This is a genomic window from Clostridium sp. 1001271st1 H5 (assembly GCF_005845215.1).
Classification (GTDB): Bacteria; Bacillota; Clostridia; order Lachnospirales; family Lachnospiraceae; genus Enterocloster.
On record NZ_SPHO01000008.1, the window covers coordinates 173,015 to 230,685 of the forward strand.

54 protein-coding genes (2 of these 54 running past the window's edge) are annotated in these 57,671 nt (G+C 50.4%); 45 read left to right on the forward strand and 9 right to left on the reverse strand.

What is annotated here, in order from left to right:
• The 8 genes from FGS84_RS14085 to FGS84_RS14120 all read left to right on the forward strand — a co-directional run.
• A protein-coding gene (locus tag FGS84_RS14085; RefSeq protein ID WP_138309177.1) for a serpin family protein crosses the window boundary here: on the forward strand, positions 1-620 show its 3' portion. The gene continues 721 nt to the left of window position 1, outside the view; only the last 620 of its 1,341 coding nucleotides appear in the window; its start codon lies beyond the left edge, outside the window; it ends in the stop codon at positions 618-620.
• Between the two features lie 92 nt (positions 621-712).
• Positions 713-1,045, forward strand: coding sequence for a cupin domain-containing protein (locus FGS84_RS14090; protein ID WP_138309178.1), 333 nt, complete (start codon positions 713-715; stop codon positions 1,043-1,045).
• A 51-nt stretch (positions 1,046-1,096) separates the two neighbouring features.
• A complete protein-coding gene (locus FGS84_RS14095; protein ID WP_138309179.1) occupies positions 1,097-1,429 on the forward strand; it encodes a cupin domain-containing protein in 333 nt (110 codons plus the stop codon).
• A 157-nt stretch (positions 1,430-1,586) separates the two neighbouring features.
• The gene (locus FGS84_RS14100; RefSeq protein ID WP_138309180.1) at positions 1,587-2,693 is read left to right on the forward strand and encodes a VCBS repeat-containing protein; all 1,107 of its coding nucleotides are present in this window, start codon (positions 1,587-1,589) and stop codon (positions 2,691-2,693) included.
• Positions 2,690-3,349 carry a response regulator transcription factor gene (locus FGS84_RS14105; protein WP_138309181.1) on the forward strand — a complete coding sequence of 220 codons (660 nt, stop codon included), beginning with the start codon at positions 2,690-2,692 and terminating at the stop codon, positions 3,347-3,349. Before FGS84_RS14100 ends, FGS84_RS14105 begins: the two co-directional genes overlap by 4 nt.
• On the forward strand, positions 3,346-4,758 hold the full coding sequence (locus FGS84_RS14110; protein ID WP_138309182.1) for a HAMP domain-containing sensor histidine kinase: 1,413 nt from the start codon (positions 3,346-3,348) through the stop codon (positions 4,756-4,758). Before FGS84_RS14105 ends, FGS84_RS14110 begins: the two co-directional genes overlap by 4 nt.
• Positions 4,755-5,582, forward strand: a complete 828-nt coding sequence (locus FGS84_RS14115; RefSeq protein ID WP_138309183.1) for a hypothetical protein — start codon at positions 4,755-4,757, stop codon at positions 5,580-5,582. The genes FGS84_RS14110 and FGS84_RS14115 overlap by 4 nt, the downstream gene beginning before the upstream one ends.
• Before the next feature lie 96 nt (positions 5,583-5,678).
• Positions 5,679-7,256 carry an N-acetylmuramoyl-L-alanine amidase gene (locus FGS84_RS14120; RefSeq protein WP_138309184.1) on the forward strand — a complete coding sequence of 526 codons (1,578 nt, stop codon included), beginning with the start codon at positions 5,679-5,681 and terminating at the stop codon, positions 7,254-7,256.
• A gap of 21 nt (positions 7,257-7,277) precedes the next feature.
• On the opposite strand, the gene FGS84_RS14125 is transcribed toward FGS84_RS14120, so the two are convergent.
• Entirely contained in the window at positions 7,278-7,838 is a 561-nt protein-coding gene (locus FGS84_RS14125; RefSeq protein ID WP_138309185.1) for a sugar O-acetyltransferase, read from the reverse strand.
• Between the two features lie 167 nt (positions 7,839-8,005).
• On the opposite strand from FGS84_RS14125, the gene FGS84_RS14130 reads away from it, so the two are divergent.
• From FGS84_RS14130 to FGS84_RS14215, 18 genes are all read left to right on the forward strand, one after another.
• The gene (locus FGS84_RS14130; protein WP_138309186.1) at positions 8,006-9,004 is read left to right on the forward strand and encodes a LacI family DNA-binding transcriptional regulator; all 999 of its coding nucleotides are present in this window, start codon (positions 8,006-8,008) and stop codon (positions 9,002-9,004) included.
• Between the two features lie 89 nt (positions 9,005-9,093).
• Positions 9,094-10,095 (forward strand): sugar ABC transporter substrate-binding protein, encoded by a 1,002-nt coding sequence (locus FGS84_RS14135; RefSeq protein ID WP_138309187.1) that lies wholly within the window; start codon positions 9,094-9,096, stop codon positions 10,093-10,095.
• Positions 10,096-10,134: 39 nt separating this feature from the next.
• A complete protein-coding gene (locus FGS84_RS14140; protein ID WP_138309188.1) occupies positions 10,135-11,649 on the forward strand; it encodes a sugar ABC transporter ATP-binding protein in 1,515 nt (504 codons plus the stop codon).
• 13 nt (positions 11,650-11,662) lie between these two features.
• A complete protein-coding gene (locus FGS84_RS14145) occupies positions 11,663-12,619 on the forward strand; it encodes an ABC transporter permease (RefSeq protein WP_138309189.1) in 957 nt (318 codons plus the stop codon).
• 64 nt (positions 12,620-12,683) lie between these two features.
• Entirely contained in the window at positions 12,684-14,066 is a 1,383-nt protein-coding gene (locus tag FGS84_RS14150; RefSeq protein WP_138309190.1) for a hypothetical protein, read from the forward strand.
• A gap of 53 nt (positions 14,067-14,119) precedes the next feature.
• Positions 14,120-15,013, forward strand: coding sequence for a hypothetical protein (locus FGS84_RS14155; RefSeq protein ID WP_138309191.1), 894 nt, complete (start codon positions 14,120-14,122; stop codon positions 15,011-15,013).
• Entirely contained in the window at positions 15,010-16,047 is a 1,038-nt protein-coding gene (locus FGS84_RS14160) for a PfkB family carbohydrate kinase (protein ID WP_138309192.1), read from the forward strand. The genes FGS84_RS14155 and FGS84_RS14160 overlap by 4 nt, the downstream gene beginning before the upstream one ends.
• 132 nt (positions 16,048-16,179) lie before the next feature.
• Entirely contained in the window at positions 16,180-16,590 is a 411-nt protein-coding gene (locus FGS84_RS14165) for a hypothetical protein (protein ID WP_138309193.1), read from the forward strand.
• A 10-nt stretch (positions 16,591-16,600) separates the two neighbouring features.
• On the forward strand, positions 16,601-16,930 hold the full coding sequence (locus FGS84_RS14170) for a phosphoglycerate mutase (RefSeq protein ID WP_227147048.1): 330 nt from the start codon (positions 16,601-16,603) through the stop codon (positions 16,928-16,930).
• Positions 16,914-17,759: a protein-glutamate O-methyltransferase CheR gene (locus tag FGS84_RS14175; protein ID WP_138309194.1), complete on the forward strand. Its 846-nt coding sequence runs from the start codon at positions 16,914-16,916 to the stop codon at positions 17,757-17,759. Before FGS84_RS14170 ends, FGS84_RS14175 begins: the two co-directional genes overlap by 17 nt.
• Positions 17,752-18,117, forward strand: coding sequence for a response regulator (locus FGS84_RS14180; protein ID WP_138309195.1), 366 nt, complete (start codon positions 17,752-17,754; stop codon positions 18,115-18,117). Before FGS84_RS14175 ends, FGS84_RS14180 begins: the two co-directional genes overlap by 8 nt.
• A 20-nt stretch (positions 18,118-18,137) precedes the next feature.
• Complete coding sequence (locus tag FGS84_RS14185; RefSeq protein WP_138309196.1) at positions 18,138-19,814, forward strand: methyl-accepting chemotaxis protein; 1,677 nt, start codon at positions 18,138-18,140, stop codon at positions 19,812-19,814.
• An 18-nt stretch (positions 19,815-19,832) separates the two neighbouring features.
• Positions 19,833-20,444 (forward strand): chemotaxis protein CheC, encoded by a 612-nt coding sequence (locus tag FGS84_RS14190; protein ID WP_138309197.1) that lies wholly within the window; start codon positions 19,833-19,835, stop codon positions 20,442-20,444.
• A gap of 4 nt (positions 20,445-20,448) precedes the next feature.
• Positions 20,449-20,925, forward strand: a complete 477-nt coding sequence (locus tag FGS84_RS14195; protein ID WP_138309198.1) for a chemotaxis protein CheD — start codon at positions 20,449-20,451, stop codon at positions 20,923-20,925.
• A gap of 23 nt (positions 20,926-20,948) precedes the next feature.
• On the forward strand, positions 20,949-21,881 hold the full coding sequence (locus FGS84_RS14200) for a diguanylate cyclase (RefSeq protein WP_330641021.1): 933 nt from the start codon (positions 20,949-20,951) through the stop codon (positions 21,879-21,881).
• A 15-nt stretch (positions 21,882-21,896) separates the two neighbouring features.
• Positions 21,897-23,924 carry a chemotaxis protein CheA gene (locus FGS84_RS14205; protein WP_138309199.1) on the forward strand — a complete coding sequence of 676 codons (2,028 nt, stop codon included), beginning with the start codon at positions 21,897-21,899 and terminating at the stop codon, positions 23,922-23,924.
• The gene (locus FGS84_RS14210) at positions 23,914-24,354 is read left to right on the forward strand and encodes a chemotaxis protein CheW (protein WP_138309200.1); all 441 of its coding nucleotides are present in this window, start codon (positions 23,914-23,916) and stop codon (positions 24,352-24,354) included. Before FGS84_RS14205 ends, FGS84_RS14210 begins: the two co-directional genes overlap by 11 nt.
• Positions 24,355-24,386: 32 nt before the next feature.
• Entirely contained in the window at positions 24,387-25,265 is an 879-nt protein-coding gene (locus FGS84_RS14215) for a VIT1/CCC1 transporter family protein (protein WP_207671124.1), read from the forward strand.
• Positions 25,266-25,318: 53 nt separating this feature from the next.
• On the opposite strand, the gene FGS84_RS14220 is transcribed toward FGS84_RS14215, so the two are convergent.
• Both FGS84_RS14220 and FGS84_RS14225 read right to left on the reverse strand, forming a co-directional pair.
• Positions 25,319-25,657 (reverse strand): hypothetical protein, encoded by a 339-nt coding sequence (locus FGS84_RS14220; RefSeq protein ID WP_138309202.1) that lies wholly within the window; start codon positions 25,655-25,657, stop codon positions 25,319-25,321.
• Between the two features lie 20 nt (positions 25,658-25,677).
• The gene (locus tag FGS84_RS14225; RefSeq protein ID WP_138309203.1) at positions 25,678-26,451 is read right to left on the reverse strand and encodes an SDR family oxidoreductase; all 774 of its coding nucleotides are present in this window, start codon (positions 26,449-26,451) and stop codon (positions 25,678-25,680) included.
• A 273-nt stretch (positions 26,452-26,724) separates the two neighbouring features.
• On the opposite strand from FGS84_RS14225, the gene FGS84_RS14230 reads away from it, so the two are divergent.
• Together FGS84_RS14230 and FGS84_RS14235 are read left to right on the forward strand one after the other, a co-directional pair.
• Positions 26,725-27,435 (forward strand): response regulator transcription factor, encoded by a 711-nt coding sequence (locus FGS84_RS14230; RefSeq protein WP_138309204.1) that lies wholly within the window; start codon positions 26,725-26,727, stop codon positions 27,433-27,435.
• On the forward strand, positions 27,407-29,902 hold the full coding sequence (locus FGS84_RS14235; protein WP_138309205.1) for a HAMP domain-containing sensor histidine kinase: 2,496 nt from the start codon (positions 27,407-27,409) through the stop codon (positions 29,900-29,902). Before FGS84_RS14230 ends, FGS84_RS14235 begins: the two co-directional genes overlap by 29 nt.
• A gap of 124 nt (positions 29,903-30,026) precedes the next feature.
• On the opposite strand, the gene FGS84_RS14240 is transcribed toward FGS84_RS14235, so the two are convergent.
• Positions 30,027-31,622, reverse strand: coding sequence for an SPFH domain-containing protein (locus FGS84_RS14240; RefSeq protein WP_138309206.1), 1,596 nt, complete (start codon positions 31,620-31,622; stop codon positions 30,027-30,029).
• A gap of 658 nt (positions 31,623-32,280) precedes the next feature.
• Between FGS84_RS14240 and nuoE the strand changes: the two genes are divergently transcribed.
• From nuoE to FGS84_RS14260, 5 genes are all read left to right on the forward strand, one after another.
• Positions 32,281-32,796 (forward strand): NADH-quinone oxidoreductase subunit NuoE, encoded by a 516-nt coding sequence (gene nuoE, locus FGS84_RS14245; RefSeq protein ID WP_138309207.1) that lies wholly within the window; start codon positions 32,281-32,283, stop codon positions 32,794-32,796.
• Positions 32,796-35,897, forward strand: coding sequence for an NADH-ubiquinone oxidoreductase-F iron-sulfur binding region domain-containing protein (locus FGS84_RS14250; RefSeq protein WP_138309208.1), 3,102 nt, complete (start codon positions 32,796-32,798; stop codon positions 35,895-35,897). The genes nuoE and FGS84_RS14250 overlap by 1 nt, the downstream gene beginning before the upstream one ends.
• A gap of 10 nt (positions 35,898-35,907) precedes the next feature.
• Positions 35,908-37,701 (forward strand): NADH-dependent [FeFe] hydrogenase, group A6, encoded by a 1,794-nt coding sequence (locus tag FGS84_RS14255; protein WP_138309209.1) that lies wholly within the window; start codon positions 35,908-35,910, stop codon positions 37,699-37,701.
• Between the two features lie 606 nt (positions 37,702-38,307).
• Positions 38,308-38,445 carry a hypothetical protein gene (locus FGS84_RS30890; RefSeq protein WP_171042626.1) on the forward strand — a complete coding sequence of 46 codons (138 nt, stop codon included), beginning with the start codon at positions 38,308-38,310 and terminating at the stop codon, positions 38,443-38,445.
• Between the two features lie 15 nt (positions 38,446-38,460).
• Complete coding sequence (locus FGS84_RS14260; protein ID WP_138309210.1) at positions 38,461-38,832, forward strand: hypothetical protein; 372 nt, start codon at positions 38,461-38,463, stop codon at positions 38,830-38,832.
• 259 nt (positions 38,833-39,091) lie between these two features.
• Here FGS84_RS14260 and argH read toward each other — a convergent pair whose 3' ends face one another.
• The gene (gene argH, locus FGS84_RS14265) at positions 39,092-40,837 is read right to left on the reverse strand and encodes an argininosuccinate lyase (protein WP_138309211.1); all 1,746 of its coding nucleotides are present in this window, start codon (positions 40,835-40,837) and stop codon (positions 39,092-39,094) included.
• Positions 40,838-41,180: 343 nt separating this feature from the next.
• Here argH and FGS84_RS14270 point away from each other — a divergent pair, with 343 nt between their 5' ends.
• From FGS84_RS14270 to FGS84_RS14325, 12 genes are all read left to right on the forward strand, one after another.
• A complete protein-coding gene (locus FGS84_RS14270) occupies positions 41,181-41,705 on the forward strand; it encodes a TRAP transporter small permease subunit (protein WP_138309212.1) in 525 nt (174 codons plus the stop codon).
• Positions 41,702-43,012: a TRAP transporter large permease gene (locus FGS84_RS14275; RefSeq protein WP_138309213.1), complete on the forward strand. Its 1,311-nt coding sequence runs from the start codon at positions 41,702-41,704 to the stop codon at positions 43,010-43,012. Before FGS84_RS14270 ends, FGS84_RS14275 begins: the two co-directional genes overlap by 4 nt.
• Positions 43,013-43,048: 36 nt before the next feature.
• Positions 43,049-44,095, forward strand: coding sequence for a TRAP transporter substrate-binding protein DctP (gene dctP, locus FGS84_RS14280; protein WP_138309214.1), 1,047 nt, complete (start codon positions 43,049-43,051; stop codon positions 44,093-44,095).
• A 26-nt stretch (positions 44,096-44,121) separates the two neighbouring features.
• On the forward strand, positions 44,122-44,517 hold the full coding sequence (locus FGS84_RS14285) for a GrdX family protein (RefSeq protein ID WP_138309215.1): 396 nt from the start codon (positions 44,122-44,124) through the stop codon (positions 44,515-44,517).
• Between the two features lie 21 nt (positions 44,518-44,538).
• The gene (locus tag FGS84_RS14290; RefSeq protein WP_138309216.1) at positions 44,539-45,825 is read left to right on the forward strand and encodes a glycine/sarcosine/betaine reductase component B subunit; all 1,287 of its coding nucleotides are present in this window, start codon (positions 44,539-44,541) and stop codon (positions 45,823-45,825) included.
• A 12-nt stretch (positions 45,826-45,837) separates the two neighbouring features.
• Entirely contained in the window at positions 45,838-47,139 is a 1,302-nt protein-coding gene (gene grdB, locus FGS84_RS14295) for a glycine reductase complex selenoprotein B (protein WP_138309217.1), read from the forward strand.
• Positions 47,136-47,378, forward strand: a complete 243-nt coding sequence (locus FGS84_RS14300; RefSeq protein ID WP_243129979.1) for a hypothetical protein — start codon at positions 47,136-47,138, stop codon at positions 47,376-47,378. Before grdB ends, FGS84_RS14300 begins: the two co-directional genes overlap by 4 nt.
• Before the next feature lie 164 nt (positions 47,379-47,542).
• Positions 47,543-48,931, forward strand: coding sequence for a glycoside hydrolase family 1 protein (locus tag FGS84_RS14305; RefSeq protein ID WP_138309218.1), 1,389 nt, complete (start codon positions 47,543-47,545; stop codon positions 48,929-48,931).
• 29 nt (positions 48,932-48,960) lie between these two features.
• Positions 48,961-50,244 carry a PTS transporter subunit EIIC gene (locus tag FGS84_RS14310; RefSeq protein ID WP_243129980.1) on the forward strand — a complete coding sequence of 428 codons (1,284 nt, stop codon included), beginning with the start codon at positions 48,961-48,963 and terminating at the stop codon, positions 50,242-50,244.
• A gap of 90 nt (positions 50,245-50,334) precedes the next feature.
• Positions 50,335-50,637, forward strand: coding sequence for a PTS sugar transporter subunit IIB (locus FGS84_RS14315; protein ID WP_138309220.1), 303 nt, complete (start codon positions 50,335-50,337; stop codon positions 50,635-50,637).
• Complete coding sequence (locus tag FGS84_RS14320) at positions 50,637-50,945, forward strand: PTS lactose/cellobiose transporter subunit IIA (RefSeq protein ID WP_138309221.1); 309 nt, start codon at positions 50,637-50,639, stop codon at positions 50,943-50,945. The genes FGS84_RS14315 and FGS84_RS14320 overlap by 1 nt, the downstream gene beginning before the upstream one ends.
• Positions 50,946-51,058: 113 nt before the next feature.
• Positions 51,059-51,832, forward strand: a complete 774-nt coding sequence (locus FGS84_RS14325) for a histidine phosphatase family protein (protein ID WP_243129981.1) — start codon at positions 51,059-51,061, stop codon at positions 51,830-51,832.
• 101 nt (positions 51,833-51,933) lie between these two features.
• Here FGS84_RS14325 and FGS84_RS14330 read toward each other — a convergent pair whose 3' ends face one another.
• From FGS84_RS14330 to FGS84_RS14345, 4 genes are all read right to left on the reverse strand, one after another.
• The gene (locus FGS84_RS14330; protein WP_138309222.1) at positions 51,934-53,796 is read right to left on the reverse strand and encodes a PTS sugar transporter subunit IIA; all 1,863 of its coding nucleotides are present in this window, start codon (positions 53,794-53,796) and stop codon (positions 51,934-51,936) included.
• A gap of 136 nt (positions 53,797-53,932) precedes the next feature.
• Positions 53,933-55,678, reverse strand: a complete 1,746-nt coding sequence (locus FGS84_RS14335) for an NADH-dependent [FeFe] hydrogenase, group A6 (RefSeq protein ID WP_138309223.1) — start codon at positions 55,676-55,678, stop codon at positions 53,933-53,935.
• 18 nt (positions 55,679-55,696) lie between these two features.
• The gene (gene nuoF, locus FGS84_RS14340) at positions 55,697-57,487 is read right to left on the reverse strand and encodes an NADH-quinone oxidoreductase subunit NuoF (RefSeq protein WP_138309224.1); all 1,791 of its coding nucleotides are present in this window, start codon (positions 57,485-57,487) and stop codon (positions 55,697-55,699) included.
• 14 nt (positions 57,488-57,501) lie between these two features.
• Positions 57,502-57,671: the 3' end of a (2Fe-2S) ferredoxin domain-containing protein gene (locus FGS84_RS14345; protein WP_002568573.1), read on the reverse strand. It continues 208 nt past the right edge of the window; 170 of the gene's 378 nt are visible here — the last part of the coding sequence; its start codon lies beyond the right edge, outside the window; its stop codon occupies positions 57,502-57,504.

The window sequence follows — 57,671 nt, forward strand, 5'->3', positions numbered from 1 at the left end:
CCCAGTGGACAGGCGGGTTCAGGGCTGAGGACAATATAACGGATGTGTTCCGTCTTGCCGGCGGACAGGATATGTCCTGCCGGTATATGACAGGACGGTGGAACGGCACATATTACCGGGGACAGGGTTTTCTTCGCGCCTCCCTCTCCCTTACGGATAACGCCTCCATGATATTTGTCCTGCCGGACCAGGGAGTGACAATCCAGGAGCTGCTGTCTGAGGAAACGTCTGCTAGGGAAATGTTTGGCCGTATAGATGAGCTTGAATCCTATGGCGGTATTGAGTGGAAGCTGCCTGTATTCCAGACATCCACCACAGCGGACCTGGGACCTGTACTGGCCGGTCTGGGGCTGACCGATGCATTTGATGCAGGCCGGGCGGATTTTACAGGTCTTACAGGTGACCCATTTTTCCTTTCCGGTGTGCTCCAATCCACCAGGTTCAGCGTCAATGAAAAAGGCGTGGGTCCGTTTTCAGAGAACGGAGAAGCCGGATTCGCCGGATTGTATTCAGGAGAGACAGCGGTACAGATGAACCTGGACAGGCCTTTTTTATATGCGGTGACAGTGTACCAGGGAGCGCCGCTGTATATTGGAGTGTGTAATCAGCCTGGGGGATGAAAGGATTAAAAAATAAAAATGTTGGCACAACAACTGCAAGATTCATAAAAAAGGTTTATACTGACGCTATCACCGGAAGAAAGGAGTCTTATATGGAATTTTTAAGACATTTACCCACGGAAAGCCCGGAAAACCTGGCAGAGCTGATTCAGTGCCGTCCGGGCCAGGTGGTCAGCATGAGCCTGTACCAGAGCGGGGATGTGCAGATGACCCTGCTGGCATTTGACGGCGGGGAAGGCGTCAGCGAGGAACATTATCCAGGAGACACCATGTATCTGCTGGCAGAGGGGAAGATGACCCTGAAGATAGGTTCTGCAAAACACCGGATGGAACAGGGACAGGTCTTTATGGTTCCCGCAGGGGCGCTCCATTCCCTGAGAGGGGAGATTCCCTTCAAGCTCCTGCAAATCACGGCAAAGCAGTAACGTATCAGGAGGCTGATTACGAAGTATATCATAAAACCTGGAGGAACCAAGATGGAAAAACGGATTAAGAATCTGGAACATGCAGTACCCTTTGAAGTGGCGCGGAAGGTGGAATATGACCCCGGAAAGGTAGTAAGCCTGACCCTGGCACAGGAGTCCGGCGTGGGTATCACCCTGTTTGCCTTTGACGCGGGAGAAGGAATCAGCACCCATGCAGCGCCAGGAGATGCAATGGCCTTTGTACTGGAAGGGGAAGCACTGATTACCATAGACGGAAAGCCCCATCATGTGATGGGAGGACAGGCTGTTGTGATGCCGGCAGGAGTCCCTCATGCGGTTAAGGCGGTAACACGTTTTAAGATGATGCTGACCGTGGTTAAATAGTGAGGATGATAAGAACAGCGGTAAGAGAGGACATGGTACCGAAAGATATTGCCGGACCGAAAATATTTTATCAGGCAGGCCTTGAATATATTTGAATTCCCCCCTTTATTTGGTATAATCGGAATAGTACATTAAGAAAAGCTGGTGCATGCCATTGATGAATCAAATGTATCCTGCCCTGTCTTTCCGGGCTTTCCTGTTCCTGACCATCACAGTTTCCTTATGCCTGGGTTTTCCCGGGGCGTCCTTGGGCGCCCGGGATTCCCAGGCTGTTTCCCGTTCATACAGCGAGTACAGGCAGCGGCTGGACCGGGTTGGCCGGACAGGGGATATTGCATCAGAAGGGTTTGAGGTGGCGGACGGCCAGGTATTCCCTATGACCATGAGAGGCGAGGGGGAGGTGTCCTTCATACCCGCCTTTGACCGGGAGTCCAACCGGCTGGCGCTTTTCTTTGCCAGGGCGGACGGGAGCGTGGCGTATAAGACAGACCAGCTGGAGACCAACAACCAGATAAGGGGGCAGCTCAGACAGCCTGACAGCCGGGTGGCAGCCGTGTCCTTTCAGGATATGGACGGGGACGGATGGGCGGATATTGTGCTTATAACCGCCTGCGTCAATGAGAGCGCCGGTGCACAGGCAAAGCCCTACAAGGTGGGGGATGTGCTGTTTCAGAAAGACGGCGGTTTTTACAGGGATTACAGACTCTCTGAAAAGATGAACCGTTTCGGCATGAACAAGAGCATCCATTTCATTACATCCTTTATCCGGGACGGATATTCCACGGAGTTTCTTTATACAGCCACGACCAATGAGGAGCTTCTGTCCCATGGGATGACGGTTATTGCGGAGCAGAGCCGTTCCATCCGGTTTGAAAAGTTTGGCCGTCTCTCTGTTGTCCCGGGCACCTACCGGATGGCGGAGTACACGGTATTCATGCTGTACCTGGTAAATGAACAGGGCTATATCGTGTGGAGCTTCCAGCCCATGGGAGAATATGAACATCTCTATGCCTTAAAGGGCATTACCTGTCAGGACATAGACGGGGACGGACTGAAGGACATTGTCATACTGGCTGATTACAGCTACGAGGGAAGCAGCGGTGAGCCGGTGGTGGAGGGAAACTATTCCATTTACTATCAGCGGACCGGCGGATTTTTTGAAGATACGGACATTAAGCAGACACTTAAGCTGGAGGAAGGCGGTACCCTGGAGGATTTGACAGCCAGGGCCCGCGCATATTGGGGGTGGAGGTCAAAACCATGATAAAGGTACTGATTGTAGATGATGAAAAACCGATTTGTGATTTGATTGATTTAAACTTGTCGGCCAGCGGTTACCAGTGCACGGCTGTCCAGGACGGGGTGGAGGCCCTCCGGCTCATAGAGACTCAGTTCTTTGACCTGATTCTGCTGGACATCATGCTGCCGGGGGTGGATGGGTACGATATCATGGGCTACATCCGTCCCATGGATATACCGGTGATTTTTATCACTGCCAGGCATGAGGTGAAGGACCGGGTAAAGGGACTGCGTTTGGGCGCGGACGACTATCTGGTAAAGCCCTTTGACGTGGTGGAGCTGGTGGCCAGGGTGGAGGCGGTGCTCCGCAGGTACAATAAGACGGAACGTCTGCTTACGGCCGGCGATGTGACCGTGGACGTGGAGGCACGCAGGGTCACCAGGGCAGGCCGGAACGTGGAACTGACCAACAAGGAGTTCGGTCTTCTGGTGCTTTTTATACAGAATAAAAATGTAGCCCTTTTCAGGGAAACCCTGTATGAAAAGGTCTGGGAAGGGGAGTATTCCGGGGACAGCCGCACCCTGGACCTGCATGTACAGCGCCTGAGAAGGAAGCTGGGATGGGAAAATAATCTGGTGGCAGTATACAAGGTGGGATACCGCCTAGAGGTAGCTCAATGAAATTTTCGTTCAAACTCCTGCTGTGGACCATGATTGTCATGGCCCTGGGATTTGGGTTCAGCGGATTTTATTTTGTCAATTACGTGTTTCAGACCTCCATGGACCGGGAAGTAAGCCAGGCCCTGGATGAGAGCAGCATACTGCGCTTTGCGTTTGAGACAGCTGCCCTCAATGTGCCTGCCAAATACGATGTGCTCCAGGATACCACGGTGAGCCAGATAGCCTCCAACCTGGAGTCAGGAGGCAAAAGCTCCAGCCGGCTGCTGCGGCTTTGCGATGAGCAGAAGCAGGTGCTCTATGCCAGCCCCGGGTTTGACGGGGGGGATGGGCTGCTGGACCAGACTGGCCAGCAAACCAGGACATACAGGGTCATAGAACAGGAGGGAGCATATTACATACAGACAGGCACGGCTGTCAATGCCCTGGACCGTGTGCTGTATCTGGAGACGATGAAGGACGTGTCCGAGGTGTTTCGGGACAGGTCCCTGGGTTTTTCTGTTTACCGAAGGGTGACGGTTGCCATGCTGCTGTGCGGTACGGCTGTCATGTATCTCATTGCCTCCTTTCTGACCAGGCCAATCCGCCTTCTGACCAGGGCTACCAAACGTATGGCATCCGGGGATTACCACCACAGGGCAAGAAAAGTCAGCAGCGATGAGCTGGGACAGCTCACAACGGATTTTAACCGGATGGCCAATGCCCTGGAGGACAATATCAACCAGCTGGAGGATGAGATTCAGGCCAGAGAGGATTTTGTGGCGGCATTTGCCCATGAACTTAAGACGCCGCTGACTTCCATTATCGGTTATGCGGATGCCCTGCGCTCCCGCAGGCTGGATGAAGAAAAACAGTTCATGTCGGCCAATTATATTTACACGGAAGGCAAACGCCTGGAAGCCATGTCCTTCCGCCTGCTGGACATCATGGTTACCAGGAGGGGAGAAGTGGAATTTACCATGGTATCCGCTGAATCCCTGTTCCTGTACCTGTATGACATGTATGTGATTAACAAGAGCATGAAGATATACTTCAACTATGACGACGGCATAATGAAGGCAGAAGCCAATCTGATTAAATCCGTTCTTATGAACCTTCTGGACAATGCATGCAAGGCTTCCGATGAGGACGGCCTTATTGAGGTCTACGGCCATCTGCTGAAGGACGGGTACTGTTTTGAAGTAAAGGACCACGGAGTGGGCATACCGGAAGCGGAACAGCACAAGATTACCAAAGCATTTTACATGGTTGACAAGTCCAGGTCCAGAAGCCGCAACGGGGCAGGACTGGGGCTGGCGTTGTGCGCGGAGATACTGGAGCTTCATGGGAGCCGTCTGAATGTCAGGAGCGCGCTGGGGAAGGGAACCACCATGAGTTTTACCCTGCCCCTCTGGAAGGAGGACCAATCATGAGAAGAATGGCAGCCAACCTGTTATTCCTGTTGTTTGCAGGCTTGATTATGGCCCTGTCCATCTGCGGTCCTGAGATGCTGACCAGATACAAGGACCGGACCATGCTTGGGCAGATACATGCCATGACAGCAGATACGGAAGGGGAGGGATACCGCTATACATTAAGCGCAGCTGAAAAGCTCCATATATTGTCGGAGGGCCTGGGCAGCCAGACCATTCCTGAAACAGGACAGGCTGTAAGGCCCGGAAAAAGCGGTGAGGCGGAGTATGAGGATTTGGAGGGAGCCTATGCATTTGTGATGAATCACAGAGGGCCTTCCGGCCAGGAAATCACGGATTCACAGATTTATGCGACCTGCAACCAGGGGCTGGAGGAACTGAAGGCATTGGGAATTCTGCCTGAATCCGTAAGGCCTGTGGCCGAAGAGGAGTATGACGCTGTCCTGTATTCAGCCATCGACGTGCTGGAGCCCAGGAATAATGTGGCGGTCTGGAAACTGAGCCTTCTGAACAGCCAGAAGAATACAGACAAGGAAAACCGCCTTATGGATGCCTATATTGATGGGGATAACGGTAAGATATATGAATTTTATGCCAGAACGCACAGGCTGTGGGAGGACATGGACCCTGAGCAGATAGTGGATGCATGGAGCTCTTATATGGGCCTGGAAAAACCGGTGCCCTACCAGGACCAGAACCCATTGATGGAGGCAACCCCCTGTTTCAAAAAGTACGTATTCAGCGAAGGGAAGGAGGAAGAAACCATTGTGACGGTTGGCTTTTATGAGGGAATCAATGAATTGTTTCTGAAAATTTCCAGATGATGCAACTTTGATGCAAAAATGATGATAATTTGATGCCGCTCTTGTGTAAGCTTATTGCAGTACACAAGAGCTTTTTACGTGAAAAGGACAGGCATCATGGACAGAAGAGGGATAAGACCGCTGGATTACGGCGGGCAGATGGAGGCTGAAGAACGGGCTGTGTCTGGAAGACGGAGCGTGTCCGTGAGGCAGACGGAGCGCAGAAAACAGGCCAGGAGAAGGGCCAGGAGAAGGGCGTTTTTCCTGGCGGCAGCAGAGTTGGCGGCAGGTGTATGCATGACCATGGCAGTGATGGCCATGGTCATACCGGAAAATCGGGAGTCCGGGAATGGACAGTTTCTGCCAGGCGTCCATACTGAGAAAACTGCCTTTTACCGCATATTGGACGAGACAGCCAGGCTGCAGACGTCAATCAAAGGAGAGGGGGAAGCACTGTGTTCTATTTTGTATCGTGGGAATACAGAATATGCAGGTCCGCCTGTCATTGCCGTGGATGCAGGACACGGCGGAGAGGATGAAGGGGCCAGCCAGGAAGGCGTAATGGAAAAGGATATCAACCTGGCAATTGCAAAACGGCTGAAGACAAAGCTGGAGGATATGGGATATACGGTGATGATGGTGAGGGAGGATGATACGTATCATTCAAAAGAACAGCGGGTGGAGGCGGCCCATAAAGTCCGGGCCGGCGCTTATGTAAGCATTCATCAGAATACCTGGGAGGACACGGATATCAGGGGAATTGAAACCTGGTATTCAGAGGCGGGCGGTGCCGGGGACGAAACCCAAGGCAGTGCCAGTTCCGGAGATGGAGCCCGGGCCAGTGCCGGAGACAGCAGGCGTTTAGCCGCACTAATCCATAAGGAAGCAGTGGGCAGTACAGGGGCCGAGGCGCGGGAACTGAGAGGGGATGCGGAATTTACAGTTACCAGCCAGACATCCATTCCCTCCTGCCTCATTGAGACGGGTTTCCTGTCCAATGCCCGGGAGAGGCAGTGCCTGACAGACCCGGAGTACCAGGAAAAACTGGCCGGGGGAATTGCCAAAGGCATTGATTTGTATTTTAAACCCAGGATTATGTACCTCACCTTTGACGACGGCCCTTCCGCTGAAAATACCAGTGCGGTGCTGGATGTGCTGAAAGCCAGGAACATAAAGGCAACCTTTTTTGTGGTGGGACAAAATGTCAGGAAACATCCGGATGTGGCAAGGAGAATCGTGGCAGAAGGACATACCATTGGAATCCACTGCAACCGCCATGATTACAAGGCGCTTTATGAGAGCAGGGACAGCTATCTGGCGGATTTTGAGGAAGCTTACAGGGCTGTCCTGGAAGTGACCGGAGTAAGGCCGGTCCTTTACCGGTTCCCGGGAGGCAGCATCAACGGCTATAACCAGAAGGTATACAAAGAAATCATAGCAGAGATGGATGCACGGGGATTTATCTATTTTGACTGGAACGCCAGTCTGGATGACGCCCTTAAAAAATCACAGCCCCAGGAACTGGTTGACAATGCCAAAAAGACCATTCTGGGGAGGCGGCAGGTGGTATTGCTGGCCCACGATATGGTCCACAGCACATCCCTTTGCCTGGACGGTCTGATTGACCAGCTCCCGGAATACCGGATGGAACCGTTGACCCCGGATGTGGTGCCGGTGCAGTTTAAGGAACAGTAGGACATCATGGTCCCTTGTCTTTTATTCAAGGGACCGGATGACTCTGGCGGGATTTCCTACTGCCAGGGAATTGGATGGTATATCCTTTGTCACAATGCTGCCAGAACCTATGATTACATTATCTCCGATGGAAACACCGGGATTGATGATGGCGCCGCATCCAATCCACACATCATTGCCGATGCTTACGGGTTTGGCATATTCCAAAGACCTGGAACGCAGCTTCCGGTCCTGGGGATGGTTCACGGTAATGATGCTGACATTAGGGCCAATCAGGCAATGATGTCCAATGGTAACCGTATTGCAGTCCAGTATGGTCAGATTATAATTGGAATAAAAATGGCTGCCAATGCGGATGTTATAGCCAAAGTCACAGTGAAATGGCTGTTCTATGCAGGCATCCTTTGGCGGATGGTCCAGGATTTGTTTCAGGAGTTTCCTGCGTTTTTTGCGTTTGTCCGGAGACAGATGATTATATTGATGAAGGAGCATCTGGACATTCAGATGCTCTTCCAATAATAAAGGGTCCTGGTTATAATAGAGCTGTCCGTCTAAACGTTTCGATTTTTCTGCATTTATCATGGCTTGTTCCCCCTTCTGTAATATATAATTATTGATTTTAACATGATTGGACCAATATAACAAGGAAAAAATTTGTGTAAAATGTACAATATTATCCGTTGACAAGTAAAAAGATTGTGATATAATTGAATTATCGAAACGTTTTTATGCAACTAGGAGGAAAATGAATGGAAAAAAGAGCTACAATCAAAGATGTAGCCAGACTAGCAGGTGTTTCCATATCAACAGCATCCCTGGCCATTAATGGGAAAGAGGGGGTTACAGACAAGACCAGGAAGATGGTATTGGATGCAGTGGAGGAGCTGTCATACCAGCCCAACAATGCTGCGCGAAATCTGAGAACATCCGGGACAAAGGTGATTGGCCTGCTTATACCGGATGTTAGGAACTGCTTTTACAGTGAGATTACAGAATACATCCGGAGAGAAGTGGAAGGTTACGGCTTTTTCCTGATATTGGGAATTACCGGAAACAGCAGCAACAATGAGAAAAAGTATATTTCTGAATTTATTTCAAGAAAGGTTGACGGAGTTATATGGGTTCCGCAGCTGACCTATGTCAATGATGTTGAACATATGAAGAAGCTGGACGAATATGGAATACCGTATCTGTTCCTGGCAGCCTACTATGAACAAAGCAGTGCGCCCTTTGTTATGTGCAATCTGAAAAAGGGGTCCTATCTGATGACGCAGTACCTGATTGAGCGGGATATCCATAATATCATGATGCTGGTTGGCGACAGACGGGTTGACGAGACATATATCAGCGGTTATAAGATGGCATTGGAAGAGGCCGGTCTGGTGTATACCGAGTCCAATGTTTATGAAAGTACATATCATTTTGATGATGTGCAGAAGCTGGCCATGGAGATATTAAAGGAAAGACCGGAAGCAATCATGACGAACAGTGATTTTACGGCCTGCGCAGTCCTGCAGGCGGCCAGAATCAAAGGATTATCAATTCCAAGGGATTTGTCCGTATGCGGTTATGATGATGTCATATACGCTACAATCAACCAGATTCCATTGACAACCGTGCGTCAGCCTATTGAGCGTATGTGCAAGCTGGCAGTCAATAATCTGATGAATCTTTTGCAGTATGGCATTGTTCCGGACTCAGTCATTCTGGAGCCATCACTGATTATCAGAGATACTGTCAAACGATAAAGAGTTAAGGTGTTTATAAAACACCTTAATGTTTACCTGAAAATCGAAACGTTTCGAATCATTTTCCTGCCGAAGAAGGAGGTATATTCATGAAAAAAACAATGGTAGCAACGTTATTGGTTCTTTCACTTATGGGGACACTGGCTGGGTGCTCTGCTTCCGGAACAGATGCAGGCGGAAAGACAGACCAGAAAAGTACGGATACAGCCGCTGCATCCGGCGGGGATGAGAAGGCGGACTCCGGCATGGAATTTGTATACGTGACGCAGGACAGTGCCAATCCATATTTTATTCAGGTTTATGACGGATTCCAGTCAAAATGCGCAGAGCTGGGAATCAAGACACAGATATTGGATTCCAAGTATGATGTGGCCACACAGGTTTCCTATGTAGAGGATGCGGTGCAGCGTGACGTGGACGGGATTATGATATCGCCTTTGGATGAGAATGCCCTGAAGACAGTGGTGGACCAGGCCAAGGAAAAGGGAATCGTGGTATCCGCAGAGGCGCAGCCTGTCAGCAATGCGCAGATTGACGGTTCCCTGGATGAATATAATATTGGATATGCAATTGGCAATGCAGCGGCTGAGTGGATTAAAGCGGAACAGGACGGAAAAGGAAAAGCGCTGATACTTGCCCAGGATGACGTGGAGGCAGTTATACGTCGTGGAGACGGCATAAATGACGGTATTCTGGAAAATGCCCCGGAGGCAGAGGTGGTGGCCAGGCAGAACGCCAGTAATACGGACCTGGGAATGAAGGTAACGGAGTCTGTCCTTCTGGCAAAGCCGGAGGTAAATGTAATTTGTGCCTGCGATGACTTTACGGCAATCGGCGCATATGAGGCAGTTTCAGCCATGCAGAACATACCGGAACATTTTTATATTGGCGGCTGCGATGCCACGGATGAGGGAAAAGAAAAAATGAAGTCTGAGAACAGCGTTTACAGGTCATCCTGCAACCTGTTTCCGTATGAGGCGGGAGAGGACCTGGCTGAGGCGATGTATAAATATTTAACGGAAAAACAGGAGGATGCAGTGGTCCAGAGAAGGTACGAGCCTGTCTGGCAAAAAGATGTGGTTGGAAATTAGCCCTGATGAAGTGCGTGGAATGATGGAGGAAGTGGATGAATGAACAATCGGTTAGGGGATAAGCCTCAAATTGATGATACGGATATAATTCTGGAAGTCCATAAGATTTCCAAGCGGTTCGGGGGAATCAAGGCTCTTAATAATATTGAATTTTCTGTCAGGAGGGGAGAGGTGCATGCGCTGGTGGGAGAAAACGGGGCAGGTAAGAGTACTTTTATCAAGATTCTTACCGGCGCCCATGCTCCCAGCGAAGGTATTATCCTGTTTGACGGAAAAGAATACAGCGCCCTGACTCCTGCCCTGGCACTGGACGCGGGTATAACGGCTATCTATCAGGAATTCAATCTGATACCGTTCCTGTCTGTAAGTGAGAATATTTATTTTGGCTGCGAGCTCATGAAACAGGGGCTTCTGGATTATGAACAGATGAATAAAAATACAAAGAAGATGTTTGAAGAGATTGGTATGGCCATTAATCCTAAAATCCGTGTACAGAGACTGGGAATTGCACAGCAGCAGCTGGTGGAAATCGTGAAGGCTATCTCGAAAAATGCTAAATTGATTATCATGGACGAGCCGTCGGCACCGCTGACAGAACAGGAGACAGAGACACTCCATACAATTGTAAGGCAGTTAAAGGAAAAAGGAATTACCATCATCTATATTTCCCACAGAATGGAGGAAATCTTTGAAATATGCGACCGGGTATCTGTTTTTCGGGATGGGGAATATATATCCACACATCCGGTTTCTGAGACCAGCCGCGAGTCGCTGATTGCCGATATGGTAGGCAGGGAGATGGGAGAGACATTTCCTGATTTGGGCGACATCGGCGGTGAGAGGATTCTGGAGGTGAGCCATGTCAGCAGCAGAAGGCTGAAGGACGTGTCGCTGGTTTTGAGAAAGGGGGAGATACTTGGAATCGGAGGCTTAGTAGGCGCCGGAAGGACGGAACTGCTCAGGGCAATTTATGGGGCGGATGAAATTTCGGAAGGCGAAATCCTGCTGAAGGGAAAGCGGATTCATATTACCTCGCCTGCAGTGGCCCTGAAAAACAGCATTGCACTTTTGCCGGAGGACAGAAAACAGCAGGGAGTAATCATGGGAATGAGCATAGAGCACAACATATCCTTTGCCATTCTGGACCGGTTATCCCACTTTGCTGTAATTAAGAAGAAGCAGGAAAAGGATGTCTGCAATAAACTGGTTGCCGGCCTTTCCATAAAAATCAGCTCGCTTATGCAGCCTGTAAAGAATCTGTCAGGCGGAAATCAGCAGAAGGTTGTGCTTGCCAAATGCCTTGCAACGGAATGCGATGTATTATTCATTGATGAACCCACAAGAGGGATTGATGTAGGGGCCAAGCAGGAAATTTATAAAATCATGCGCCAGCTGGCTGACAACGGTACCAGCATCATAATGGTATCATCGGAGATGTCAGAACTGATTGGAATGTCAGACCGGATTATCGTGATGAGGGAGGGGCAGGTTGTAAAGGAATTGATGCCGGAAGAATATTCCCAGGAATTAATTCTGAATTATGCAGCTTTATAGAAGGGGTATTCATATGAAGAATAAAATGAATATTAATACGTTTATTGCGGAATATGCCATTATCATTATTTTTATTGTACTTTTTGTGGCTATGAGCATATTTGCGCCTAATTTTTTAACGGGCAGCAACATTGCCAATGTATTAAGGCAGGTATCCATCAATGGAATCTGCGCCATTGGCATGACCTTTGTCATCCTCACCGGAGGCATAGACCTGTCAGTGGGAGCAATCATAGGGGTAAGCGGCGTACTGACAGCAATGATGATGATAAACAATGTTAATCCAATCATTGCGTCCCTGATATCCCTGGCTTTATGTACCTTTATAGGGTTTGCAACCGGTCTTGTTATCAGCCACATAGGAATACCGCCCATGGTCGCAACCATGGGAACCATGACGTCCCTGCGCGGTGTGGCGTACCTGATTACCGGGGGGACTCCGGTATTCGGATTTGATTCGCGGTACGCTGTTATTGGACAGGGTTATGTGGGAGCAGTTCCCATACCGGTAATCATACTTGTTCTGTCGTTTGCGGCAGGTATATTCTTCCTGTCAAAGACAAGACACAGCAGATACATATATGGCGTGGGGGGAAATGAGGAGGTGGCCAGGCTGTCGGGAATCAGCGTCCACAGAATCAAGGCGTTTGTGTACGCGGTAAGCGGATTCTGCAGCGCGCTGGCCGGGTTGGTTATGCTGGGAAGGCTTAACAGCGGGCAGCCCAGGGCAGGCGAGAGCTATGAGATGGATGTTATCACAGCGGTCGTACTGGGCGGCGTCAGCCTTACAGGCGGTGTGGGAAAAATCAGCCATGTGGTGTTTGGCGTCCTGATAATAGGTGTCCTTACCAACGGTATGACAATGATGGCAGTGGACGATTACTGGCAGAGGGTGGTAAAAGGACTTGTGCTGCTTTTGGCAGTAGGATTTGACCGCTTTATACAGAAACGGCAGCAGAAATCCGAGTAGATATTATCATTGAAGTTTTAAAAATCAGAAGACATTAATTTGAAAAGTCAGGAGGGACTGAATTATGATGATAAGGCCAAAAATGGGATTCATCGTGTTTGGGGTACATAAGGACGGATTGAAGGACCCCTTAGGCGTACCGTTCATTAACCAGAAAATCATAGATGAATCCAAGGCTGCCATTGAGGCCAAAGGAGTGGAACTGGTAGAAAATGAAATCGTGGTGGCTTATAAGCAGGAAGCCAGGGAGGCCCTTGCAAAATTAAAACATGACGACAGCGTGGACGGAGTGATACTGTTTTCAGGAACCTGGGTATGGGCTTCGGAAATCGTGGCAGCGGTAAGGGATTTTGAACGCGCAGGCAAGGGCGTCATTATCTGGACTGTACCGGGCTCCCAGGGATGGAGGCTGGTGGGAACCCTGGCATTGGGGGCGTCCTTTAAGGAAATCGGTATGAAGTACCGCTCTGTGTATGGAAATGACAATGATACAGTGGAAAAGGTGGCATGCTTTTCAAGGGCCTGCGCACTGCGGAATAAGCTGAATATGACTACTATCGGCTCTTTCGGCGGCAGGGGAATGGGACTGACCTGCGGATGCGCAGACCCATCCCAGTTTATGAGGGAATTCGGCGTGGATATTGATTCCAGGGATTCCATGGATATACTTAAGGCTGCCCGGGAAGTGACCCCGGAAGAAATACAGGATGTAAAGGAGAATCTCATTAAGCCGTATTTTCAGGAGCTTCCCCCGGATGACGATTGCACGGAACGTTCCATCCGGCTGTATCTGGCGGTTAAGAAGGTGATTGAAAAAGAAAAGTTTGATATGTATGTCATTCAGTCCTTCCCGGGTCTGGCAGAGGAATATGCTGCCAGCTGCTTTACACAGAGTATGATGCTCCAGCAGGGAATTCCCACAGCGACCCTGTGTGATTATAATAATGTGCTTACCGTGTTCCTGCTGAGCAATCTGACGCCGGACCCGGTCTATTACGGCGATTTCCAATGCATTGATAAGGACAGGAAAGTGGTCAAGGTAATCGGGGACGGTGCCTGTGCGCCATCTCTGGCCGGGCCGGAAAAGGCGAAGTTTGCACACCACGGTTTGCCGACAGAGGGTTCGGCCGGAGGCCTGTCCGTAGAGGCGGTGCTAAAACCGGGAAAGGTAGTAATGGGACGCATAGGACGGGATAACGGAGTGTTTGAGATGATTCTTCACCGGGGCCAGGTTTATACGCCGGCGCCTGACGATTTGAAGGCCCAGCGGACAGAGTCGGGCATGTGGTTCTGGCCCCATGCATTTATCAAAATGGATGTGGACTATGATTATGGCGTTCAGGTATGGGACAGCGAATATATAACCCTGGCCTATGGGGACGAAGAAATCTACGGAACACTGAAAGAATTCTGTTACTTAACGGATATAAAACTGATTGAGATGTAAAAAGGCCCGGTCCGTGCCGGAAGGCATGGACCGGAAAGTCAGGAGTCTAAGCCATGGTAAGAAAAGAAGATTTATATAAATGGTGCAGTGTACCTGCAAAAGATTTGGAAAACCATCCTGATTTGGTCATAAGGTTCAGAATGGTGAAGGATTCCTGTGAAATGGGGCGTATGATGGCAAAAGAGCTTGCCGACGAAATCGTCCTGGCGGGCAGGGAAGGACGGGAGTTCCGTGCAATTATCCCCTGCGGGCCAAAATGCTGGTATGAACCCTTTGCAGAGTATGTAAACAGGAACCGTATAGACATGAAGCATGTTACTGTATTCCATATGGATGAATGCCTGGACTGGCAGGGTAATTTATTGGCAGAGGACGACCCTTACAATTTCAGGACATTTATGCTCCGGGAATTTTATGGTCCCATTCATCCTGATTTAAACATACCGGCAGCCAACAGGAACTTCTTAAATCCTCAAAATATGTATGAGATAAAAGAAAAGATTGCAGAGGCGCCTGTGGACTACACCCTTGGGGGATGGGGACAGGATGGGCATATAGCCTATAACCAGAGCAGAAGGCATCCGTTTTCCCAAATTACCATAGAGGAATTGAGGGAATCCGGAATCCGTATACAGGAGAATAACCTGGACACCATCATCACCCTGGGACACAGGTCCTATGGGGCGGCATATCAGTTTGTCCCTCCCATGTCCATTACCCTTGGAATCAGGGAATGCCTGTCGGCAAAAAAGGTCAGGATTTACAGCGATACAGGTTCCTGGAAGCAGACAGCCTTACGGGTTGCCCTGTTTTCAGGAGAGGATTCGGAATATCCAATGACGCTTCTGCAGGGACATAAGGATGCGCTTATTACCGCCACCTATGAGACAGCCGACCATCCCATATCCAGACATCCCGAATGGAAATTTGCAGGAGTAAATATATGAGAAAACTGAAATACGATTACGTAGTGGGAACCGGGGGAATAGGCACAGGAATCCTGTTCCGTTTTTCAGATAACATTACTTTGGGAAGAAATGAATCCAGACTGGCGGAGCTTATGGAAGTACGGGACTTTTGCAAGCTCCATATTATCCTTCATTATATCACAGCCTATCTGGATAAAAGCATACCGGTCTATGCAATCGGCAGGGTCGGGGACGACGCCAGCGGCAGGGAGGTTCTGGGACTGATGGAACAGTATGGGATAAACTGCAGGTATGTAAAGGTGGATTCCCGTGAAAAGACCATGTATTCAGTCTGCTTTGTATATCCGGACAGCGACGGGGGAAATATCACAGCCAGCAATAGTGCCAGCGGCAATATGAATGAAGGAGATATAGCTGCCTTCTTTGAACAGGAAGACTTAAGGGGAAGGGGGCTTGTGCTGGCGGCGCCGGAGGTTCCTCTGGGTGTGCGGCTGTATCTGTTAAAAAGGGGGAGGGAGCATTCCTGCTTTAATGTTGCCTCCTTTACTTCCGACGAGATGGAGGAATGCATAAGAACCGGCGCTTTCAGATATGTGGACCTGCTGGCCATCAATAAGCATGAGATGGAAACCCTTGTGACTGCAAGCGGTGTGGAAGCTGAAAACGGTGCGCCGGAATGCTATGGATTTCTGCGGAGCCAGAATCCCGGAATCCAGTTGATTGTAACGCAGGGAGGAGAAGGAGCCCGGTTTTTCTCCAACGGATACAGCGAACGGATACCGGCCATATGGAAACCGGTCAACAGTACGGCGGGCGCAGGAGACTGTTTTCTTGCCACAGTCATCAGCGGATTGATATGCGGGGTTCCGTTTTATGAGCATGATTCCTGTGTGGGACTGGGCGGATTGGCAGCTTTGGCATCCTCGTTAAAGGTTACCTGCAAGGATACCATTGATTTTACATTAGGCAGGGAGCGCCTGAAAGAAGAGTCTGGTAAGCTGGGAATTGAATTTTCAGATAAAATAAACAGGCTGTTTTTCAACATGGATTAAAAGAGGCTCCGGGAAACCATCCCGGGCCTCTTTTTTCGAATTTTCCAATAGTAAATAACTCCCATATATGATAGAATATAAATAAAATATTTAGAGATTTAAAATAACTCAAATCATGGGGAGGAGAAAGGGATGGATGCCGGTGAGAATTCATACCTGCTCTTTTTTTCGGCGGGTTATCATTTCCTTCTTCCGCTCTCCTGTGTAAAACGGGTGACGGACATGAAGGAGCGGGACCCGGATATGCCCCTGGCAGATTGTTTGGAACTGCAGGAGGCAGGGGAACTGTCCGGCCAGGCATACCTGATTATCGCGGACTGCGCGGGCAGGGAGCTGGGGATAGGTGCGGAGGATGTGACAGGTCTTGTACAGGTGAAGGAAGAACAGATATATGCCCTTCCTGAGGCGGTGAGAAGCAGCCGGAACCGGTATGTGGATTGTATGGCAGCAGTGGGTACGGATGAGGGAGAAGGGGAACAGGCGCATATGAAGCTGGCATTTATCATTACCCCGGGTCTGCTCATGCCGGGACCGGTGCAGTGAAGGAGACAGGATGATGGAACTGGTAACCGTAAGGGACGGTAGCCGAACCGTGTACTTGGAGAAAAATCGAATGAAAGAAGTGGTGATACATCCGCAGATACAGCAGGTGCCCGGTGCGCCTGCACATATCTGCGGAATCATGCTGTATGAGAGGACTCCGGTTGTGTTCTGCCGGGTGGGAGACAGCGGCAGATGCACCTGCGGATTTATTCTGGGATTTGAGGACGGTACCATGATGGGCGTCACCGGGGAACTGGGCGGCGAAGCTGCGGGTGAACCTCAGGAGATGACCGGGCTAATGCCGGGAATATGGGAGAAAAAATGTGATACGACTGAATGACAGGGAATTCTGCGGGATAGTGGCATATATTCGGGATAATTACGGCATTAACCTGGAGAAAAAACAGGTGCTGATAGAGTGCAGGATGGCCAGGGAGCTGGAAAAAAGAGGGCTGACCTCCTTCGCCCAGTATATGGAACAGATGAGAAGTGACAGGACCGGTGAGATGGCCGGCGAGATGGTGAACCGACTGACTACCAACTATACATATTTTATGAGGGAACCGGCTCATTTTTCTATACTGAACGACAAGATACTGCCGGAACTGTTTGAGAGCCGGAAGATGGGAATCTGCAATATATGGAGCGCCGGCTGCGCAACAGGGGAAGAAGTTTACTCCATGGCCATGCTGATTCAGGAGTACAGGGAGAAATGTGAACGCATGCCGGGAATCCGTATACTTGCCACAGACATTTCCGGGGAGGTATTGCGTAAGGCGGAAAGGGGGGTATATCCGCTGAAGGAAATGGATGACCTTCCGGAACTTTGGAAGAGAAAGTACTGTACCATGAAAGGCAGCCACACCTTTCAGGTGGATGAGAAGCTGAAATACAATATTCGTTTCAAGAGGCATAATCTGATGGAGGCGCCTCCGGGGCCGGAGAAATTTGATTTGATATTATGCCGGAATGTGATGATTTACTTTGACCGGATGTCCAGGGAGAAGCTCATAAGGCAGCTGGAGTACTGCCTGAATCCAGGCGGTTACCTGCTGGTAGGCCATGCAGAGCTGCTTTCCAGGGAAGAGACCAGGCTGGAAACCGTTTTTCCGGCTGTATATAAAAAGCCTGCCAAACAGGATGGGGATAGAGGGGGACTATATGGATAAGAAGATTTTGATAGTAGACGATGCCATGTTCATGAGGAACATCATCCGCAAGATACTTAAGGAGGATGGGTATACGCAGGTATGTGAGGCCCAGGACGGAGAACATGCCATGGAGCTGTTTCGGGAAATCAGCCCGGACCTGGTGCTTCTGGATATCACTATGCCGGGACGTTCCGGTCTGGAGGTCCTGGAGGAGATTTTGGGCCTGGCTCCGGAGGCAAAGGTCATCATGTGCTCAGCCGTGGGACAGGAGATGATGATTCAGAAAGCCCTGACCGCAGGTGCCCTGGACTTTATCGTGAAGCCCTTTAAGCCGGATGAGTTTTGCAGGATAGTCAACCGCTACCTGGAACAGTAGAAAAAGTGGGGAAACAAAGGATGAGAGAACGGTTCAGGAACTATAAGACAGGCAGGAAGATGGTCATGGCTTTTTTGTCCATCATCGTTTTGTATGTGGTGACGGTGACAGCGGCTGTTATCAATGTAGAGACCATTTCGTCACGCATGGAGGACATCTATGCCGGGCAGTTCGCCAACGTACAGTCCTCCCTGAGGATGATAGCCAGCCTGCGGGCAGTTGGAAGAAACATCGCTATTCTGGCGGCCACGGAAGGGCTGGTGGATGAGGATGAGTACCTTCAGAATACCAGGGAACTGATTCTGGATGAGGAAAAAGCACTGTCCGAGCTGTCCACAGGCTATATTACTGCGCCTGAAAAGGTGCAGGAGCTGAATGAAAAGTTCCAGGCCCTGGCATCGGCCAGGACGAAGATAATGACACTTTTGGAGGCAGGCCAGGACGAAAAGGTACTGGCTGTGTTTGCTGATGAATACCTGCCCCGTTCAAATGAAGTAAGGGTAGTGCTCACGGAAGTGGTGGACCGGGCATCAGAGGAAACCGAGGCAAGCATAGCCGCGGAGCACCGGAGTAACCATCGGATTATAACCATGCTGCTTCTATTGTCCGTGGTATGTATATCTGCTACAATTTTCATATGCATCATAATAACCAGAAATATTGTCCGCCCTATCAATGAGGTAAAGGAGGCGGCAAATACCATATCCAACGGGAAACTGAATATTTCCCTCAGGTACAGGTCCAGGGATGAACTGGGCCAGCTGGCGGATGATATCCGGCATACGGCGCAGGTCCTTTACAGCTATGTGTCTGAGATACAGAGCGGATTGACTGCTCTTGGGAATGGGCGGCTTAATTACCAATCTGACGTGGAATTCAAGGGTGATTTCGTGGCAGTAAGCAATGGGCTTAAGGAAATAAGCCGCCTGCTGCGCAATTCACTGCAACAGATAAATAACAGTGCGGAACAGGTGTCTTTAGGAGCGGAGCAGGTGTCAAACAGTTCACAGGTTCTGGCTCAGGGGGCTTCTGAGCAGGCTGGCTCCATCGAGGAGCTGGCGGTCAGCATCAACGAGATTGCTGAGAGCGTAAAAAATAACGCTGACAGCGCAGTGGATTCCAGCCGGCAGGCAGCCCTGGTGGGACAGAAGCTGGAGGAATGCGATGGTCAGATGGAATCCCTGATGAAGACCATACATGAGGTCAAGAACAATTCAGGACAGATAACAGGCATAGTCAGACAGATTGAGGATATTGCCTTCCAGACTAATATACTGGCGCTCAATGCCGCCGTGGAAGCGGCCAGGGCAGGGGAGGCAGGAAGGGGATTTTCGGTTGTGGCAGAGGAGGTAAGACGGCTTGCCACCAAGACCACAGGTGCATCCAAGCTGACGGCTGAACTGGTTGAGAAGAATTCCGATGCTGTAAGCGACGGCATGGAGGCAGTGAACCTAACAGCCCGGACCCTGAAGGATTCCGTGGAAGGAGCCAGGCAGGTGAGCCGCAACATGGATAAGATTTCAGAGACATCCGTACAGCAGGCGGATGCTATTACACAGATAAGAAGGAGTGTGGAGCTGATTTCCGAGATTGTCCAGGGAAATTCAGCCACCTCGGAGGAGAGCGCGGCAGCCAGCGAGGAACTGTCTGCCCAGGCCCAGATATTGAAGGAACTGGTGGAAAAGTTTGAATTTTAATGGCAGGAGATACAGGGGATGGACGGTTATGCACAGATGGATGAAATATCCAGGGATATACTGAAGGAAATAGGGAATGTAGGGACGGGCAATGCGGTGACTTCGCTGTCGCAGATGATGGAACAGCCTATTGAGCTGGATATGCCCTCTCTTAAGGTGGTAAAGTACCATAAGGTACACGAACTTCTGGACAGGCCGGAGGAACTGCAGACGGGCATCCTCATTGAAGTCACGGGCCAGCTAAAGGGCATATTCCTTTTTATGCTGAGCGAGACTTTCACCAAAACTGTGCTGAATACCATATTGGGAGAGGCGGAGAGGAACCTGACATCCCTGGACGATATGGAGCGTTCCCTGATTAGTGAACTTGGCAATATTATGTGCGGTTCATATATACGCGCCCTGTCCCAGCTCATGGACATGGATATGGATGTGTCGGTTCCGGAGCTGTGTATTGATATGGGCGGGGCGATTCTCAGCTACCCCATGACCAGGTGGGTAATTGTAAGCGATGACATACTTCTCATAGAAAATATATTCCATATGTCTGGAGAAGCCTTTAAGGGACGAATCCTCTTCCTTCCGGAGCAGGAAGATTTGGGAACCATGCTCCACAGACTCAGGGAGTAGCGCCATGGATAAAATCATTGTTGGAATTGCGGAAGGAAAGATTGCCAGGGGGAATCAGGTCCTTGTATCCTATGCCCTTGGGTCCTGCGTGGGGGTTTGTCTGTACGACCGCCAGGAACATGTAGCAGGAATGGCTCATATCATACTTCCCGGGAGGGAATATTCGGCCCACTGGGATAATGCTTATAAATTTGCCGATGAGGGCATACATGAACTGATGAATCAGATGAAGAGCCAGGGGGCCCGGCCCGCCGGCCTGATTGCCAAGATTGCCGGAGGCGCCAGAATGTTCGGCGCTTCGGCCGGAAAGATGGATATAGGGCAGCAGAATGTGGCGGCTGTAAGGAAAAGCCTTGCCCGGGAAGGAATCCGTCTGGTAGCCCAGGATACGGGTCATGATTACGGCAGAACCATACTATTTTATGCAGAAAACGGAAGGCTGGAAGTGAATACGGTCAGGCATACAGCCGTCGTATTGTAAGGCCAGGAGGGGAAATGATGTCCATGGATGGAAAACAGACAATACTAATTGTGGATGACAGTCTTTTGATTTGTGAGCAAATCAAGGCAGCACTGAAAGAGGAGAATATCACGATTTGTGAGGCTCACAGCGGCCTGGAGGCCCAGGAACAGCTGAGGCAGTGCCAGCCGGATTTAATACTTTTAGATGTAGTCCTGCCGGATGCAGACGGTTATGAGCTGTATAACACATTACAGGATATGGACCGGAAAAATGCCGTCATTATTTTTCTCACATCCAAGTCCAGCGATGAGGATGTGGTAAAGGGATTCTCCATGGGGGCATGCGATTACATCAAAAAACCCTTTGTGAAAAAGGAGCTTCAGTCCAGAATCCATGCGCATCTGATACAGAAACAGCAGAGGGATGAGCTGGACCGCCAGAACAGGGAGCTTCGCAACAATATGGAGAAGCTTAACTATATGGCATATCGGGACGGGCTTACAGGCCTGTATAACCGCCGGTATGTGGTGGGGGATTTGATGGAGGACATGCGCTCCTGCGGTCAGGAGGAGGTCAATACGGTATTCATCATGTCGGATATCGATGATTTCAAGCGGGTAAACGATACATACGGGCATGACGCAGGGGATATGGCGCTGGTATGCATTGCCAATATCCTGGAGGCTAACTGCCGCAGACACAGGGTGGTCCGGTGGGGCGGCGAGGAATTTCTGCTGATTTTGTTTAATGTTACCATGGACGAGGCATATGAACTCAGCGAAAAGGTGCGCCGGCAAGTGGAGCAGTTTGTGATACCTTATGGCGACAAGGGCTTTTCCTGTACCATGACACTGGGCCTTCATATCTTCCAGGACCAGGAAGGTCTGGAGGAAGGTATAAGCTGTGCTGACAAGGCATTGTATTACGGCAAACGGCATGGCAAGAACCAGAGTGTGTGGTATGAGGATTTATAATGGACGGAGCGGATTATGGGATATTTTGAGTCGGATGCCCTGGAGATGCTTGAGGTGTACCTGCTGGAGACCAGGCAGCTGAACAGTCAGCTGGCAGATATACTTTTAGAGGCGGAGAAAGAGGGCAGGTTTAGCGAAAGTGATATTCACAGTATTTTCAGGGTCATGCACACCATCAAGAGTTCCTCTGCCATGATGGGCATTAACGGCCTGTCCTCCCTGGCCCACAAGCTGGAGGATTTGTTTTCTTACTACAGGGAGCATACGGACAGGCTGGAACAGCCGGAACCGGAACTGTTCGACCTTTTATTTGCTGCCTCTGATTTTATTACCCAGGAGCTGGAGCAGATGGACCGGGAAGAATATGCGCCCGGAGATACGTCTGAACTTGAACGGATGACAGATGATTATCTGGGGCATGTCAGCGGGCAGGGGGAGAAGAGTGATGGGAATACGGATGGAGAGAAGACGGGAGGAGAGGACAAGGGCGGCAGGGAAACGCTGCCTGTCATTCCCGATATATTTGTCTCCAAAAGCGGAACCGTGGTCAATGTGACCTTGGAAGAAGGCTGCCGTATGGAGAACATCCGGGCCTTCATGCTGGTGCGTTCCATTACCGGTCTCTGCACCCTGGTGGAGACGTTTCCGGAAAATCTGGAGAAGCAGGGAGAAAGCGCGCAGTACATCGAACGTCACGGCGTGTTCATCCGTTTTGAGAGCAGTGATAAGGAAAAGGTACTGGAGACCCTGGGAAAGGGTCTTTTTGTGGCACAGTGCAGGATACTGGCCGACAACCAGCCTCAGGAGGCTGCTGCGAAAGCGTTGCCTGAGCGGGATAGTGCAGACTCCAGAGAAGGGGAGTTCATGGAAGTGCGGACAGAGCGTCTGGACCATCTGCAGAATCTGGCCTCAGAGCTTCTGCTTCAGATGCAGGTACTGGAAAGTGAGCTGAAACGGAAGGGAATGGAGGATATCGAAAGCGGCCTGGGACATCAAATCAGCCTTTTGGTGGGACAGATTGAGCGGTCTGTAATGGAGATGCGGCTTGTGCCTGTAAGCAGAATCGTGCCGAAGCTTAAGAGGGCGCTGAGAGATATCTGCCGGGACCAGAAAAAGGAGGCTGACCTCATAATCAGATGTTCGGATGTGGAGGCAGATAAGAGCGTGGTGGACTATGTGTCAGAAGCGCTTCTGCACATTCTGCGCAACGCAGTGGACCATGGAATTGAATCACCGGAGGAACGGCTGGACGCAGGGAAGGACAGAAGAGGGAAGATTATCTTTACAGCTGAGAATGTGGCAGGAGAGCTTCGGATGACCATCAGTGATGACGGGAGGGGAATCGATGAGGAAAAAGTCAGGGAGCGGGCCAGGGTAAAGGGACTTTTTGCCAGGGCTGAGGAGGAGTATGATTCCCAGAAAATCAGGGAGCTCATTCTTTACCCTGGTTTTTCCACCAACGAAACTGTTACCGAGTACTCCGGCAGGGGCGTTGGCCTGGATGTGGTAAAGAATATCATGGAGGATGTGGGAGGAAACCTATCTATCCACAGTACGGTTGGCCAGGGAAGCTCTTTTTCCGTTTCAGTGCCGTTAAACCTGGCGTCCATCGAATGTGTGCGTTTCCGGGTGGGGAGGTACCGTTTCTCCATACCGGCCCGGCATGTATATCATTTTCTGGAGTATGGGTCCTGCTGGGAACAGGTTCGGGAAATCAACGGACGGGATTATATCCTGTATGAGGACAGGATGGTGCCCCTTATCAATCTGCGCAGGTTTTATTGCCTGGAAGGCGAGATACCGGAGCGGGCCATTCTGGTGTATGTGAAAGGAGCGGAAAAGGAGGGCTGCTTTCTCATTGATTCCATCTATGAACAGAAGCGCATCGTGGTGAAGAATCTTCCTGCCCTGCTGGGAGCCGGGTTCCGTTCCAGGACCGGTATCTGCGGCTGCAGCATCATGGGCAGCGGCCGTATCTGCGCGGCCCTGGACACGGAAATCATTATAAGCAAATATGAGAAGGAGGGACGGTATGGGGGATGATGAGATAAGGTCAGTGCTCTGCGTTCCGGGGGAGCGCAGGAATTATGCAGTGGGTTTTTCCTGTGTGGAGGAAATCTGCAAGGATATGATGATTTCCCTGGTGCCCTGTCTTCCGGACTATTTTGCAGGGGTCTGCAATTATAAGGGAGCCATCGTACCTGTGGTTTGCCTGGATGACTCCGTGCCCGGCAGGGAAAAGGCGGGAGCCAGGCAGATGATACTGGTGCTCCGCCATCAGAAATATTATCTGGGCATTCTTCTGGAACAGGAGCCCTATCTGGCTGAAATTGGCGGGGATGAACAAATCAGGGGACCGCAGCAGCAGGACACCGGCCTATGGGCTGAAAAATCATATTTTATGTGGAATGACCGTCTGTTTTCCCTGATAGATGTGGAAAAAACGTTGGAGAAACTGGTTATTTTTGAATAGCGGGGAGACTGGGGGGACAGGCAATGAAGGAAATGGCATTGAGTCAGGAGACATACGATACAGTTAAAAAGGCGCAGATTGATGAGGAAACAGGGGCTGCCATATACGGGTATCTGGCCGGAAAGCAGAAGGATATGAAGAACCGCAGTGTATTCAGCCAGATGTCCTCGGATGAGGCCACTCATGCCGGCGTGTGGAAGAATATCACTGGCGAGGACCTTAAACCCAACCGCGGGAAGGTACTGCTGCTTAAGATACTCACGGTTATCATGGGCTTTACTTTTGTGGTAAAGCTGATGGAGAAGGATGAGACAGTGGGCCAGAAGCGGTATGAGAGGCTGCAGGCGGAGCTGCCGCAGGCAGCCAAGATGATGGAGGATGAACACGTCCATGAAAAGGAGCTGTGCGACATGCTGGATGAGGAGCGCCTTCACTATGTGGGCGCCATGGTGCTGGGATTAAACGACGCTCTGGTGGAGCTGACCGGAGCCATTGCAGGCGTGACCTTTGCCCTGGCCAATACCCGTCTGGTGGCCATGACAGGTATCATAACAGGCATATCAGCCACCCTTTCCATGGCTGCCTCCAACTATCTGGCGGAGCGGGCAGAGGGAAATTCCATGGCCCTTAAGTCCAGCGCCTACACAGGGGCTGCCTATCTGGTGACAGTGGCGCTGCTGGTGCTTCCCTACCTGCTGTTCCCAAGCAATATGTATGTGGCTGCATTTGCAGTGATGATTGTCACGGTGCTTCTGATTATCCTGTTTTTCAACTACTATATATCCGTTGCAAAGGAGGAGCCCTTTCTCCGGCGGTTTCTGGAGATGGCAGGCATCTCCCTGTCAGTGGCAGTGATATCTTTTGTGATTGGAATTGTGGCTAAGAATGTGCTGGGCATTGATACCCTGTAAAAACAGACCGGAGCCAGGAAGGCAGTGTTTTCTTCCGGCTCCGGTTGGTTTGTTTACAGCGGATAAATATTCAGCCGCAGAATCCTGCCGTCTTCGTCCGCCTGGGACAGAAAGGCGGTTACGGGAACCACATGCTCGTTGTAGGTAATGAAATACCATACCGTATTGCTGTCCACATATTTCACGCTGTGGATGGGAAAGGGTCCTCCGTTAAAGCCGAACTTGTGGTGGAACATCATTTCCACCGCCATTCTGCCCTCCAGGTGAAGGGTGTCCATCCCTGCTTTAATCAGGGATGAGTCATGGAGCACTCCGTATTCGTTGAACAAATCCGCCAGGGCGGCCTCGTCCCCTCTCTGCATACAGTCAATATAGTTTTCCAGAATTGTCATATCCATTTCCTCCATTCAGTCTAAAAACGTTCGGACCGCAGCAGCGCGTCAATGCCGCCGTCCACAAACAGTATGACTCCGTTGATGCCGCTGGCCATGGGCGATGCCAGAAACGTGATTCCGTTGGCAATTTCCTCCGCATCAAGGAATTCCTTGCGTCCGTATCGGGTGGGAATGGGAATCAGGAGCGCGGATTCCATCTGGGCATCGGTCATGTTCTGGGTCATGGGCGTCGTGGTATTGCCCGGCGCCACGGAATTAATGCGCAGTCCGTCCACTGCCCAGGAAGGAGAAACACGGCGCACCCACCGCGCCAGAGCGTGCTTGGAGGAGCTGTAACAGGATGCGGCCTGGGTGCGGGGAATGTCCTTTACAAATTCCAGAATACGTTCTTCATCCATGACATTGGACAGCATATCCACCCAGTCCATGCGTACGGTCATGTTGGTAATGGAGTTGGAGGAGGTAACCACACAGTTGCCTTTCTTTTTCTTTAACAGGGGACGCAGCGCCTCTGCAATCTTGACACTGGCAAAGAAATTCAGTGCAAATATCATCTGGGGCGGAGCTGTGGGCCCCACGCCGGCATTGCATATCAGTACGTCAATGCCGTCTGGATAGCGGCGGAATACTTCGTCAATGGCGCCACGCCGCCCCTGGGGAGTGGACAGGTCCGCCAGATAGTCGCCTCCCTTAAAATCAATGTTAAACACTTCATGGCCCTGGTCCAGGAGCAGCTTGCGGGTAGCGGCTCCGATGCCTGTGGTGCCGCCTGTAATCACGTATGTACTCAATGTAATTCCTCCCTTTTGATTGAAAATAATTTGTCAAATATTAATAATTACAAGTAAAAATTTACTACAACCATATCATGGGTAAATTGCTTTGTCAATTTAAATAAATAAATAACAATATCGCACAATTTTGGGGAGTATATGACGAGGCAATCACCCGTTGAACAATGTGTTTAGGAATGCTACAATAAGACTTTAGATATTCTTTTGTTTTTTATGAAGGTTAATTTTTGTTTTAATTGTTAGGATAAATAGCGTAAGGAGGAAATGAACATGAGCGGGGACCGGATTTTACTGGTAGAGGATGACAAAGAGATAAGGGAAGGCGTGGAAATATTTTTAAAGAGCCAGGGATACGTCGTATTCCAGGCGTCAGACGGAGCGGAGGGCCTTAGGGTGCTGGAGGAAAGAGAAGTTGACCTAGCCATCGTGGATGTGATGATGCCGCGTATGGACGGTATTACCATGACGGCAAAACTCCGTGAAAAATATGACTTTCCTGTTATTTTCCTGTCAGCCAAGTCGGAAGAAGTGGATAAGATACTGGGCCTGAATATGGGGGCAGACGATTATATCACAAAGCCCTTTACCCCAATGGAGCTTCTGGCCAGGGTTAATTCACAGCTGCGGCGTTACCACCGGTTCCTGGACCGTCTGAACGCAAAGCAGGCCGAGAATCCAAAGGTCCACAGGCTGGGCGGACTGGAGGTCAACGAAGAGACGGTGGAGGTGACTGTGGATGACAAACCGGTCAAGGTAACTCCCATTGAGTTCAAAATCCTTCTTTTGTTGATACAGAACCCGGGGCGTGTATTTCCGGCTGAGGAAATTTACGAACGGGTATGGAATGAGAGGGCGGTGAATACGGATACGGTCATGGTGCATATCCGTAACCTGAGGGAAAAGATTGAAATGAATCCCAGGGAGCCCAAATATGTAAAGGTGGTGTGGGGAGTTGGATACAAAATTGAAAAACAGCCATAGGCTGGGAGTATTAATTATTATATTGGCTCTGCTTTTGGCATCAGCCAGTACCATAGGGTTATACCCCTATATGAAGACAAGGGCGGAAAGCTACCACAACAGGAGTTCCGTCAAGCAGGTTGAGGAGAGCAGTAATTTCGGCAACCTGGCGACCCAGGTCATGAATTTCAGCTATGAAATCTGGCATCAGAAAATGCAGGAGGACACAGGGCGGCGCCTGACCTATGCCCAGACATTCCTGCCCGGGCTGGAGGAGAAACTCCGCCAGAAGGAATCCGAGGGCCAGATGACAGTACAGCAGGAGGATGGGGAGGACGCGGAACACGTCATAGTGTACGACAATGGGAATCCCTATGACGTTTACTATTACCAGTCCATGCAGCAGGTGATTGACAATGCGGGAAGCGAGTGGGAAAGCCTTTACAGGCAGTTTTATTCCAGTCTGTCCTACGGTGTCCTGGAACAGGACGGAACCTACGGACGCAGCAATGTGACGGACCCAAAGGCTTTTTTTGCAGAGCCGGTAAAGGATGATGTGATTCAGTTCACCGTAAACTTTAATTCCAGCGGCATACTGAAAATTCAGGATATAGAGGGAAAACACGACAAGGATATCACGCGTCTCAAGGAGTCGCTGACCCGGTTTGAATTCTATGACCCGCTGGAGGTAAGGCTGGATGAGAATTACCGCTACAGCGGCGTGGAATTTGAGGGACCAAGGGACATGACAGTGGTGTTCCGGTGCAGTCCGTCCCAGATGTTCGGTTATACGGATGCCAGGGATGAAAGCGCAGCGCAGCAGCTTACCCTCAGGGATTACCGCTACAGCGACGGTTATTTTGCCATAGGGGCGTCTGTAATGGGATTTCTCACCGTGCTGGCCCTGGCCCTGCCGGCTGTGAAGCGGTTTGAAATAGGCAGGAGCCCGCTGTGCAGACTTTCATTTGAACCGCTGAGCTGTATCGGAGTGGCATGGCTGAGCATCATGGGCGAGGGAAGCATACCCATGACGCTGATTGCCTCCACCATGGACGGCAGTTTAAAGAGTGAACTTTTAAGAGCTGAATTCCTGCCCTGGTCAGCCGACGTGATGGTAGTTGTCATCAACCTGGCTTTCTGGATGGCTGCTTATGGAATGTTTTACTGGGGAATCACCTGTTACAGGGCAATCTTTTCCCTGGGTCCCTGGCGGTATTTTAAAGAGCGCACATGGCTGGGACGCTTCCTGCGCTTCATCAAGCGCTGGGTGCTGAATGCCCTCAATGTCTTTAACGAGACTGACTGGGAGCGCCGTTCCACCAGGATTATAGGCAAGGCAATCCTTGCAAATTTTGTCATACTGACCATCATTTCCTGTCTGTGGTTCTGGGGAATCGGAGCCCTGGTGATTTACTCTCTGGTGCTGTTCTTCCTGCTGCAGAAGTACTGGGGACAGATGCAGGAAAAATATAACAGGCTCCTGGGAGGCATCAATGAGATGGCAGAGGGAAACCTGGATGTGGAGATTCAGGAGGACCTGGGAATCTTTAATCCCTTCAAGGAACAGCTGAGCCGGATTCAGGAAGGCTTTAAGAAGGCAGTGGCACAGGAGGTGAAAAGTGAGAGGACCAAATCAGAGCTGATTACCAATGTGTCCCACGACTTAAAGACGCCCCTGACAGCAATTATCACATATGTGAACCTGCTGAAGCAGGAGCATGTGACGGAGGAGGAGAGAAGGTCCTATATCCAGGTACTGGACCAGAAATCCATGCGCCTGAAGGTGCTTATAGAGGATTTGTTTGAGGTCAGCAAGGCCAGCAGCGGTACGGTGAGCCTTCATCTGGAGGATGTGGATATTGTAAGCCTCTTAAAGCAGGTGCGGCTGGAGCTGGCGGATAAGATAGAGGCAAGCGGGATTGAATTCCGCTACAATCTGCCGGAGGAGAGGATTCTCATTCATCTGGACAGCCAGAAGACCTACCGGATATTTGAAAACCTGCTGGTGAATATAACAAAGTACGGAATGCCGGGCACCCGGGCTTATATCCAGGTCCTTAAGGAAGAGGACGGCCATGTGCTGATAACCATGCGCAATATCTCGGCCAGGGAACTGGAGGTATCCCCGGAGGAGCTGACGGAGCGGTTTGTACGCGGGGATGTTTCCCGAAATACAGAGGGTTCAGGACTGGGTCTTGCCATTGCCAGAAGCTTTGTGGAGGTCCAGGGCGGCGCCATGAAGCTGGAAGTGGAGGATGATTTGTTCCGCGTATCCATCCGGTGGAAGACGGAGGAACCGGACAGGGCCGGACAGGAGCCTGCGTCAGCACACCAGGCAGAGGAAACAGATGAGCCGGACAATGGCCTCAACATACCCGCAGCTGCATTTGACGCGGAAGGCGTCGTATGGGGCGGTAAGGAGGCAAAAGACAGCGGGGATGGCAGTAAGGAGGACGGTGAGGAAGAAAGTAAGGAAAGTAGCATGTAATATTTAATAATCAGGAAAAGAGAAACACCTCACAGGTTCCCGCGGATATTGCGGGCCGGCCTCTGAGGTGTTTCTGTTATGCTGTTATGTTATTGTAAAACAACTGTTATCCGGTTCTGTAAATTTATGGCTGGATATTATCCGTATCCGGATTAGGCTTAGCGTTATTCTGTCCGCTTCCAAGTATGATATCCGGTGCGCCGGTCAGATTCACATTCCGGTTGACCTTGGCATCGTATGTATCTGCCTTCATGATTTCGGCCAGGTCCACGCCCGTGGTTTCCTTCATGGATTCAAAAAGTTTTGCCATGACAACCGGAACATTTCCGGCAATGGCTCCCACCCCGTTATCCGAATCATGGCCGCTGCCGCCGATGATGGTAATCTTGTCAATCTGTGACAGAGGTTCCGCAATCTTTCCGGCAATGTCAGGAAGTACCTGAATCATCATTTCAGCCATGGCCGCCTTATTATACTTCTGGTAAGCCTCGGCCTTTTTCTCCATACCTTCCGCCTCGGCCAGGGCCTTGGCGCGGATGGCTGCAGCCTCGGCTTCGCCCTTGGCCCGGATACCTTCCGCCTCCTGGACCATGGAATACTTCTGGGCTTCGGCAATGGCTTTCTGCGCCTCGGCGTCCTTTTCACGCTCATACTGCTCTGCATCTGCCTGGGCCTTCTTAGCCAGTGCTTCCTGCTCCTGCTCATACTTCTTGGCTTCCGCCTCGCGCTGGCGCCTGGTCAGGCCGGCGGCCGCTGCCTGCTCAATGGCATATCGGTCTGCATCTGCCTTTTTGTTGACTTCGGCTTCCAGGGCCTGCTGCTGCACCAGTACTTCCTGTTTGCGCAGCTCAGCTTCACGTTCAGCCCTGGCAATCTGTGCATTGACCGTGGCGGTCTGGATGGTTTTCTGCTGCTCCTGTTTCTGGATTTCGTAGGCAGCGTCAGCCTCGGCTTTCTTGGTGTCGGACGCCTTTTGAAGTTCAGCCTTCTTGATGGCCAGCTCGTTGTTTTTCTGGGCAATCTCTGTTTCCGCAGCCACCCTTGCGTCGTTGGCCGCATTGTCAGCCGCTGCCTGGGCAATGGCGATGTCACGTTCCGCCTCCGCCTTTGCGATGGATGCATCCTTGCGGATTTTGGAGGTGTTATCCATACCAAGGTCCTGGATGAGTCCGTGTTCATCCGTCACATTCTGGATGTTGCAGGAAAGGATGTCGATACCCAGCTTCTCCATATCCTTGGAGGCCTTAATCATGACCTGGTCAGAGAAGGAATCGCGGTCCGTGTTAATGGCCCTGAGTGTAAGGGTGCCGATAATCTCACGCATGTTGCCCTGGAGGGAATCCTGCAGGTCTGCGGCAATGTTTGCCGGCTCCTTGTTCAGGAAGTTCCTCATGGCCAGCTTCATCCGTTCGTCATCATCAGCAACCCTTATCTTGGCAACAGCATCCACCATGACATTGATGAAATCGTTGGTGGGGATGTATTCATCGGTCTTGATATCCACTGTTATCTGCCCCAGATACAGTTTATCCAGCTGCTCAAAAAAGGGAATCTTGATGCCGGCCCGGCCTATGAGAACCCTTGGCTGCTTGCGCAGGCCGGAGATGATGTAGGCGTGGTCCGGCGGCGCCTTTACATAGCCCTGGGTGATGATGATGAGAACCAGGATGACCGGGAGAATGAATCCCAGAGAGGTGAGAATAAAGTCTAAATCAAACATAAGGACTCCTTTCTGCATGTAAAAATATTTTATTTTGCTAGGTATTATTGTATCATATGCTGGAAAATTAAGGAATAGTGATTCCGAAAATCGACAGAATTCGTAGGATATTATTAATAAATTTTCTGATACATAAAGATGGTATTAACAAGTGTTAGGCGGTTTTCGAGTTTGTTAAAAATTAAATTGTATATTGACAAGTACAATCCCCTTGTGATATTATGGAAAAAATACAAAAAAAGTTAGAATATACAAAAAAATTTAGGCATATTAATTTTTAGGTGTATACAGGCAGGGGGTGCAGTATGAGAATTGGAGATGGACGCGGTCATTTGCGATACCGCAAGCGAGATGATTTAAAAAAGTCAGTAAAAGTTATACAGGGTCTTTTTGGCGGGAGTAACCGGTAAGGTTGCTCCCGCCTTAACTTTGTATAATTTTTCACAATACAATCCTCCGAAGACAAAGGAGGAAACCTGCGGTGAGGGAGCCGACAGACAGACTGCAGCTGTCTGCCCGGCCAGCAGCGCAACGCTTTTTAGAGGTGAGCCACTGCGCAAAGCGGTCAAGGGACGGCCGTTTTCGTGCCAGTGGCATGTATTGCACACAAGCGCCGGATAACGGGCGGTAAGTGCTCATAACAAGGAGGAATGAAGTGATGGGTGAAAACACACATGCATGCTGCTGTGACCACAGTGAAGAAGCGCTGTTAAAGCGGATTGGCGAGTTGGCGGCGGAATACAGGGGGAAAGAGGGAAGTCTGATACAGGTCCTTCATATGGCGCAGGGAATATACGGTTATCTGCCTCTGGAGGTACAGAAGGTCATAGCGGATGCGCTGGAAATCAGTCTGGCAGAGGTATCGGGGGTGGTAACATTTTATTCATTTTTCTCTACCCAGCCCAGGGGAGAACACACCATACGTGTCTGTCTGGGGACAGCCTGCTATGTAAGGGGCGGCAAGAAAATCGTGGAGCGGTTAAAGGAACTGCTGGAGGTGGAGATTGGCGGGACAACGGCTGACAGGAAATTCACGTTTGAGGTGGCCAGATGCATCGGGGCCTGCGGCCTGGCTCCGGCCATGTCAATCGATGACCAGGTTTACAAGCAGGTGAATCCTGACAAACTGGAACAGATTCTGGAACGCTACTATGAAGAGGAGGGGCAGGAGTAATGGATGCAGTGAAAAACCGTGAAGATTTATTAAACATAAAAGAAGAATATCTGAGACGGCAGAAGTCCTACCGGCGTCAGGTGCTGGTGTGCGGCGGAGCAGGATGCATATCCTCCAACTGCGGGGAAGTAAGGGATGCGCTCATAAAATCAGTGAGTACATATAAGCTGGATGATGAAGTTAAGGTTATGGTTACCGGGTGTATGGGTACATGTGCCATGGGACCTGTTATCCTGATTGAGCCGGAGGGGATTTTTTACACAAAAATGAATCCGGAAAAAGCAGAGGATGTGGTGGCCAGACACCTTCTGAAGGATGAGGTGTGCGAGGAATACACTTATTTTGACGAGGAGGAGGGAGTCCATGTACCAAGGATGGAGGATATTCCCTTCTTCAAGGGCCAGGTCAGGGTGGCGCTCAGAAACTGCGGCCATATGGAGTACGCTTCCCTGGAAGCTTACATATCTAGGGACGGATACGGCGCCCTGGCAAGGGCCCTGTCGGAAATGACGCCGGCCCAGGTGGTGGAGGAAATAAAGGCATCGGGCCTGAGAGGGCGCGGAGGCGCCGGATTCCCCACCGGAGTGAAATGGGAAGCAGGATTAAAGGCTGTGTCTGAGGACGGACGCAAATTCATGGTCTGTAATGCGGACGAAGGGGACCCGGGCGCATTTATGGACAGAAGCATCCTGGAGGGCGACCCCCACAGCATTATCGAGGGAATGATGCTGGGAGGCTACGCCATAGGAGCATCCAGGGGGTATGTGTATGTAAGGGCAGAGTATCCCATCGCTGTAGAGCGTCTGGGCAATGCCATTGACCAGGCCAGGAAAGCGGGAATCCTGGGAGAAGACATCATGGGAAGCGGCTTTTCCTTTGACCTGGAAATCCGCATCGGTGCAGGCGCTTTTGTCTGCGGCGAGGAGACATCCCTTCTGGCTTCCATTGAGGGAAAGAGGGGAGAGCCAAGGCAGAAGCCCCCGTTCCCATTTGAAAAGGGGTTATTTGAAAGCCCCACCATCATCAATAATGTGGAAACCCTGGCAAATGCAGCTCCTATTATCCTGAACGGGTCCGGGTGGTACCGGGGATTCGGCACTAAGAAGAGCGCCGGCACAAAGGTATTTGCCCTGGCAGGAGATATTGTCAATGCAGGCATTATCGAGGTTCCCATGGGAACGGTTCTGGGGGACATCATATACAAGATTGGCGGCGGAATCATTGGCGGCAAGAAATTTAAGGCCATCCAGTCAGGCGGCCCCTCCGGCGGATGTCTGACCAAGGCCCATCTGAACACGCCTGTGGATTATGAATCCCTGTCAAGTCTGGGAGCCATCATGGGTTCCGGCGGACTTATTGTCATGAATGAGGACACCTGTATGGTGGATACGGCGCGGTATTTCATGGATTTCATCTGTGATGAATCCTGCGGTAAATGCCTGCCCTGCCGCAACGGTACCAGAAGAATGCTGGAAATACTGGAGCGCATCACCGAGGGCAAGGGACAGCCGGAGGACCTGGAGCTTCTGGAGGAACTGGCCAGAACCATCCAGCAGACAGCCATGTGCGGCCTGGGGCAGACCGCGCCCAATCCGGTCCTGTCTACCCTTAAATATTTCCGCAGCGAGTATGAGGCGCATATCTATGAGAAGCACTGCAGCGCAGGCGTCTGTGCCGAGCTTCAGACCGCCCCCTGCCGCAACGCATGTCCTGCCAATGTGTTCATACCCGGATATATGTCCCTGCTGGCGGCAGGCAGAACCGAGGATGCGTACCGCCTGATTCGCCAGGATAATCCGTTCCCGGCAGTGTGCGGACGCGTCTGCACCCATCCCTGCGAGGACCATTGCCGGCGCGCCCAGGTGGATGAGCCTTTGGCCATCTGCTCCGTGAAGCGCTTCATCGGCGACTACGCGCTGCGGGATGAGTACAATGTGCCTCTGGTTGAACCCAGACCCGCTACCGGCAAACACATATCCGTTATCGGGGCAGGTCCGTCGGGCCTTACCTGCGCTTACTATCTGGCTAATATGGGCCATGAGGTTCATGTGTATGAGGCGGAGTCCGTGGCCGGCGGCGTTCTGTACTGGGGCATTCCGGAATACCGCCTGCCCAAGGCTGTGCTGCAGAAGGAGATTCACGCCATAGAGAGGAGCGGCGTGCAGATTCATCTGAATACCAGGATAGGCTCCGACATTACCTTTGAGGATATGAAGAAGCAATCGGATGCAGTGTACATTGCCTCCGGAACCCAGGTTTCAAGGCTGCTTGATGTACCGGGTGAGGACCTTAAGGGCGTGGAAAGCGGACTTGGGTTCTTAAAGCGCATCGGCCTTAAGAAGGATATGTCCGTACCCAATAAGCTGGTTGTAATCGGCGGCGGCAGCACGGCCATGGATGTGGCCAGAACCGCTGTACGTCTGGGAACCTCCGAAGTGACTGTGATTTACCGCAGGTCTGAGAGGGAGATGCCTGCGGGAAAGGATGAAATAATTGAGGCCAGGGAAGAGGGCGTGAAGCTCATAGCCATGGCATCGCCGGTGGAATTCCTGGGCGCGGAAGGAAAGGTGACAGGAATTCACCTGGTACGCAGGAAGGAGACCGACTACGGAAGCGACGGGCGCAGGCGCACGGCCCATATTCCGGATTCCGACTTCTTCCTGGAGTGCGACGGCATTGTTACAGCCATCAACCAGGATGTGGACCATCAGGTTTACCGCACAACCCATGTGGAGGCTGCCAAGAACGGCAAGCTGGATATTGGCAGGTTTACCTCTGAGACAGGAGAGTCAGGCGTATTTGCAGGCGGCGATGTAAGCCCATGGGGCGCCAACGTTGTAATTCATGCCATTGCAGACGGCAAGAGGGCTGCTGTGAAGATAGACCAGTACCTTGGAGGCAGGGGCGAACTGAATATGGGCGAGTGGTTTGACATACCTGAGATAGCAGATATCGAGGTCAATGAACCTCATAAGCGCTTCCCGACCAGGTGTCTGTCCGTGGATGAGCGCAGGGACAATTTCAGGGAAGTAAACTGCGGATTCCACAAGCTGGATGCCATGGGCGAGGCTCTCAGATGCCTGCATTGTGACAGGAGATAGGAGGTAGATTATGATACATATAACGATAAACGGAAAACCGGTGGAGGTTTCAGAGGGCTCCACCATCATGGAAGCGGCTGAGACAGTGGGAATCAGGATTCCCAGTCTGTGCCATATGAAGAATGTGCATCAGTACGGCTCCTGCCGTATCTGCGTTGTGGAAGTGGAGGGCATGAAGAATCTTCAGGCCTCCTGTATGGCTAAGGTAAGGGAGGGAATGGTCATAAGGACACACTCCCCCAAGGTGCTGGCAGCCAGGAAGGTGCTCTATGAACTGCTGCTGTCCAACCATCCCAAGGATTGTCTGAACTGCAGCAGGAACACCAACTGCGAGCTTCAGGAGCTGGGCTATGAGCTGGGCGTGGGCGAGAGCCGGTTTGAGGGAGCCATGACCAAGCCGCTGGTGGATATTTCACCGTCCATCACAAGGGATACCAGCAAATGTATTCTTTGCCGCAGGTGCGTCACTGTGTGCAGCCAGATTCAGAAGGTGGGAGCGATTCAGGCCCAGAACCGCGGATTTGATACCGTGGTAAGTCCGGCTATGGGGCTGCCTCTTAACTCTACGGCCTGCGCCATGTGCGGCCAGTGTACCGTGGTCTGTCCAACCGGGGCCCTGAAGGAGACAGACGGCCTTGCGCCGGTGTGGCGCGCATTGGCTGACCCTGAGAAGCGGGTGGTGGTCCAGGTGGCCCCGGCAGTGAGGGCTGCCCTGGGCGAGGAATTCGGCCTGCCGGTAGGAACCCCTGTCACCGGGAAAATGGCCACGGCCCTTCACGAAATTGGCTTTGACGATGTGTTCGATACCCTGTTTTCCGCCGACCTTACCATATTGGAGGAGGGGACGGAGCTTCTGGGACGGCTCAATGCAGCCCTGAAAGGGGATGAATCACAGAAGGAGAAAGCCGTGCTCCCCATGATTACCAGCTGTTCCCCTGGCTGGATTAAGCATATCGAGCATCAGTTCCCGGAGGAGTTAGACCACCTGTCCACCTGTAAGAGCCCCCATACCATGCTGGGTGCCGTGGTGAAATCCTTCTATGCAGAGCGCACAGGCACTGCTCCGGAAAACATGTTTGTTGTATCGGTTATGCCCTGTACGGCCAAAAAGTATGAGATACAGCGTCCGGAAATGGAAGTGGACGGCCATCGGGATGTGGACGCAGTGCTGACCACCAGGGAGTTGGCCCGGATGATTAAGACAGCTGGCATTGATTTTGTAAACCTTCCGGAAGGTGAGTTTGACGCACCTCTGGGACTGGGAACAGGCGCAGCTGATATCTTTGGCGTAACAGGAGGCGTTATGGAGGCAGCCCTGCGCACGGTGTACGAGGTGGTGACCGGGAAGGAGCTTCCCTTTGACAAGCTGCATGTGACGCCTATCGTGGGCCTGGAGCAGGTAAAAACAGCTTCCATCACAATTGAGGATACCCTTCCTGCATATGAACATTTGAAGGGAGTGACTGTGAATGTAGCGGTCACCAGCGGACTGGAAGGCGCTTCCATGCTCATGGACGAGGTGGCGGCAGGCACTTCGCCCTATCATTTCATAGAGGTAATGGGATGCCCGGGCGGCTGTATCAACGGCGGCGGACAGCCCAGATGCACAGAGGAAAATTACCGCGAAAAACGTTCGAAAGCACTCTACAGCGAGGATGAGCGCAAGGTACTGCGCAAATCCCATGAAAACCCGGATTTAATGAAGCTTTACAGCGAGTATCTGGGAGAGCCGAATGGACATTTATCCCATCATCTGCTGCATACCCATTATGTGAAGAGAGGGAAATATAACCAGCTGGTTTAGCGGGATAAAGGGCAGGAAGGCTGATTGGGATTTCAGGTGTTTTTTTGGGGTTTTTAATCCTGGATGTTCAGTATGGGTAAAAATCAGCAGATAATAAATCAGGATGTCAGATAAAGGAGGATTTGCGGCCGGGAAGCCAGACAGGATTCGGTTCCCGGCCCCTGTCTTTTCGGTTGTATCTTGCAATGAAGTTCCCGGTGTGTTATATTAAAAAAACCAGGCGTCATGGCGCAATATATATGAGGGATTGCCGCCATAATCCAATGTGATTAAATAAATGAACGTTCTGAGATAACAGAATTCTATAAAAATCAAATTTTAAGTGTCTACGTAAAAATCTGCCCACAATATCGGGCAAGAAATCCAATGAATCAAGTGAAGAAACGAAACAGGAATAAGAAATATCAGGCAATGCGCCCTTGTCTGCCAAGGTGGGATTAAGTATAATGGAGGCAGGTTCCTGTATGGTTTGCCGTAACAGGAGGCTGTATGGGAGAAAGAGGCCTGGGAACAGAGGGCCTGAGAACAGAGGGCCTGAGAACAGAGGGCCTGAGAAATCAGCGGACAAGCAGCAGTGATTTCCGGACAGAGGACCGGGTTTAATTGATGGAAGTAAAGGAGATGATAGGGATGACAATACTTGGCCAGATGTTATTTGAGGACAGAGAGAAAAGGGAATGGGGCAGGGGGGAGAAAGGTTCAGCAAGCTATTTAAAAGCCTGGGGATCTGATAACGTGTTTTAAAAGCAGGTGGAAGATATGAACAGAAAGATTATTATTTTTAAACAGATGGTGATTCCGTTTGCGGTTCTGTCTATTCTGATAGTAAGGGATTATGCAATAAAGGAATTGAGCAAAAAAACCTTTGGTATACTATTTCAGCTTAAGATAATTAATTTTATCATGTATTTAATATGCGGAATTTTCATTTCAGAGATAATAAGAATTAGCTTAAAGTACCGAGACAGGCTCTCTCTAACGGTTGTTGTTTTTAATATTATTGTACTGTTACTGATTTACAGATTTACACCTTTGGGATTTTTACATAATCAAAATTTTCAATATACCAATCTTTTGCTAATTGGGTGTCATATTTATATGGCTTTTATATTATTCAAAAAAGAAAGATAAGAACATGAAAAATGGCAAGAAGAAAGCTTTATGAGTCTTTGGGTCGGTGACATGATTGACTTGTGCGCTGGCGTTCACATAATATGCGAATGAAAACTATTGTCTAGTATGGAAAAAGGTGAGTCCGTAAAAGTATACTTTTGCGGACTGCCTTTTTTTGAGGGATAAGATGTCTAAAATATCACAAAACAATGTCTCTTCCGCCGCGATAGGTTTCTGCACATATAAGATTTGTCAAAGCGGCCTGAAAGGGATTCTGTCACTGACTTTGCCCAAAATGTGTCCCGTTCTTCAGCACATCAATCTGTTCTTTCCGGAATTGCTCTGCCAACTGCAGGGAATTGATGATTTTATTGTACTGTTCATTGCAGCGGTCGGCAGCCATGCGCAGGGATAGCAGCATTTTCCGGCAGGAGCTTTGGGCAGGAGAGCCTTCGCTGCGTTTGTTTGCCACGGAGCTGCGGGGCGACTGCAGGGAAGCCCATTCCGACTCGGTCAGCGTGGTGTCATGGCCTAAATGCTGTTTACTGCTTTTGTTGAGCTGCTTAAGGGTGATTTTGCTGCTGGGATTATCTCCCTGGGCCCTGACGGCTGAAGCAATGATGTTGTGGGCGCTGCGGAACGGAATGCGGTCCTTCTGCACCAGAAAATCTGCCATATCCGTCAATATGGAATCATTTATGCTCGCCATGAACTCCATGCGGTCATAGTGAAAGGTGATGTCCTGCAGCGTGCCGATGGACAATTCCAGTATTCCGGTTACCTGTTCCACGGCATCCCAAAATGGAGGCATACATTCAAAAAGGTCCCGGCAATGGCCGTAGCTGGTTCCCTTCAGGCACATTGCAATATCCAGATAAGTGCTGGTAAGGTGGGAGGATTTACTCTTTATATGCTCGATTGACAGCGGATTCTTCTTCTGCGGCATGATGCTGCTGCAGCATGAGTAAGCATCGGAAAAACTTACATAATTAAATTCCGCTGTGGACCAGAGATACAAATCCTGGGCAAACCGGGACAGGGTGGAACCCATGGTGGAAAAATCAGCCGCAAGCTCCAAGAGATAATCCCTGGTTGCAACTGCATCCAGCGTGTTGGTTATGATACCGTCAAATCCCAAAAGCTGGGCCGTGTATTCCCGGTTGATGGGAAAGGACGTACCGGCCATGGCGCAGGCGCCAAGGGGGGAACGGTTCAGGTTCTGATAGGCGGACAGCAGCCTGTCCATATCCCGCACCAGCGCCTCTGCAATTGCCAGGAAATAATGGTCCAGGGTAATGGGCTGGGCCGGCATGCAGTGGGTGTATCCGGTGATGATGCGGCCCTGGTTTTCTTCGGCGAGAGCCAGCAGACGGCGTATCAGCGCCAGCAGCCGTTCATAAACCGCCAGCATGCTGTCCCGGATACCCATCCGCATCACTGTGGGAGTCATATCGTTGCGGCTTCTGCCTGTATATATTTTTCCTGCCAGGTCTATTCCCAGATGGGAAATTAAATATTGTTCAAAGTTTAAAAAATAATCCTCGTTAAGGGGATTAAAGCCAATGGTCTGCGGATGCATGTCCATCAGGGGAACAATGAAATCCAGGGCCTTTTTTCCGTCCTCCTGGGATATCAGCTTTTGCTCGCACAGCATCAGGATATGGCTGATATGGGTCAGCAGAAGGTTCTGGTATGAATGCTCCATATCATCCTGGAGAATGGGCATATAGATGTATTTGCACACTGAATCACTGGGCTGCGTGGAGAGCCTGTTTCTGGAATAAGCGGGCTGGGTGACATAGGTGCCTGAACCCTGTTTGCGCACTAAAAGACCGCCTTCTACCATCTTGTTCACTGCCTGGCGTATGGTGGTGCGGCTAACCCCGAAAAATTGGCATAACTCTGTCTCTGTGGGAAGCTTAAATCCAGAAGGCCACTCACCTGATTCGATTTTTGTCCGGATATAAGTCTCTACCTGATAGTAAAGAGAAACTCCTTTTTGATTAAAAGAGGTATTGGACAAGAGGATAACCTCCCTTCATAGGTCATAATCTGAACTGTTCAATATTATATCATTGTTTTGAGCACGTTTCAAGCAATACCAGACCTATGGACTGCATGTATCATCTTAAAGATATCTAAAAAGATATATATTATATAATGTTAAAAGAAAAATAATTAACTGGAAATTGCTGTTAAAAATAAAAATGGGAGGGGGATAATCCGGCAATTATCGGTATAACATGACAAATAATCAAAAAAGTATTGTTATATAGTTGACAATATTAGACATATCATATAGAATATAGGTATCGTAAATGAGATGTATTCATATCATTCAAAAAAACTATAAGAGGAGGAAATGTATGAAGAAGCTGGGAAAAACACTTATCCAAGTGCAGTATGGCGCATCGATAGTGGCTGCTCTCATGTTATTAGTCATGATTGGCTACGAGGTATTTGCGCGGTATGTACTGAAATCGTCGCTGATGGGCATCGAGGAATTGATGTTATTTCCTATTATATGGCTTTATATGCTGGGCGGTGCCAATGCATCCTATGAAAAAAGCCATATTGAGTGTGGAATCCTGACCCTTTACATTAAGAAGGAGCGCTCGAAACTGATTTTTGATGCAATCAAACGTACACTGTGTATCATTATTCTTGCCTGGATTTGTTACTGGGGTTTTTATTTCTTTTCCTATTCCCTTAAGACCTGGAAGTTAGCTGACATTACATACGCTCCTCTGTTTTTTGCAAACATAGCGCTTACCATTGGTTTTGTACTGATGTTCATTTATGCGGCAAGGGATGTATATCTGGCCTACCGGGCCTTGATTCGTCAAATAAAAAACAAGGATGAGGCAAAGGAAGGAGGTGAAAACGTATGACTTCCCTATCAGTTATTTTGATGGACGTAATACTGCTGGTTTTTCTTCTGATGATGAGTATTCCGCTTCCGGTCTGCTTTGCCGGAGCGCTGCTGTTCCTGAGCCTTTTTGGCGATGTATCCATGAAGACCATGCTGATTTGGGTATTTTCCCAGTCCACGGGAACCGTTCTCCTGGCCAGTCCCTTGTTTATTCTGGCAGGAACCTACATGGGGGGCAGCGGAATTGCAAAGCGGTTATTGGACTGTGTGGATGCATTTGTGGGCCACATTAAATCCGGTCTGGGCGTGGTGGCTGTTCTTGTGTGCGCCATCATGGGCGCCATATCGGGAAGCGGATTTACGGGGGTGGCGGCCACAGGCCCTATTATGATTCCAAAGATGGAAGAGCAGGGCTATCCCAGAGGATATGCAACGGCGCTGGTAACCGTATCTTCTGTTCTGGGACTTCTGATTCCTCCCAGTGTGGTCATGATTATGTTTGGATGGGTGACGGAATGCTCGATTCTGGCCTGCTTTTTATCCACGCTTGGTCCGGGACTGATTATCACTGCATTGTTTTGCATCATCCATGTATTCTGGAGCCGTAAATTTGATTTAAAAGTCACGGAAAAGAAACCCTTTGGGGAATTTGCATCAAATGCCGGGAAGATGACCTTCAAGGCTGTGCCGGCCCTTATCATGCCCCTCATCATACTGGGCGGAATCTACGGGGGCGTGTTTACACCCACCGAGGCGGCTGCCATGGCAGCCATCTATTCCATCCCCATCGGATTGTGGGTATACAGGGCCTGTACCTTTAAGGGCTTCCTGGCAATGACAAAGGAGGCCACCAGCACGGTTGGTTCCATCATGGTTATGATTGTATGCTGTCTGATGCTGAGCCGCGTGTTTACGGTTTACCGTGTGCCGGAGCTGGTGCTGGAGCTTCTGATGAGCATCACCACCAATAAATATATACTGCTGTTCATCATTGATATCTTCCTGTTCATCGTGGGGATGATAGTCAATGACACCACAGGCGTTCTGATATGCGCACCCCTGCTTATGCCTGTTATGAATCAGCTGGGAATCAGCCCCATCCATTTTGCCTCCATCATGGGCGTGAATCTTGCCATGGGCGGAGTTACCCCGCCGTATGCCAGTATTCTTTATCTGGGAATGAGGATAGGCAAAGCGGAATTCCATGAGATTCTGAAACCCACCATGACGTTTTTGGTGCTTGGCTATGTTCCCATCGTATTTCTTGTCACCTATTGGCCGGATTTGGCCCTCGCTATTCCGAGAATGGCTGGTTTTGCTGTATAAGAGATTGGTTTCTTACCATTAGAAAAGGAGAACACTATGAAAAATTTAAAAAGAGGACTTTCGATAGCAATTGTTGCAGCAATGGTATTAGGCATGACGGCATGCGGCGGTTCCGGCAAAGCGGAAAGCGCAGGCAAGACCGCTGAGAAAAAGTCATTTTCGCTGAAACTCAGCCATTACCGGGCAGAGGGGTCACCGGCTGATATCAACGCCAAGGAATTTGCCGATAACGTGAAGGCGGGCGACGATTCCCTGGAGGTGGTGGTATATCCGGCCGCGCAGCTGGGAGATTATACGGCGGTTCAGGAACTGGTAAGCGTGGGTGATGTGGAAATGCAGATGGCCACCCTCAGCTCCACTGTGGATAAATACCTGGGAATCACAAGCGCACCCTATATCTGCGCTACCTGGGATGAAGCAAAGGCAATTTTCAGCCGTGACAGTGAGTTTACGGAAACCATCAGAAAACATCTGGAAGACCAGAACATTAAACTGCTGTCGGTTTATCCTCTGTACTTTGGCGGCGCCATCCTGAATGAGGAGCCGAAGGAACCGGCGAACCTGGATATCAGGGAAGGATATAAGGTCCGCTGCCAGACCATGAAGGGCGCGGAGCTGGTGACAAACATGCTGGGCTACAATGCAACGCCCATGGCTCTTAACGACTGCTTTACCGCCCTGCAGACCGGCGTCATTGACGGAATGATTGGTTCGGGAGCCGAAGGATATTACAGCAGCTACCGCGATGTGGCAACCTATTATCTGCCGTATAATGACCATTTTGAGGTATGGTACCTGTATATCAATCTGGACAAATGGAATGAGATGACAGCAGAACAGCAGAATGCCCTGCAGACAGCAGCCAATAAACTGGAAGACGACCGGTGGGAGGTAGCGCCCAAGGAAACAGCTGAGTATGAAAAAAAGCTGGAAGACTACGGAATCAAAATCATAGAGTTTACGGATGACGAGCTTCAGAATTTCTACAACAAATGCTGGGAGTCTGTATGGCCTGAGCTTACTGAATTATACGGGGAAGACGCCGTGGAATTAGTGAAGAATCTGAAGGCGCAGGCTAAATAAAATCATTTTGCAAGGAGGAACCAGACATGGGTCACCCATTCCGGTGTATTACCAATAATCCAATGCTGATAGACCGCGGCTTTACTGACCTGGAGTATTATGAAACAGATGTTTTGGAACTGTTCAGAGTGGTTTTTCAGAAGGTAACATGCGGGTACCGCCTTCTCACGCATCCGCTGACAGGAAGCATCCGTCCGGATATCACGCCTTATAAGACAGTACTGCTGTCAGGGACAGCAGGGACAGTGGATTTGGAATCAGTGACCCTGATTGAGAAGGCCATCCGCTATGCAGAGGATTTGTACAGGCTGAGGGAAGTGCCTATTTACAGGAAATGGGGGAAGGCAGCCCTGGAAGACTTTCAGTGCATTGATTTATCCATTATTGAGCGGGCGCTGGAAGTGGAGGAAATGGGTAAATAAACTGATATTGGAGGAAACATAATGAAACTGACACTGAATAAATTTCATGTACAGGACATTCAATTTGCAGAGGCCAGCAGCTTTTGCCATGGTGTCTTATACATAAATAAAACAGAATTGGCTGAGTATCTCATGGAAGATACCAATATCCACAGCGTGGATTTTGACATAGCAAGGCCGGGGGAGTCTGTGAGAATCGTGCCCATTAAGGATGTGGTCCAGCCGCGTTACAAGCAGAGTGGCACAGGGCAGGTATTTCCGGGATTTGTGGGGGATGTGGAAACAGTTGGAAATGGTGAGACAAATGTGCTGGAGGACTGTGCGGTCGCCACATCCGGGAAAATCGTGGCCTTTCAGGAAGGCATTATCGATATGTCGGGTCCTGGGGCGGAGTTTAACAGTTTTTCAAACATGAACATCCTGGTTCCCCTGATTTTCCCGGTTGAAGGGCTGGATAAGCACACCCACGAAGCCACGGTCCGCATCGCAGGCCTTAAGACCGCTGCGTATATGGCTAAAACTACTCTGGGCCTGGAGCCGGATGAGAGGGAAGTGTTTGAACATGAAAGCATCCTGGAGATGGGGCGCAAATACCCTGATTTGCCAAAGGTGGTATATGTGGACATGGTTCAGTGCCAGGGACTGATGCACGATACATATGTATATGGCCTCAATGTGAAGGGAATCCTTTCCACCATGATTGGCCCACTGGAGGTGCTGGACGGAGCTATTATCAGCGGAAACTGTGCGGCGCCCGGACATAAGAATGCCACCATTCACCATGAGAACAATCCCATTATTCTGGATTTGCTGCGCAGGCATGGGAAGGAGCTGTGTTTTGTGGGCGTCCTTCTGAGCAATGAAAGCGCCATGCTGAAGGAAAAGAAACGGGCGGCATATTATACCAGCAGCCTGTCTGAACTGTTAGGCGTGGACGGTGTGATTGTCAGCGAGGAAGGCGGAGGAAATCCGGAGACGGATTTGATGTTTAACTGCAGGCTCCATGAAAAAAAGGGAATCAAGACTGTGCTGGTTACGGATGAGTACTGCGGGCGCGACGGGGCATCCCAGGGACTGGCGGATGTAACCCCGGAGGCAGATGCAGTGGTAACCAATGGAAACGGCAACCAGTTTGTGGTCCTTCCGAAGATGGAGAAGGTGATTGGAGACATAGAGACGGTCCGCATCATCACAGGGGGAAATGTGGACAGTATAGGCGAGGACGGGACTGTTTCCGTGGAGATTGCGGCAATCATGGGCTCATGCTGTGAAATGGGGTATGAGCATATGACAACACGTTTGCGGTAGAGGAGAAACCATATGAAGAGAATTGTACATTATCTGAATCAGTTTTACGGTCAGATTGGCGGGGAGGAGTTTGCTGACCAGGAGCCAATCCTGCGGGAGGGCATTGTGGGACCCGGAACAGGTCTGCAGGCTGTCCTGGGGGAAAAGGCCCGGATTGTGGCCACTGTAATCTGCGGAGATAACTATTTTGCAGACCACCAGGAGGAGGCGCTGGATAAAATATTATCCATGACAAAGGAGCTGGCGCCGGATATGTTCATTGCTGGTCCGGGGTTCAATGCAGGACGCTACGGACTGGCCTGTGCAACCATCTGCGATGCGGTTAAGAGGCAGTTTTCCATCCCGGTCCTGACGGCATTGTATCCGGAGAATCCGGGAGCCGAAATGTTCCGCAATAAGATATATATCGTGGAGACAGCCATCTCTGCCGCGGGTATGCGTCAGGCCCTGCCTGTTATGGGTAAGCTGGCGGAAAAACTGCTTGAAGGGGAAGAGATTGGATTCCCGGAGGAAGAGGGATATATTGCCCAGGGATTCCGCGTGAATGTGCACACGGAAAAGAACGGCGCAGAACGTGCAGTGGACATGATGATAAAGAAGCTGCGGGGAGAACCGTATGTCACAGAGCTTCCCATGCCTGTATTTGACCGTGTAAAGCCGGCTCCCGCTGTAAAGGACATAGCTCATGCCAAAATAGCATTGATTACATCCGGCGGCATTGTGCCTCAGGGGAATCCGGACCATATCCCGTCGGCCAATGCCAGTATATACGGCGTCTACGACATAGAGAATCTGGACCGTCTGACCAGCCAGGGGTTCATGACAGTCCATGGGGGATACGACCCCGTATACGCAACAGAGGACCCGAACCGTGTACTTCCCCTGGATGTGTGCAGGGAAATGGAACGGGAAGGGGAAATCGGGGAGCTGTACGGACGGTACTACAGTACGGTGGGCAACACCACTGCAGTGAGCAGCGCAAAGAGGTTTGCTGAGGAGATTGCCCAGGATATGATGCAAAGCGGAGTGCAGGCGGCTATCCTCACATCCAACTGAGGGACCTGTACCCGTTGCGGCGCAACGATGGCTAAGACAATAGAGAGTTTTGGAATTCCGGTTGTACATATCTGTTCCATTGTGCCTATTTCCATGGCAGTAGGAGCCAACCGAATCATACCGGCAGTGGGGATTCCCTATCCTGTGGGAAATCCGGGCCTTCCAAAGGAGGAGGAGCTCCAGGTAAGAAGGCGCATTGTGAAAAAGGCGCTGGAAGCATTGTCCACGGACATTGAAGACCAGACTGTATTTGAATGATGATGAAGAATTGGCTGAAAAATGAGGCGCTGAGGCGCTGCCTTTTTCCTCTGGCATTTTTATGTATCTTTATCGTATGGAGACTGGCGGAACATGGTTTTCGGAATATATGGATATACCTGCTGCTGACGGCCGGCGTCATATGCCTGGTTCTGGACCGTGTCTTTAAACCCTGGGAGCATTACAGGATGAGAAAACGCCGGGAGAAGGGACAGCAAAAACAGGATAAGAAACTATAATATGAATCAGATATTCAGACAGAAGCGGATGCAGGAGTAACCTGTGCATCCGCTTCTTTCATTTCCGCCTGGTTGGTTTTTCCTTTGTGCAGCGGAAAAATCAAATTTTATCTTTTGGCCGCGGCTTGCTATAATAAGGCCATAAAAGACAGGAGGGATAGAACGTGAACGATTTTTTATGGGGAGGAGCAACTGCCTCCTACCAATGCGAGGGCGGCTGGCAGGAAGGCGGGAGGGTGGAATCCATGTGGGATGTGTATTTGCATGAGAACCATCTGGAGAACGGGGACGTGGCCAGCGACCATTACCACCGTTTCAGGGAGGACATCCGCATGATGAAGGAAGGAGGCCAGAACAGCTACCGTTTTTCACTGGCCTGGCCCAGAATCATCAGAAACAGGGAGGGGGAAGTGAACCAGGAGGGCATTGATTTTTACAATCAGCTGATTGATGCCTGTCTGGAATATGGAATCACACCCATGGTAACCATTTTCCATTGGGACCTGCCCCAGTACCTGGAGGAAAAAGGCGGATGGCTGAACCGTGAAACATGTGCGGCATACACCCATTATGCAAAGATATGCTTTGACCGGTTTGGGGACCGGGTAAAGCTGTGGGCAACCTTTAATGAGCCAAGGTATTATACCAACAGCGGTTATCTAATCGGCAACTATCCTCCGGGACACCAGGATATTCAGGAGACAGTTACTGCTTCCTACTATATGATGCTGGCGTCCGCCATGGCTGTGGAGGCATTCAGGGCAGGCGGATATGACGGGCAGATTGGAATTGTGCACAGCTTTTCTCCTGTCTATACCATGGACACAAGGGTGGAGTCAGCCATAGCCGAGAGATTTGCCGATAATTTCTACAATAACTGGATACTGGATACAGCGGCCCTTGGAGAAATTCCGGGAGATTTGCTGGGAGAGCTTAAAAAGACCTGCGACCTGTCCATGATGACTCCGGAAGACTTAGCCGTCATCCGCCGCAACAGGGTGGACTATCTTGGACTGAACTACTATGCCAGGGTCATGGTAAAGCCTTATGAGAGCGGGGAGACAACCCTGATAGTCAATAACCAGGGAAAGAAGGCAAAGGGGACTTCCCAGACCATCATTAAGGGCTGGTTTGAACAGGTAAGGCCGGAGAGCAGCCGTTACACGGAGTGGGATACGGAGATTTTCCCGGAGGGGCTGTATGAGGGGATACGAAGGGTATGGAATAAATACCATCTTCCCATCTATATCACGGAAAATGGAATCGGACTCTACGAGGATATATCTGTGAGCCAGGTGGAGGACGATGACAGGATTGAATTTATGGACATGCATATTGCAGCGGTGCTGAAAGCCAAGGAGGGAGGCTGTGATGTGCGGGGGTACTATGCCTGGTCGCCTTTTGATTTGTATTCCTGGAAAAATGGAACTGAGAAGCGCTATGGACTGGTTGCCATTGATTATGAAAACGGACTGGAACGCAGACCGAAAAAAAGCTATTACTGGTATAAGGATGTAATTGAAACGGAAGGAAAACATATTACAGGAAAATAATGGGGGAGTGTTATATGAATATACAGAGTATGAGCGTTTCAATGGAAAAATATGTTATGCCCATTGCCAACAAGCTGGGGAATGAGATACACCTGCGGGCAATCCGGGACGCCTTTATGTCCCTGCTGCCAATTACTTTTACAGGAGGTATTGCCGCCGTACTGAGCTCTGCTCCTTCTGCAGATGCCGCCGGAACGGGAATCACCCTGGCCTGGGCCAGGTTTGTGGAGAGCAACAGCATGATTTTCTCCTGGATTAACGCGCTGACATTGGGGGCCATGTCCCTTTATATCTGCATTGGAATCATCCATTTCCTGTGCAAGAGCCGGAAAATAGAGTCGTTTCTGCCGATTCTCCTGGGAGTCTGCGGATTTCTGATGCTGATTGCAGAGCCTGTGTCCCTTGGATGGGACGGAAAGATGGCGGAGCTGTCTTATATGGACGGCAAGGGGCTGATTCCGGCCATGTTTATATCCATACTGACTGCGGATTTGTATTGTTACATGAGGAAACGGGATTTTGGTAAGATTTCCCTGCCGGATACAGTGCCTGCATCTCTTTCGGATGTATTTGCCTCCATAGTGCCGGGGGCGGTACTGATGGTAATCTACATCGCGCTGTTTGCAATCATGAATAAAGTGGGAACCACGCTGCCGAAACTGATTTACAATGCCATTTCCCCGTCCCTGACAGCGGCGGACAGTGTTGGTTTCACCATTATCATTACACTGATGGTACATATTTTCTGGTTTTTCGGCATACATGACGCCGCCCTTTCAGGCGTGCTTGCGCCTATCCGTGACGGTAATTTATCCATCAATGCGGCTGCCCATGCAGCCGGGCAGGCCCTTCCGTCCATTTTCACCACGCCGTTCTGGGTATATTTTGTGGTGATTGGAGGATGCGGTTCCGTGCTGGCCTTGACAGCGCTGCTGTGCTTTTCAAAGTCAAAGCAGCTAAAGACCATTGGAAGGCTGGGAATTGTACCTGCGTTTTTCAATATCTCAGAACCTGTAATCTTCGGCCTGCCTCTTATGCTGAATCCTGTATTTTTCGTACCATTCCTGCTGACTTCGGTTATTAACGGCACTGCCGCGTATCTGACCATGCAGGTCGGCCTGATTGGAAAGAGCTTTGCCATGCTGTCCTGGCAGATGCCTTCTGTTATTGGAGCATTTTTTTCAACCATGGACTGGAAAGCGCCGCTGCTTATCCTGGTTTTGATTGTGGCAGACGGGCTGGTGTATTTCCCGTTCTACAAGATTTATGAGAAGAATATGGTCAAGCTGGAAAGCGGGGAAGAGGGAAACTAAATAGAAACAGCCATTTAAAATAGTAATCCAGGACAATGGTTCCAAAGGGGAATCCACAAAAACCAATCCAAAAAAGGAGGATATAAATATATGAAACGAATCGTATTATTATGCAATGGCGGTTTATCCACCGGAATTCTTGTAAAAAAAATGAAAGCAGCAGCAGAGGCCCAGGACTTTGCATGTGAGATTTCAGCTGCCCCTGTTTCCGATGCGGAGGCAGTGGGAGCAGAGGCAGACCTGATTCTCCTGGGCCCCCAGGTGCGGTTCCAGATGGAGACCGTGAAAAAGCAGGTGTCATGCCCCGTGACATCCATCGACCCTGTGTCATACGGCACAATGAATGGGGAGAAGGTATTAAATCAGGTAAAAAAAGAATTGGGGGAAGCGTAATGGAGGATATGGAACTGATTTGCCTGCAGATTATCAGCAATGCAGGCGAGGCCAGGAGCGAGTCCATGGCTGCCCTGGCTGCTGCCAGAAACAGCAGATTTGACGAGGCCGGGGAACATCTGGCTGCCGCCGGGGAGAAAATGAAAGAGGCGCACCATGTACATACCAGGCTGATAACCATGGATGCCAACGGGGAATTGGATAAAATCAGTCTTATCATGATTCACAGCGAGGATATTATGATGGGGGCGGAGATTACATTGGCTCTGGCAAAGGAAATTGTGGAGCTGTACAAAAGCAGAGCTTAGAAACGGGAAGGTGATAAGTTCCCGGGTGGAGCCGGGAGCTGTCCGGAATCATGATAAAGGGAAGGGATACAGAGATGGAGAAGCAGATGAGAATAAAAAAATGGTGTATATGTATGGTATTGATTACGGGGATAGCGGCATTGTCCGGCTGCCGGAAACAGGCTGATGGGGAACAGGCAGAGCCGCTGGCAGCAGAGCAGAAAGCCGTCACAATTTATCTGGTCCGGCACGGAAAGACCTTTCTGAACACCACAGGACAGGTGCAGGGCTGGGTGGATTCGCCTCTCACGGAGGAAGGGGAATCCCAGGCTGATGCGGCAGGAAGAGGGATGAAGGATATTCCGTTTGTCACTGCGTTTTCCAGCGATTTGGGCAGACAGCGTGCAACGGCAAAGCGTATTCTGGCCCAGAATCAAGGGGACATCCCTGAGCTGCAGGAAGTCATCGGGCTGAGGGAAGAGTTTTACGGCGGCTTTGAGGGCAAACCGGATGCGGAGCTGTGGCGTCCGATTTACGAAGCCAACGGGGTTTCCTATGATGAGAACCAGTCAACCTATCTGAATCTGTCAAAAAAGGAGAAGGTGGATACAATTGCTGCCATTGACCCGCTGCATATGGCGGAGAACTATGAGGATATCTCAAAACGTTCCATTGAGGTCATGGATACAATTGTAAAGACAACCCAGGAGGCAGGCGGAGGAAACGCACTGGCGGTATCCAGCGGCGATGAGATTGCAACCATTCTGGATTTGCTGGTGCCTGAGCAGTATCAGGGGGAGCATATATCAAACTGCAGCGTAACGGTCCTGACTTATGAGAATGGCGGGTATACGCTGGAAACGTGCGGGGATGTGAGCTATATGGAGGCAGGAGAAGAAACGGAATAAATCAGTTAAAAATACATTGCAGGGAAACTGGCAGCCTGACAGGGGAAGATACATACCCGGTCAGGCTGTTTCTGCCATTTATACAGTTATAAAAGGTCAGTCTAAATCAATAAATCCATAAACTGCCGGCAATCCCTGACCTTTGCCAGCTTGTAAATGGTATTGGTTTTAAACAGGTTATCAATCATTACATTATAGACAGGAATAATGGTGTGGTTCCAGGTTGGGGCAAGGGCAAAGAGAAAGATGATTTTCACATTGTACTCGCCCCAGGGGAGCTTGTTTTTCAGCACGCAGACGCAGACAGCTGTCCGCCTTGCGTTGTTTTCCATGGCGTGGGCAAAGGCAAAGCCGGGTTCAAAGGCAGTAGGTGCAATGGATTCGCGCTGCATAACGCTTTCCAGGAACCCCGGTCCCACATATCCCTGCTCATAAAGCCTTTCGCACAGAAAGGCCACTGCATCCTGGCGGGAATCGAATTCCATGTCGGTAAAGAACAGGGAGGGTTTGAATAAGGTCCTGAAATAGGTCCTGATGCTGTTGACCTCGCTGTCCCTGACAACAGTGAGCAGCTTTTCCTTCTCATGATAGTTCAGAAAGTTCCGGCACAGGATTACCGGCACCTCCCCGGGCTGGAAGGGGAGGGGGACCGTGGTGAGGACGGCCAGGATGTCTTTGGGCATTTCCAGGGGACAGTCAAAGATGGACCAGGTATAGGCTATTTTAAAGCGGCACTCGCCCATGTCCTCCAGGCGCTTGACTATAAGCTCTTTGATTTGTTTTCCGTAGGGATTAACCAGCGCCACCTTTTGCTCTGTCTTTCCGAGATTTGTCTCCATGGCCCGTATGAAGTGTATGGCGAAAAGGCTGATTTCGTCTTCGCTCAGGGATGTGCCTGAGAGATTGTTGAACCGGTCAGCGAAAAAAATGGCAATGTCGTATTCCAGCGGATATTTGGATTTAATAGTAGCAAGCACCGGATTGATGACGTACTGTCTGTGCCGCCTCCGTTCCAGGGCGCCGTGGAGCTGCTCGGTCATTTCATGACAGAATTCCTTATCAATGGTAAAATCAAAACCATATTCCACGTTGATTTCAATCAGTATCTTTTCCAGGAGAGTTTGGGCCTGGCTGTCCGGTTTTTCGTTTACGTGATAGAAATCATTTTGAAAGAGTCTGGAGAAGTACCTGTGTTCCGAGGGTGGGAAGGTGATAAAAAGCCGTGAACCCAGTTCTTCTAAAAAATGCCTGCCCGTGCTTAAGGCATCTTCATCGGGTTCATTGTCAGGTGACATTTCTGGCATAAAAAAGCCGCATACAGCCCGCTCGGCCATGACAGCAGTGCCGATGAGCAGGCGTACAATGGTGGTGTCATAGAGGTGCCGCCGGAGAAGGTCCAGTTCCCGGAACATCAGTTCCTTCAGCTCCTTTAAATCTACAATGTCAAAAAAAGGCTGGAATTGTTCCATATCAAAATAATGGTTAACATTCCGGTTCATGATATAGAGGGTGTAGTAGGAACGTTTTTGTTCCTCTGAGGCGGACAGGGAGAGGACTCCGTTCTGTTTGATGATGGCCGGCTGGCCGTGGCGTCTGGTCATGTTCCGGTTCAGCTGGGCCACCATTTTAGTGAGCAGGGCATCGCTGATGAACAGCTCATCCGCCAGTTCCAGATAAGGTGTTTCCCGGCAGAACAAAACCTGCCGGATGATAACCCATTCCAGGTCGTCTTCCGGAAGTCCGTTTTCTGAAGTTCGGACCCGCTTTTCCCGATGTCCGGCGTCTATGAAGTAGCCCTGTCCTTTTTTTGAGCAGATAACCTCCTGCGCCTGGGACCCGTTGATTTCCTTGATATCGCTTCTTACGGTCCTATCGCTGATATGCAGAAGGGCGGCAATCTGCTGGGATGTCAGGCAATCATGTTCTGCCAGCAAATCCCAAATCCGTTTCTGACGTGCAGTCATGGTATCCTCCTGGAATGTAGCAAAACAGCGGATGCAGGGGCAAGCCTGCGGTCCGCTGTTTTGCATATATGTACATTGCTTGCAAAAACCATTGAAAATCTGTCTTTACGGAATATACGTGATTATGGTGTGGTGATTAGTGCTGGTTAATGCTCCTCTTTACATAAGTGGTGTGGAGCAGGTGATGTGCTTTCTCACTTCCTGGCTCGCCCAGGTAAGTGGCGTAGAGTTCCTTGATGGCAGGATTCTCATGGGACTTACGGATTGGGTTGCCTAAATCGATATCGTAGAGCACCTTTGCCCTCAGACTGCGGATGTCCGTTGTGTTGCGCACATGTCCTGGCTGCTGGGGCTGTCCGCCGCCGTTTACACAGCCGCCGGGGCATCCCATGATTTCGATGAAGTGATAGCTGGCTTCACCGGATTTAACCTTATTCAGCAGTTCTCTGGCATTGCCCAGGCCTGAAGCTACTGCAATCTTTACTTCCATGCCGGCTACATTGTAGGTGGCTTCCTTGATTCCCTTTGTGCCGCGGACTTCTGTGAAGTCCGGCTTGGGCAGCTCTTCGCCTGTCAGGGTTTCCACGGCAGTTCTGAGGGCGGCTTCCATAACTCCGCCTGTTGCGCCGAAGATAACGGCTGCGCCGGTTCCAAGGCCCAGAGGTGCGTCAAACTCCTCATCCGGCAGGTCTAAGAACCTGATGCCGGCCTTCTTAATCATGCGGGCCAGCTCCCTGGTGGTGATGGATATGTCCACATCCGGCATTCCGTTGGCATCCTCGTCCTCGCGGCCAATCTCAAACTTCTTGGCAGTACATGGCATTACGCTTACGCTTACAATGTCCTTCGGGTCAATTCCTGCCTTCTCGGCATAGTAGGACTTGGCAATGGCGCCAAACATCTGCTGAGGAGATTTACAGGAAGACAGGTTCTCTGTCATGTCCGGGAAATAGTGCTCGCAGTATTTTACCCATCCAGGTGAACAGGAAGTGATGAGCGGCAGTACGCCTCCGTTTTGTACACGGTCAATAAACTCATGCGCTTCCTCCATGATGGTAAGGTCTGCGGAGAAATTGGTATCAAATACCTTGTCAAAGCCCAGACGGCGCAGGGCTGCAGCCATCTTGCCTTCCACATCCGTGCCGATAGGCAGTCCGAATTCCTCGCCAAGTCCTGCGCGTACAGCAGGGGCAGTCTGGACAATCACATGCTTTTTGGGGTCTGCTATGGCTGCAAATACATCTGCGGTGTAATCCTTCTCAGTCAAGGCGCCGGTTGGACATACGGCGATACACTGACCGCAGGATACGCAGGAGGTCTCTCCCAGGCCCATCTCAAAGGCAGAGCCGATGGAAGTGGCAAATCCGCGGTTGTTGGCGCCGATAACGCCGATGCCCTGTATGTTTTCGCAGACAGCCACACAGCGGCGGCACAGGATACATTTGCTGTTGTCCCGAATCATATGGGCGGCAGAGGTGTCAATCTCAGACGGGGTAATCTCTCCGTCATAGTAACCCTCGTCGTCAACGCCCAGCTCATGGGCCAGCTCCTGAAGCTCGCAGTGTCCGCTGCGGACACAGGACAGACAGGAACGGTTGTGGTTGGATAACAGGAGCTGTAATGTCTTCTTCCTGGAATCCAGTACTTTAGGTGTATTGGTAAATACTTCCATGCCTTCCTCAGCAGGATAGACACAGGAAGTTACCAGTTTTCCATTCTTTAATTCTACTATACAGATACGGCAGGCACCGATTTCATTGATTTCCTTTAAGAAACACAGAGTAGGAATCTCGATATGTGCCAGTCTGGCTGCCTCCAGGATTGTGGAACCCTTGGGAGCGGTGACTGCAATGCCGTTGATTTTAAGATTAATTGTCTCCATCGTATATTCCCTCCCTCATTATTTCTTGTAGATAGCGCCGAATTTACATTTTTCCATACAAGCGCCGCACTTGATACACTTGTTCTGGTCAATGACATGGGGATTCTTTACAGAGCCCACGATTGCTCCGGCAGGACAGTTGCGGGCACACAGCGTACATCCGCGGCACTTGTCACGGTCAATGTTAAAGGAGAGAAGCGCCTTGCATACGCCCGCTGGACAGCGCTTTTCCTTGATGTGTGCTTCGTACTCGTCGCGGAAGAAATGAAGGGTGGAGAGTACTGGGTTGGGAGCTGTCTGGCCCAGGCCGCACAGTGAGTTGGCCTTTACATAGTGACAGAGCTCCTCCAGCTTATCCAGGTCTTCCATTACAGCCTGGCCTTTTGTAATCTTGGTCAGGATTTCCACCATACGTTTGGTGCCGATACGGCATGCAGTACATTTGCCGCAGGATTCCTCCACAGTAAATTCCAGGAAGAATTTGGCGATGTCCACCATACAGTCATCTTCGTCCATTACAATCAGACCGCCGGAACCCATCATGGAACCAATGGAAATCAGGTTGTCGTAGTCAATGGGGATATCAAAGTGCTCGGCAGGGATACATCCGCCGGAAGGTCCGCCGGTCTGTGCCGCCTTAAACTTCTTGCCGTTTGGAATGCCGCCGCCGATTTCTTCAATGACAGTGCGCAGGGTAGTGCCCATGGGAACCTCCACAAGGCCGGTGTTGTTAATCTTGCCGCCCAGTGCAAATACCTTGGTTCCTTTGGATTTCTCAGTACCCATGGAAGCAAACCACTCAGGACCATTCAGAATAATCTGAGGAATGTTTGCATAAGTCTCAACGTTATTTAAGATACTTGGCTTGCCGAACAGACCCTTCTGTGCAGGGAACGGAGGTCTGGGTCTTGGCTCGCCGCGCTTGCCCTCGATGGAGGTCATAAGAGCAGTTTCCTCGCCGCAGACAAATGCGCCGGCGCCCAGACGCAGGTCGATGTCAAAGTCAAATCCGGTTCCGAAAATGTTCTTGCCTAAGAGTTCCATCTCACGGGCCTGCTGGATTGCGATTTTCAGGCGTTCCACAGCAATGGGATACTCAGCACGGACATAAATAAAACCCTGGTTGGAGCCGATTGCATAACCGGCAATGGCCATGGCCTCCAGAAGAGCATGGGGGTCGCCTTCCAGCACGGAACGGTCCATGAATGCGCCGGGGTCGCCCTCGTCCGCATTACAGCATACATATTTCTGGTCGGCGTCATTCTGCTTACAGAGCTTCCACTTAAGACCGGTTGGGAAACCGGCGCCGCCGCGGCCCCTGAGTCCGGCATCCAGCAATGTCTGGATGACATCATCCGGAGTCATCTCCGTGAGCACCTTGCCCAGTGCCTGGTATCCGCCTGTACCTATGTATTCCTCAATGTTTTCAGGATTGATGACACCGCAGTTGCGCAGGGCGATGCGGTGCTGTTTTTTATAAAAGTCAGTGTCAATCAGCGCCTTGATGCCGCCGGTAGGGCTTACGGTCTCCTGGTACAGAAGACGTGTCACCACACGGCCCTTTAACAGGTGCTCGGAAACAATCTCAGGAATGTCGTTTACCTGCACCATGGAGTAGAAGGTGGCATCCGGGTATACAATCATGATAGGACCTAAGGCGCAGAGTCCGTGGCAGCCTGTCTCTACAACAGCCACTTCCTCCTCCAGTCCCTGATGTTTGATTTCATATTTTAAAGCTTCCATAATCTTCGGGCTTCCGGAAGAAGTACATCCGGTACCACCGCAGACTAATACGTGTGAACGATACATCGTACTTTCCTCCTTTATTTAAGACCTGCAGCGCCCATGGTGTATTTCTCCACAGGATGGCCGCCAACCAAGTGGCGCTCAACCACTTCCAGGGCTTTGTCGGCATTCATTTTCACATAAGTAATCTTATCCTTTCCAGGCTCCATGACTTCCACAATGGGTTCGTACTGGCATAAGCCGATAC

Excerpts from the sequence above, each read along its gene's own strand:
- FGS84_RS14090 (WP_138309178.1), top strand. The coding sequence starts at position 713 with ATGGAATTTTTAAGACATTTACCCACGGAAAGCCCGGAAAACCTGGCA.
- FGS84_RS14095 (WP_138309179.1), top strand. The coding sequence starts at position 1,097 with ATGGAAAAACGGATTAAGAATCTGGAACATGCAGTACCCTTTGAAGTG.
- FGS84_RS14100 (WP_138309180.1), top strand. The coding sequence starts at position 1,587 with ATGAATCAAATGTATCCTGCCCTGTCTTTCCGGGCTTTCCTGTTCCTG.
- FGS84_RS14105 (WP_138309181.1), top strand. The coding sequence starts at position 2,690 with ATGATAAAGGTACTGATTGTAGATGATGAAAAACCGATTTGTGATTTG.
- FGS84_RS14110 (WP_138309182.1), top strand. The coding sequence starts at position 3,346 with ATGAAATTTTCGTTCAAACTCCTGCTGTGGACCATGATTGTCATGGCC.
- FGS84_RS14115 (WP_138309183.1), top strand. The coding sequence starts at position 4,755 with ATGAGAAGAATGGCAGCCAACCTGTTATTCCTGTTGTTTGCAGGCTTG.
- FGS84_RS14120 (WP_138309184.1), top strand. The coding sequence starts at position 5,679 with ATGGACAGAAGAGGGATAAGACCGCTGGATTACGGCGGGCAGATGGAG.
- FGS84_RS14125 (WP_138309185.1), bottom strand. The coding sequence starts at position 7,838 with ATGATAAATGCAGAAAAATCGAAACGTTTAGACGGACAGCTCTATTAT.
- FGS84_RS14130 (WP_138309186.1), top strand. The coding sequence starts at position 8,006 with ATGGAAAAAAGAGCTACAATCAAAGATGTAGCCAGACTAGCAGGTGTT.
- FGS84_RS14135 (WP_138309187.1), top strand. The coding sequence starts at position 9,094 with ATGAAAAAAACAATGGTAGCAACGTTATTGGTTCTTTCACTTATGGGG.
- FGS84_RS14140 (WP_138309188.1), top strand. The coding sequence starts at position 10,135 with ATGAACAATCGGTTAGGGGATAAGCCTCAAATTGATGATACGGATATA.
- FGS84_RS14145 (WP_138309189.1), top strand. The coding sequence starts at position 11,663 with ATGAAGAATAAAATGAATATTAATACGTTTATTGCGGAATATGCCATT.
- FGS84_RS14150 (WP_138309190.1), top strand. The coding sequence starts at position 12,684 with ATGATGATAAGGCCAAAAATGGGATTCATCGTGTTTGGGGTACATAAG.
- FGS84_RS14155 (WP_138309191.1), top strand. The coding sequence starts at position 14,120 with ATGGTAAGAAAAGAAGATTTATATAAATGGTGCAGTGTACCTGCAAAA.
- FGS84_RS14160 (WP_138309192.1), top strand. The coding sequence starts at position 15,010 with ATGAGAAAACTGAAATACGATTACGTAGTGGGAACCGGGGGAATAGGC.
- FGS84_RS14165 (WP_138309193.1), top strand. The coding sequence starts at position 16,180 with ATGGATGCCGGTGAGAATTCATACCTGCTCTTTTTTTCGGCGGGTTAT.
- FGS84_RS14170 (WP_227147048.1), top strand. The coding sequence starts at position 16,601 with ATGATGGAACTGGTAACCGTAAGGGACGGTAGCCGAACCGTGTACTTG.
- FGS84_RS14180 (WP_138309195.1), top strand. The coding sequence starts at position 17,752 with ATGGATAAGAAGATTTTGATAGTAGACGATGCCATGTTCATGAGGAAC.
- FGS84_RS14185 (WP_138309196.1), top strand. The coding sequence starts at position 18,138 with ATGAGAGAACGGTTCAGGAACTATAAGACAGGCAGGAAGATGGTCATG.
- FGS84_RS14190 (WP_138309197.1), top strand. The coding sequence starts at position 19,833 with ATGGACGGTTATGCACAGATGGATGAAATATCCAGGGATATACTGAAG.
- FGS84_RS14195 (WP_138309198.1), top strand. The coding sequence starts at position 20,449 with ATGGATAAAATCATTGTTGGAATTGCGGAAGGAAAGATTGCCAGGGGG.
- FGS84_RS14200 (WP_330641021.1), top strand. The coding sequence starts at position 20,949 with ATGGATGGAAAACAGACAATACTAATTGTGGATGACAGTCTTTTGATT.
- FGS84_RS14205 (WP_138309199.1), top strand. The coding sequence starts at position 21,897 with ATGGGATATTTTGAGTCGGATGCCCTGGAGATGCTTGAGGTGTACCTG.
- FGS84_RS14210 (WP_138309200.1), top strand. The coding sequence starts at position 23,914 with ATGGGGGATGATGAGATAAGGTCAGTGCTCTGCGTTCCGGGGGAGCGC.
- FGS84_RS14215 (WP_207671124.1), top strand. The coding sequence starts at position 24,387 with ATGGCATTGAGTCAGGAGACATACGATACAGTTAAAAAGGCGCAGATT.
- FGS84_RS14220 (WP_138309202.1), bottom strand. The coding sequence starts at position 25,657 with ATGACAATTCTGGAAAACTATATTGACTGTATGCAGAGAGGGGACGAG.
- FGS84_RS14230 (WP_138309204.1), top strand. The coding sequence starts at position 26,725 with ATGAGCGGGGACCGGATTTTACTGGTAGAGGATGACAAAGAGATAAGG.
- FGS84_RS14240 (WP_138309206.1), bottom strand. The coding sequence starts at position 31,622 with ATGTTTGATTTAGACTTTATTCTCACCTCTCTGGGATTCATTCTCCCG.
- nuoE (WP_138309207.1), top strand. The coding sequence starts at position 32,281 with ATGGGTGAAAACACACATGCATGCTGCTGTGACCACAGTGAAGAAGCG.
- FGS84_RS14250 (WP_138309208.1), top strand. The coding sequence starts at position 32,796 with ATGGATGCAGTGAAAAACCGTGAAGATTTATTAAACATAAAAGAAGAA.
- FGS84_RS14255 (WP_138309209.1), top strand. The coding sequence starts at position 35,908 with ATGATACATATAACGATAAACGGAAAACCGGTGGAGGTTTCAGAGGGC.
- FGS84_RS30890 (WP_171042626.1), top strand. The coding sequence starts at position 38,308 with ATGGAAGTAAAGGAGATGATAGGGATGACAATACTTGGCCAGATGTTA.
- FGS84_RS14260 (WP_138309210.1), top strand. The coding sequence starts at position 38,461 with ATGAACAGAAAGATTATTATTTTTAAACAGATGGTGATTCCGTTTGCG.
- FGS84_RS14270 (WP_138309212.1), top strand. The coding sequence starts at position 41,181 with ATGAAGAAGCTGGGAAAAACACTTATCCAAGTGCAGTATGGCGCATCG.
- FGS84_RS14275 (WP_138309213.1), top strand. The coding sequence starts at position 41,702 with ATGACTTCCCTATCAGTTATTTTGATGGACGTAATACTGCTGGTTTTT.
- dctP (WP_138309214.1), top strand. The coding sequence starts at position 43,049 with ATGAAAAATTTAAAAAGAGGACTTTCGATAGCAATTGTTGCAGCAATG.
- FGS84_RS14285 (WP_138309215.1), top strand. The coding sequence starts at position 44,122 with ATGGGTCACCCATTCCGGTGTATTACCAATAATCCAATGCTGATAGAC.
- FGS84_RS14290 (WP_138309216.1), top strand. The coding sequence starts at position 44,539 with ATGAAACTGACACTGAATAAATTTCATGTACAGGACATTCAATTTGCA.
- FGS84_RS14300 (WP_243129979.1), top strand. The coding sequence starts at position 47,136 with ATGATGATGAAGAATTGGCTGAAAAATGAGGCGCTGAGGCGCTGCCTT.
- FGS84_RS14310 (WP_243129980.1), top strand. The coding sequence starts at position 48,961 with ATGAGCGTTTCAATGGAAAAATATGTTATGCCCATTGCCAACAAGCTG.
- FGS84_RS14315 (WP_138309220.1), top strand. The coding sequence starts at position 50,335 with ATGAAACGAATCGTATTATTATGCAATGGCGGTTTATCCACCGGAATT.
- FGS84_RS14320 (WP_138309221.1), top strand. The coding sequence starts at position 50,637 with ATGGAGGATATGGAACTGATTTGCCTGCAGATTATCAGCAATGCAGGC.
- FGS84_RS14325 (WP_243129981.1), top strand. The coding sequence starts at position 51,059 with ATGGTATTGATTACGGGGATAGCGGCATTGTCCGGCTGCCGGAAACAG.
- FGS84_RS14330 (WP_138309222.1), bottom strand. The coding sequence starts at position 53,796 with ATGACTGCACGTCAGAAACGGATTTGGGATTTGCTGGCAGAACATGAT.
- FGS84_RS14335 (WP_138309223.1), bottom strand. The coding sequence starts at position 55,678 with ATGGAGACAATTAATCTTAAAATCAACGGCATTGCAGTCACCGCTCCC.
- nuoF (WP_138309224.1), bottom strand. The coding sequence starts at position 57,487 with ATGTATCGTTCACACGTATTAGTCTGCGGTGGTACCGGATGTACTTCT.